56 protein-coding genes and 1 pseudogene (1 of these 57 only partly in view) are annotated in these 57,671 nt (G+C 35.1%); 5 read left to right on the forward strand and 52 right to left on the reverse strand.

Annotated features, from left to right (window positions below; all coding sequences use genetic code 11):
• The 7 genes from ACRYLU_RS07515 to ACRYLU_RS07545 all read right to left on the reverse strand — a co-directional run.
• Nucleotides 1-311, reverse strand: the 5' portion of a protein-coding gene (locus tag ACRYLU_RS07515; RefSeq protein WP_021469838.1) for a hypothetical protein. 142 nt of this gene lie to the left of the window's left edge; only the first 311 of its 453 coding nucleotides appear in the window; the start codon lies at nucleotides 309-311; the stop codon falls past the left edge of the window.
• Nucleotides 295-921 (reverse strand): hypothetical protein, encoded by a 627-nt coding sequence (locus ACRYLU_RS07520; protein ID WP_017864740.1) that lies wholly within the window; start codon nucleotides 919-921, stop codon nucleotides 295-297. The genes ACRYLU_RS07515 and ACRYLU_RS07520 overlap by 17 nt, the downstream gene beginning before the upstream one ends.
• A gap of 1 nt (nucleotide 922) precedes the next feature.
• Nucleotides 923-3,325: a cell wall anchor protein gene (locus tag ACRYLU_RS07525; RefSeq protein WP_445080829.1), complete on the reverse strand. Its 2,403-nt coding sequence runs from the start codon at nucleotides 3,323-3,325 to the stop codon at nucleotides 923-925.
• Nucleotides 3,326-3,504: 179 nt separating this feature from the next.
• A complete protein-coding gene (locus tag ACRYLU_RS07530; RefSeq protein ID WP_445080830.1) occupies nucleotides 3,505-4,551 on the reverse strand; it encodes a zinc-dependent alcohol dehydrogenase family protein in 1,047 nt (348 codons plus the stop codon).
• Nucleotides 4,552-4,661: 110 nt separating this feature from the next.
• Complete coding sequence (locus tag ACRYLU_RS07535) at nucleotides 4,662-4,931, reverse strand: bacteriocin immunity protein (protein WP_015426712.1); 270 nt, start codon at nucleotides 4,929-4,931, stop codon at nucleotides 4,662-4,664.
• A gap of 59 nt (nucleotides 4,932-4,990) precedes the next feature.
• A complete protein-coding gene (locus ACRYLU_RS07540; protein ID WP_256293914.1) occupies nucleotides 4,991-5,698 on the reverse strand; it encodes a putative ABC transporter permease in 708 nt (235 codons plus the stop codon).
• Nucleotides 5,699-5,814: 116 nt separating this feature from the next.
• A complete protein-coding gene (locus ACRYLU_RS07545; RefSeq protein WP_256293915.1) occupies nucleotides 5,815-6,750 on the reverse strand; it encodes a dihydroorotate oxidase in 936 nt (311 codons plus the stop codon).
• Between the two features lie 140 nt (nucleotides 6,751-6,890).
• On the opposite strand from ACRYLU_RS07545, the gene msrA reads away from it, so the two are divergent.
• A complete protein-coding gene (gene msrA, locus ACRYLU_RS07550; protein ID WP_017864746.1) occupies nucleotides 6,891-7,442 on the forward strand; it encodes a peptide-methionine (S)-S-oxide reductase MsrA in 552 nt (183 codons plus the stop codon).
• Nucleotides 7,443-7,451: 9 nt separating this feature from the next.
• Here the strand turns inward: msrA and ACRYLU_RS07555 are convergent, their stop codons facing one another.
• From ACRYLU_RS07555 to ACRYLU_RS07630, 16 genes are all read right to left on the reverse strand, one after another.
• The gene (locus ACRYLU_RS07555) at nucleotides 7,452-8,426 is read right to left on the reverse strand and encodes a Gfo/Idh/MocA family protein (RefSeq protein WP_103054898.1); all 975 of its coding nucleotides are present in this window, start codon (nucleotides 8,424-8,426) and stop codon (nucleotides 7,452-7,454) included.
• Nucleotides 8,427-8,451: 25 nt separating this feature from the next.
• Nucleotides 8,452-8,634 (reverse strand): hypothetical protein, encoded by a 183-nt coding sequence (locus ACRYLU_RS07560; protein ID WP_012898161.1) that lies wholly within the window; start codon nucleotides 8,632-8,634, stop codon nucleotides 8,452-8,454.
• 6 nt (nucleotides 8,635-8,640) lie between these two features.
• Nucleotides 8,641-10,512: an ABC-F family ATP-binding cassette domain-containing protein gene (locus ACRYLU_RS07565; RefSeq protein ID WP_260311130.1), complete on the reverse strand. Its 1,872-nt coding sequence runs from the start codon at nucleotides 10,510-10,512 to the stop codon at nucleotides 8,641-8,643.
• A gap of 127 nt (nucleotides 10,513-10,639) precedes the next feature.
• Complete coding sequence (locus tag ACRYLU_RS07570; protein ID WP_081043237.1) at nucleotides 10,640-11,614, reverse strand: LysR family transcriptional regulator; 975 nt, start codon at nucleotides 11,612-11,614, stop codon at nucleotides 10,640-10,642.
• A 97-nt stretch (nucleotides 11,615-11,711) separates the two neighbouring features.
• Nucleotides 11,712-12,788, reverse strand: coding sequence for an iron-containing alcohol dehydrogenase family protein (locus ACRYLU_RS07575; RefSeq protein ID WP_195927557.1), 1,077 nt, complete (start codon nucleotides 12,786-12,788; stop codon nucleotides 11,712-11,714).
• A gap of 103 nt (nucleotides 12,789-12,891) precedes the next feature.
• Nucleotides 12,892-13,428 (reverse strand): hypothetical protein, encoded by a 537-nt coding sequence (locus ACRYLU_RS07580; RefSeq protein WP_260311126.1) that lies wholly within the window; start codon nucleotides 13,426-13,428, stop codon nucleotides 12,892-12,894.
• Nucleotides 13,429-13,542: 114 nt separating this feature from the next.
• Entirely contained in the window at nucleotides 13,543-14,967 is a 1,425-nt protein-coding gene (locus tag ACRYLU_RS07585; RefSeq protein ID WP_038601496.1) for a C69 family dipeptidase, read from the reverse strand.
• Between the two features lie 115 nt (nucleotides 14,968-15,082).
• Nucleotides 15,083-16,279: a CCA tRNA nucleotidyltransferase gene (locus ACRYLU_RS07590; RefSeq protein ID WP_025016691.1), complete on the reverse strand. Its 1,197-nt coding sequence runs from the start codon at nucleotides 16,277-16,279 to the stop codon at nucleotides 15,083-15,085.
• Nucleotides 16,280-16,498: 219 nt separating this feature from the next.
• Nucleotides 16,499-17,035 (reverse strand): GNAT family N-acetyltransferase, encoded by a 537-nt coding sequence (locus ACRYLU_RS07595; protein ID WP_015426723.1) that lies wholly within the window; start codon nucleotides 17,033-17,035, stop codon nucleotides 16,499-16,501.
• A gap of 48 nt (nucleotides 17,036-17,083) precedes the next feature.
• Entirely contained in the window at nucleotides 17,084-17,866 is a 783-nt protein-coding gene (gene dapB, locus ACRYLU_RS07600) for a 4-hydroxy-tetrahydrodipicolinate reductase (protein WP_195927561.1), read from the reverse strand.
• Nucleotides 17,867-17,967: 101 nt separating this feature from the next.
• Nucleotides 17,968-18,813, reverse strand: a complete 846-nt coding sequence (locus ACRYLU_RS07605) for a DegV family protein (RefSeq protein WP_038601498.1) — start codon at nucleotides 18,811-18,813, stop codon at nucleotides 17,968-17,970.
• Nucleotides 18,814-18,830: 17 nt separating this feature from the next.
• Nucleotides 18,831-19,223, reverse strand: a complete 393-nt coding sequence (locus ACRYLU_RS07610) for a DUF1149 family protein (RefSeq protein WP_015426726.1) — start codon at nucleotides 19,221-19,223, stop codon at nucleotides 18,831-18,833.
• A 124-nt stretch (nucleotides 19,224-19,347) separates the two neighbouring features.
• Nucleotides 19,348-20,091 (reverse strand): tRNA (guanosine(37)-N1)-methyltransferase TrmD, encoded by a 744-nt coding sequence (trmD, locus tag ACRYLU_RS07615; protein WP_195362995.1) that lies wholly within the window; start codon nucleotides 20,089-20,091, stop codon nucleotides 19,348-19,350.
• 4 nt (nucleotides 20,092-20,095) lie between these two features.
• Entirely contained in the window at nucleotides 20,096-20,611 is a 516-nt protein-coding gene (gene rimM, locus ACRYLU_RS07620; protein WP_260311118.1) for a ribosome maturation factor RimM, read from the reverse strand.
• A gap of 152 nt (nucleotides 20,612-20,763) precedes the next feature.
• Nucleotides 20,764-21,576, reverse strand: a complete 813-nt coding sequence (gene proC, locus ACRYLU_RS07625; RefSeq protein ID WP_038601500.1) for a pyrroline-5-carboxylate reductase — start codon at nucleotides 21,574-21,576, stop codon at nucleotides 20,764-20,766.
• A 72-nt stretch (nucleotides 21,577-21,648) separates the two neighbouring features.
• On the reverse strand, nucleotides 21,649-22,653 hold the full coding sequence (locus ACRYLU_RS07630; protein ID WP_080739869.1) for a DMT family transporter: 1,005 nt from the start codon (nucleotides 22,651-22,653) through the stop codon (nucleotides 21,649-21,651).
• Between the two features lie 227 nt (nucleotides 22,654-22,880).
• Between ACRYLU_RS07630 and ACRYLU_RS07635 the strand changes: the two genes are divergently transcribed.
• Complete coding sequence (locus tag ACRYLU_RS07635) at nucleotides 22,881-23,756, forward strand: helix-turn-helix domain-containing protein (RefSeq protein WP_229049651.1); 876 nt, start codon at nucleotides 22,881-22,883, stop codon at nucleotides 23,754-23,756.
• 73 nt (nucleotides 23,757-23,829) lie between these two features.
• Here the strand turns inward: ACRYLU_RS07635 and ACRYLU_RS07640 are convergent, their stop codons facing one another.
• The 6 genes and pseudogenes from ACRYLU_RS07640 to ACRYLU_RS07665 all read right to left on the reverse strand — a co-directional run bounded on the left by ACRYLU_RS07640 (nucleotide 23,830) and on the right by ACRYLU_RS07665 (nucleotide 29,142).
• Entirely contained in the window at nucleotides 23,830-24,675 is an 846-nt protein-coding gene (locus ACRYLU_RS07640) for an alpha/beta hydrolase (RefSeq protein ID WP_260311115.1), read from the reverse strand.
• A 113-nt stretch (nucleotides 24,676-24,788) separates the two neighbouring features.
• Nucleotides 24,789-25,732: pseudogene (hemH, locus tag ACRYLU_RS07645) on the reverse strand (ferrochelatase).
• A 261-nt stretch (nucleotides 25,733-25,993) separates the two neighbouring features.
• Nucleotides 25,994-26,233, reverse strand: coding sequence for a KH domain-containing protein (locus ACRYLU_RS07650; protein ID WP_003130710.1), 240 nt, complete (start codon nucleotides 26,231-26,233; stop codon nucleotides 25,994-25,996).
• Between the two features lie 95 nt (nucleotides 26,234-26,328).
• Nucleotides 26,329-26,601, reverse strand: a complete 273-nt coding sequence (gene rpsP / locus ACRYLU_RS07655) for a 30S ribosomal protein S16 (RefSeq protein WP_003130711.1) — start codon at nucleotides 26,599-26,601, stop codon at nucleotides 26,329-26,331.
• Between the two features lie 88 nt (nucleotides 26,602-26,689).
• Nucleotides 26,690-27,922, reverse strand: a complete 1,233-nt coding sequence (locus ACRYLU_RS07660; RefSeq protein WP_010906035.1) for a hydroxymethylglutaryl-CoA reductase, degradative — start codon at nucleotides 27,920-27,922, stop codon at nucleotides 26,690-26,692.
• An 80-nt stretch (nucleotides 27,923-28,002) separates the two neighbouring features.
• Nucleotides 28,003-29,142 carry a thiolase family protein gene (locus ACRYLU_RS07665; RefSeq protein ID WP_260311114.1) on the reverse strand — a complete coding sequence of 380 codons (1,140 nt, stop codon included), beginning with the start codon at nucleotides 29,140-29,142 and terminating at the stop codon, nucleotides 28,003-28,005.
• 309 nt (nucleotides 29,143-29,451) lie between these two features.
• Between ACRYLU_RS07665 and ACRYLU_RS07670 the strand changes: the two genes are divergently transcribed.
• Nucleotides 29,452-30,606 (forward strand): hydroxymethylglutaryl-CoA synthase, encoded by a 1,155-nt coding sequence (locus ACRYLU_RS07670; RefSeq protein WP_104141620.1) that lies wholly within the window; start codon nucleotides 29,452-29,454, stop codon nucleotides 30,604-30,606.
• Between the two features lie 60 nt (nucleotides 30,607-30,666).
• Here ACRYLU_RS07670 and ACRYLU_RS07675 read toward each other — a convergent pair whose 3' ends face one another.
• Together ACRYLU_RS07675 and ACRYLU_RS07680 are read right to left on the reverse strand one after the other, a co-directional pair.
• The gene (locus tag ACRYLU_RS07675; protein WP_058205784.1) at nucleotides 30,667-31,374 is read right to left on the reverse strand and encodes a glucosamine-6-phosphate deaminase; all 708 of its coding nucleotides are present in this window, start codon (nucleotides 31,372-31,374) and stop codon (nucleotides 30,667-30,669) included.
• A 152-nt stretch (nucleotides 31,375-31,526) separates the two neighbouring features.
• A complete protein-coding gene (locus ACRYLU_RS07680) occupies nucleotides 31,527-32,489 on the reverse strand; it encodes an alpha/beta hydrolase (protein WP_098393456.1) in 963 nt (320 codons plus the stop codon).
• A 295-nt stretch (nucleotides 32,490-32,784) separates the two neighbouring features.
• Here ACRYLU_RS07680 and queA point away from each other — a divergent pair, with 295 nt between their 5' ends.
• A complete protein-coding gene (queA, locus tag ACRYLU_RS07685) occupies nucleotides 32,785-33,822 on the forward strand; it encodes a tRNA preQ1(34) S-adenosylmethionine ribosyltransferase-isomerase QueA (RefSeq protein ID WP_058205807.1) in 1,038 nt (345 codons plus the stop codon).
• Nucleotides 33,823-33,897: 75 nt separating this feature from the next.
• Here the strand turns inward: queA and ACRYLU_RS07690 are convergent, their stop codons facing one another.
• From ACRYLU_RS07690 to ACRYLU_RS07725, 8 genes are all read right to left on the reverse strand, one after another.
• Nucleotides 33,898-34,209, reverse strand: a complete 312-nt coding sequence (locus ACRYLU_RS07690; protein ID WP_003130721.1) for a helix-turn-helix domain-containing protein — start codon at nucleotides 34,207-34,209, stop codon at nucleotides 33,898-33,900.
• 81 nt (nucleotides 34,210-34,290) lie between these two features.
• Nucleotides 34,291-35,463 (reverse strand): DUF916 and DUF3324 domain-containing protein, encoded by a 1,173-nt coding sequence (locus tag ACRYLU_RS07695; RefSeq protein WP_260311109.1) that lies wholly within the window; start codon nucleotides 35,461-35,463, stop codon nucleotides 34,291-34,293.
• 122 nt (nucleotides 35,464-35,585) lie between these two features.
• Nucleotides 35,586-40,535 carry a beta strand repeat-containing protein gene (locus tag ACRYLU_RS07700; RefSeq protein WP_445080831.1) on the reverse strand — a complete coding sequence of 1,650 codons (4,950 nt, stop codon included), beginning with the start codon at nucleotides 40,533-40,535 and terminating at the stop codon, nucleotides 35,586-35,588.
• Between the two features lie 36 nt (nucleotides 40,536-40,571).
• Nucleotides 40,572-41,327, reverse strand: coding sequence for a WxL domain-containing protein (locus ACRYLU_RS07705; RefSeq protein ID WP_260311107.1), 756 nt, complete (start codon nucleotides 41,325-41,327; stop codon nucleotides 40,572-40,574).
• Between the two features lie 37 nt (nucleotides 41,328-41,364).
• Nucleotides 41,365-42,123, reverse strand: coding sequence for a WxL domain-containing protein (locus ACRYLU_RS07710; protein WP_038601512.1), 759 nt, complete (start codon nucleotides 42,121-42,123; stop codon nucleotides 41,365-41,367).
• A gap of 37 nt (nucleotides 42,124-42,160) precedes the next feature.
• Entirely contained in the window at nucleotides 42,161-42,952 is a 792-nt protein-coding gene (locus tag ACRYLU_RS07715) for a WxL domain-containing protein (RefSeq protein ID WP_179884601.1), read from the reverse strand.
• A 28-nt stretch (nucleotides 42,953-42,980) separates the two neighbouring features.
• Entirely contained in the window at nucleotides 42,981-43,826 is an 846-nt protein-coding gene (locus tag ACRYLU_RS07720) for a WxL domain-containing protein (protein ID WP_038601514.1), read from the reverse strand.
• A gap of 60 nt (nucleotides 43,827-43,886) precedes the next feature.
• Nucleotides 43,887-44,192 carry a hypothetical protein gene (locus ACRYLU_RS07725; RefSeq protein ID WP_038601515.1) on the reverse strand — a complete coding sequence of 102 codons (306 nt, stop codon included), beginning with the start codon at nucleotides 44,190-44,192 and terminating at the stop codon, nucleotides 43,887-43,889.
• Nucleotides 44,193-44,781: 589 nt separating this feature from the next.
• On the opposite strand from ACRYLU_RS07725, the gene ACRYLU_RS07730 reads away from it, so the two are divergent.
• The gene (locus tag ACRYLU_RS07730) at nucleotides 44,782-45,399 is read left to right on the forward strand and encodes a hypothetical protein (RefSeq protein ID WP_445080832.1); all 618 of its coding nucleotides are present in this window, start codon (nucleotides 44,782-44,784) and stop codon (nucleotides 45,397-45,399) included.
• Nucleotides 45,400-45,434: 35 nt separating this feature from the next.
• Here ACRYLU_RS07730 and ACRYLU_RS07735 read toward each other — a convergent pair whose 3' ends face one another.
• The 13 genes from ACRYLU_RS07735 to ACRYLU_RS07795 form a co-directional block, all read right to left on the reverse strand.
• A complete protein-coding gene (locus tag ACRYLU_RS07735; RefSeq protein ID WP_012898204.1) occupies nucleotides 45,435-45,605 on the reverse strand; it encodes a hypothetical protein in 171 nt (56 codons plus the stop codon).
• Between the two features lie 27 nt (nucleotides 45,606-45,632).
• A complete protein-coding gene (gene obgE / locus ACRYLU_RS07740) occupies nucleotides 45,633-46,946 on the reverse strand; it encodes a GTPase ObgE (protein WP_003130743.1) in 1,314 nt (437 codons plus the stop codon).
• 149 nt (nucleotides 46,947-47,095) lie between these two features.
• On the reverse strand, nucleotides 47,096-48,274 hold the full coding sequence (locus ACRYLU_RS07745) for a cell division protein FtsQ/DivIB (RefSeq protein WP_445080833.1): 1,179 nt from the start codon (nucleotides 48,272-48,274) through the stop codon (nucleotides 47,096-47,098).
• On the reverse strand, nucleotides 48,275-49,348 hold the full coding sequence (gene murG, locus ACRYLU_RS07750) for an undecaprenyldiphospho-muramoylpentapeptide beta-N-acetylglucosaminyltransferase (RefSeq protein ID WP_445080834.1): 1,074 nt from the start codon (nucleotides 49,346-49,348) through the stop codon (nucleotides 48,275-48,277).
• 209 nt (nucleotides 49,349-49,557) lie between these two features.
• A complete protein-coding gene (gene murD, locus ACRYLU_RS07755) occupies nucleotides 49,558-50,910 on the reverse strand; it encodes a UDP-N-acetylmuramoyl-L-alanine--D-glutamate ligase (RefSeq protein WP_260311105.1) in 1,353 nt (450 codons plus the stop codon).
• A 490-nt stretch (nucleotides 50,911-51,400) separates the two neighbouring features.
• Nucleotides 51,401-51,742 carry a P-II family nitrogen regulator gene (locus tag ACRYLU_RS07760; protein WP_058204314.1) on the reverse strand — a complete coding sequence of 114 codons (342 nt, stop codon included), beginning with the start codon at nucleotides 51,740-51,742 and terminating at the stop codon, nucleotides 51,401-51,403.
• Between the two features lie 131 nt (nucleotides 51,743-51,873).
• Nucleotides 51,874-53,115 (reverse strand): ammonium transporter, encoded by a 1,242-nt coding sequence (locus ACRYLU_RS07765; protein WP_015426746.1) that lies wholly within the window; start codon nucleotides 53,113-53,115, stop codon nucleotides 51,874-51,876.
• Between the two features lie 182 nt (nucleotides 53,116-53,297).
• Nucleotides 53,298-54,773: a HAMP domain-containing sensor histidine kinase gene (locus tag ACRYLU_RS07770; RefSeq protein ID WP_010906048.1), complete on the reverse strand. Its 1,476-nt coding sequence runs from the start codon at nucleotides 54,771-54,773 to the stop codon at nucleotides 53,298-53,300.
• Nucleotides 54,774-54,780: 7 nt separating this feature from the next.
• Complete coding sequence (locus tag ACRYLU_RS07775; RefSeq protein ID WP_003130756.1) at nucleotides 54,781-55,473, reverse strand: response regulator transcription factor; 693 nt, start codon at nucleotides 55,471-55,473, stop codon at nucleotides 54,781-54,783.
• 155 nt (nucleotides 55,474-55,628) lie between these two features.
• Nucleotides 55,629-56,159 (reverse strand): YceD family protein, encoded by a 531-nt coding sequence (locus ACRYLU_RS07780; RefSeq protein WP_058205814.1) that lies wholly within the window; start codon nucleotides 56,157-56,159, stop codon nucleotides 55,629-55,631.
• Between the two features lie 130 nt (nucleotides 56,160-56,289).
• Nucleotides 56,290-56,535: a type B 50S ribosomal protein L31 gene (locus ACRYLU_RS07785; RefSeq protein ID WP_003130760.1), complete on the reverse strand. Its 246-nt coding sequence runs from the start codon at nucleotides 56,533-56,535 to the stop codon at nucleotides 56,290-56,292.
• 155 nt (nucleotides 56,536-56,690) lie between these two features.
• On the reverse strand, nucleotides 56,691-57,155 hold the full coding sequence (locus tag ACRYLU_RS07790) for a hypothetical protein (protein ID WP_445080835.1): 465 nt from the start codon (nucleotides 57,153-57,155) through the stop codon (nucleotides 56,691-56,693).
• Between the two features lie 81 nt (nucleotides 57,156-57,236).
• Nucleotides 57,237-57,599 carry a TIGR02328 family protein gene (locus ACRYLU_RS07795; RefSeq protein WP_058205815.1) on the reverse strand — a complete coding sequence of 121 codons (363 nt, stop codon included), beginning with the start codon at nucleotides 57,597-57,599 and terminating at the stop codon, nucleotides 57,237-57,239.
• Between the last annotated feature and the right edge of the window lie 72 nt (nucleotides 57,600-57,671).

Consider the following 57,671-nt stretch of genomic DNA (forward strand, 5'->3'; position numbering starts at 1 on the left):
AAAAGATTATGCGCCTGATTTGCTAAAATAATCAAAACAACACCAATAACACTCAAGATATTAAGACCATATACTAAAATCGAAGCAATACTTTTTATTTTTAATTTATGATTTTGGGTATGAAGAGCAATCGCATAAATTAAAATAATTAAACCAAAACCTAAAGTTAAATATTGGTCTGTAATAATTTTTGTTATTTGTAGCAAAAAAATGATGAATACAGCGATAATCCAGATTCCAAGAAAGATATTATATTTATATGCTTTTTGAATCACTTCTTTTTCTTTATTTTCGTCAATCTCTTCTTTCATCCTTTACATCCTTTACATTCCTAGATAATTGTACTAGTCCTTTTAATATTCCAATTGTCTGGAAAGTTCTTTTTGTAATTGGAAAAAGGATTAGAATTAACAGTGCAAAACAGACAGTCAAAACAAGTATGGTCAACTGAGAGGTCATAATAAAACTGATGGCTAATCCCAAAAATATAAATGGAACTACAAAAAGTAAAACTCTTGTAAAATACCACATCTTAATTCCCGTAGAAAGTATTTTTTGTTTCATAGCTAGTGAAATCTCTTCTTTTTGATAATTTATTCGTTTGACATAATGAGTGTACAATTTTTCAAAAAAGAAAATCTCTAATACAATTACTGATAGTGTGACCAATAAAATCAAAAATATTATTAAAATATTATATTTAAAGTTAGTATGGATAAAAAAGTTTCTAGAACTCTTTTCAGCCCAAGAAGAAAGAAAAGTAGGAAAAACAATTATCGCAAACATTATAATACTTATTGATTTTTGAGTAGGTTCCTCGGCTACATAAATTTCTTTTGTATTCTGATTGATATAGTATCGTTTCTTTCTACTTTTATCTACAAATCCTAAAGGAGTCATGTTATTAACTATTTTTGACATATTAACGTTTCCTCCTTAATTTATCATATAAAAAGTCAAATCCTGTATTGAGAATAAACCCGAATGCAAACCCAGCTACAACATCCAAACCAGGAACTGGTATAGCCATACCGGCTGCCATTCCAGCCTCCCCCAATACAAAGTGTGCTCCTGTTTTAGTGAGAGCATCAGCCGTATCTTCTCCCTCGGCTTTTTGCATTCCATAATCTATAATGACTCCATATCCGGTGTCATCTTCAGCGTAAAGAGCCCATTTACTAAACTCACTCATGCCTTTGCCAAGAACAGCATCTCTTGTTTCTTCTCCTAAATTGAAACCTCCCTCATCGGCTTTTTCTGCTCTTTCCCCTTCTTCTGCTACAAGCTGAGCTTCTTTAGAGTAATAAGCAGATTGTGGAACATAAAGAGAATAACCTCCTCTTGAAGCTACACTTGTAGAGCTATATCCAGCTCCTGATGAGTAACCATTCCCACCAGAATAAGGAGTACCTCCGTCATAACCATATCCCCCACCAGAATTATATTCATTATAAGTTGGTGCATAATAAACCACAGGCGCAATGTAATTCGGTACATATTCATAACCATTGGCATAATAAGTCGTCGCATAGGGATTGCTCGTGTTGTAATAAACAATCGGTGGAACATATTTGTAGTAAACGTTTAGCGTTTCATCAGTTTTCGGATAAAGTCCTGACTCTGTGGTGCTTCCTTTGATGTAGTAATTACCAAAGTTATAAGGGACATTGACCGAATATGGCTTGTTATAAAGCCCCGTGATTGATTGTTGTCCTAGATAAATACCGTCCGTACCATAATAATCATAAGTGACGTTACTTTGGATGTGATAATAATCACCAACTATTATTGTGTTCCCATTTCTGTGCTGACTTTCTTGTCCATAAGCATAATGTTGGAATTTACTGGCTGGTACATTCCAAGAAACATTTGGAAACCAGATAAATTGATGTTGGGGAACGATAAGCTGATTGTTTTCGTCCGCATCATAGTAGTTAAGATAAACAATATCACGAACTTGTGTGGTTAAATGCGCTTGAAGCGCCGAACCAAAAAGGTCATAGCGAACCCCTTGTGAATATTGATAAGAATTTCCACTACGAACTGGCGCTGGGCTGTAAAAATCATAGTCAAAATTTGACAGAAAACCAACACCCAGATAACCGCCATAAGGGAGACTAGCTTGACCGTTCAAGTCGGTATCAGGGCTTGTCGTATCATAAATAACTCCACTTGAATCGGTCGCAAGATTAGTGGTCTTTGGAATGACCGTTAAAAGGTTGGCAAGATTGGTTTTGACTCCTTGGGCCATATCAATATCCGTTGTGATAAAAGAGGCGAGAACGGGGACTTGAAAATTCGTATTATGTACGACGATTTGATAATTGAGGTTGACATTATTTGCCCCGTAGTAGAGGGCGACAATCGAGTTTCCGTCGGAGTTGGCAATGTTTTGTTCGCCTGTAAAAGCCAATCCAATCGGACAGTCAGACGTACTTTCTGCGGGGGCTTGCCAGCTTGATTCATCTGTTGAAATGACTTTGTAGATCAAATCTAGATTCATTCCGGCTAGGGTCCTTCCAACATTAGTAATTCGTCCAGAATCTCCTGCATTCATAGTATAAGTGGTCGCAGGTATGGTCGGGCCATCCGTTTGTCCAAAGTTTTCAGTACTGATTTGACCTGTTACCTGACCTGTGATTGGAATAACCTCTGTATTTGCCGACCAATGAAGACCATCAGGCGTTAAAAAGTTATTGGGCACAAGGTTGTTAGCCTTGATTGTAATATTGATACCATCTAGCGTGGCTGGTCCTGTAATGTCATTTGCGACTGAACCGGTCGCTTCAATAGTGCTTATTGCAGGGTCTTGACCATTGGCTTGACTGGCAATTGAACCATTTGTGAGAGCAGGATTTATGATTGCTCCGCTCGCCGACAGGCTTGAAGCAATTGTGACGTTTGCTTTTGATGAATCAAGAGGAACACTTGGGGCTTTTGAACTCAATGAAGCTGAAATATCTGAAGAATTAGAGCTTGTTTCTACACTTGAAGTCTGAGCCGAACTGGTTGAAGATGATGAAACTGAACTGGCATTTGGAGCGGTGCTTGCCTGTGAAACTATTAAGGTCGCCGCTTTAGTTTGCATTTCTGCCTGTGAACTTCCTGTATTTCCTTCGGTTGTCGAATCAGACACGGCAAGAGAAGAATTTACAGTTGGATTAGTGACAGCTTCAGTTTGGCTTGGTGGGGTAACAGCCGAATTTTCATCAGCTTTTACTGCTAAAGGCTGACTAGTCACTAACAAACTTAAAAGAATTCCAGTGCTAAGTAACCAAAATTTACTTGATGACTTCATTTGAAAGTGCTTTTTCTGATTTTCCAATGCAAAATCTCCTTTTAGTGAATATTTTTTGTTTTCTGATTATTTAATATTATACGCTTAATTAGAGACTTTGGTAAAAATAAAGTAATTATTTTAACTTAATTTAAAAATAAGACTTTTAGAATACAAAAAAGCCCACCAACTTTGGTAGACTTTTGATTTATTTACTATTTTCTTATTTATCCCTCTGAAATTCTCAATAGAGATTTAATTGCTGTACGTTGATCCATTGCTTCATATGCTTTTTGAATTTCATCTAAGCTAAATTCTGCTGTAAAGACACGGCCTGGATTAATCTCCCCACTTAAAACTGCTTCGAGTAAGATTTCCTTATCCCAGCATGCGACAGAGGCTACTCCACCTCCAAGTTGAATATTTTTCCAAAAAAGAGAATCAATCCATTCATTGTAATCAACATCATGAGGAACTCCCACACGACCTACTCGCCCTCCTGCTCTTACCGCTTGAAAAGCAGATTCAATTGCTTGTTTTGTTCCGACACATTCTAAGGCAGCATCTGCACCATAACCATTGGTTAAGGACATAATTTTTTGGATCGCTTCTTCACCGCGCTCAGCAATAATATCTGTTGCACCAAAGTCACGCGCAAGTGCTGCACGGTCTTCATGGCGACTCATGGCAATAATCCGTTTTGCTCCTAAAAGTTTAGCTGAAATCACTGCACAAAGTCCAACCGCTCCATCACCAAAGACAACCACTGTATCACCTTCATGGACATCTGCTGCTTTAGCTGCATGAAAACCTGTAGGCATGACATCAGCTAAAGTCGTCAATGAAGCCAACTGGTCATCAGAATAATCACTTGGTTGGCCCGGGATTTTGACAAGTGCACCATCAGCATTAATTGCTCTGTAGAATTCCCCTTGATAACCGCCATTCACACCATCTTTTGCATTTGGACAATTGGCTTCAAAGCCTGCCAAACAAATTGGACAGTGTCCACAACCGTGCGTAAAGGGAACAATGACAAAATCTCCTACTTTAAAATTTTTAACTCCGGTGCCTACTTCTTCAATCAGACCAATAGCTTCATGCCCTACCGGTCCAGGTTGACGTTCAGAAATCCCACGGAACCACCATAAATCGGAACCACATACGCAGGCACGAACAATTTTTATGATAGCATCTGTTTCTTTTACAAGTTGCGCTTTGGGAAATTCTCTCACTTCCATTTTATTTTTTTCGACAAAATAAGCTGATTTCATTTTTTACTTCCTTTTCTTTTATTGAATTCATTATAAAATGAATTTTACTTTTTTTAAAATACTTTTTTAAAAACTCCTTATGCTTTTAAAGCATAAGGAGAACTTAGGGCTTATATAATGCCACCAACTCCTCGACCAAAGAGTTTGCTATTGGAAATTTTTTGATAAAATCCAGCGACCTTTGGTGTAAGATTATAGCGTAATGCCAATGGTCTTAAGGTCACTTCTAATTTTGCTAACTCATCTGCAAGTTGACCTTGATTCTCTAATTGAACTTTCGTATGAAGTAAACACTGGCGTTCCCAGTCACGAATATTTCGGTCTAATATAAGATTATAGAGTTCATTTAAAATTTCTTCTTTTTCAAATGTTTTATTCATGACCTCATTATGCCACGAATTTATTTCTAAGGCTACTAAAAACGCTTACGATTTTTAAATTACCGTTTTTTGGTCAAATTCATATTTGGATAGTTTTTGAGAATTCTGCGCAAATTATAATGTTTTAATTTTAGAGGTTTATTTTTAAGTAATTCTAATACTTTTATCCGATTTGCTGCTGTTTCATGGTTTGCAAAGAGATGTTTAAGACGAAATTCTTTGATTGCTGCATTTTCTTTGTCAGAATCATCAATCGTAGCCAAGACTTCTTTTTTGGTTGAAATCGTAAAAATAAATGTTGAAACAAGGTCAGCCAGAAAGATCATTAATATCAAAATCACACCCCAACTGTGGGTTAATTCATTAAAATCATGAATCCAATTTTGAACAGGTGGATTCACTAATTTAATTAAAATAATACAACCTATACCCCAAAATAATGAAACGGGAACAGCTACTCTTCCTTCAATATTGAAAGGGAGGGTTGAGTAGTCCCATAACTTCATATTAAAGAATTTCTCTAAAATCCAACTTCCAATGAATTCAACGACTGTCACAATCACAATCGTATTAAGATAAAGACTGAATAAATTTCCGGTATCTGGAACTAAAAGTAAGACGGCAGAGACGCCAAAACCATAAACAGGACAATAAGGGCCTAATAAAAAACCTCTAAAAACAAAATGCCGGTCTTTAAATGAGCAATAAAAGGTCTCCCATATCCAACCAATAAAAGAATAAACGATAAAAGTCATAAAAATTTCCATATATTTCTCCTTATTTGTTTAATCTTTTACATTGTATCATTTCTTTTAGTGATTTTTAAATTTCATTTATAAAATAAGAAAAAAGCTGTTTAAATTCAGCTTTTTATGATAATTTTTTATAATGATTTTAATTTTCCATGGAAATCAGCAATTGATTGATAGCCTTTTTTATCCATAATCTCTTTTAATTCTTTAATGATTCTATCAAAGATTGCAGGGCCTTCTTTGTGTAAAGCTGTACCAATTTGAAGCATTGTAGCTCCACATAAGAGGTGTTCAAAGGCATCTTGTCCTGTTTCAATACCACCTGTTCCAATGATTTGAATTTCAGGTTTGAGTCGAGTATAGAAAGCACGAACATTTGCAAGCGCTGTTGGTTTGATGTATGCTCCACCAATTCCACCAAAACCGTCTTTAGGCTTAATGACTACGCTTTCTGCTTCTGAATCAATAAAAAGTCCATTCCCAATACTATTGACTGAGTTAACATAAGTCAACGGAAATTGATTGAGGATTTCTGCCATGATATCAAAATGAACGAGGTCAAAATAAGGAGGAAGTTTTACACCTAAAGGCTTTGTGAAGAAGGTAAAAACTTCTTTTAGGAGTTTTTCAGTGGCTTCAAAATCATAAGCAAGCTGTGGTTTCCCAGGGACATTTGGACAAGAAAGGTTCAATTCTGTAATTCCTGAAAAATTACTTTCTTGAATTTTCTTAAGCATCGCGATATTTTCGGCTGCGCTCATACCCGCAATGGAAAAGAAGATTGGCGCTTCTTGAGCCTTTTCTTTTTGATTTTTTAAAACATAATCTAAGTAGTAATCAAACCCTAGGTTAGGCAGGCCCATAGAATTAATTGAGCCTAATTCTAAGTCAACATAACGTGGGAGTGGATTACCTTCTCTTTTTTCTAATGTAGAACTTTTGGTGATATAAGCCCCTGCTTGAGAGGCTTTTAATTCTTCTAAATCCTCAGTTGTCATACAATGAACTCCTGAAGCGTTCATGAATGGATTAGCGAATTCCGCATTTGCAAAAGTTGTTTTTAGCATTAAAAAATCGTTCCCCTTTTCTATTTTTAACTATTCTATCACAAAAAAGGCAAATTCAAAATTTTTAAAGTTCGAGTCAAATGATGAGGTGGCATTTTTTTCACATGATATAATTAAATTAGAGCAAATGGAGGTGTAAAATGAGTACAGAACGAGCTATTTTTGCTGGTGGTTGTTTTTGGTGTATGGTTGAACCTTTTGAAGAACGTCCAGGTATTTTGGCTGTAACTAGTGGTTATACTGGTGGACATATCGAATACCCTACTTATGACCAAGTCCTCTCAAAAGCTTCTGGCCATACGGAAGCAGTTGAAATTTTATTTGATAATGAATTGATTTCTTATGATGAACTATTAGATATATATTGGTCATTGATTGACCCCACTGACGCTGACGGACAAATTTATGACCGAGGTGCAAATTATCGTCCAGTGATTTTTGTTGAAAGTGAAGAACAAAAAATTGCTGCTCAAAAAAGTAAAATTGCCTTAGAGAAATCTGGAATTTGGGATAAACCAATTGTTGTTCCGATTGAAGAGGCAAAAACTTTTTGGCCAGCTGAAGAATATCATCAACAATACTATAAAAAAGATCCTAAACGTTACCAAGCGATGCACAAAGCACGTGAACGTTATTTAGCCTTACAACGTTTTAAAGGGAAATTTAAATTTTTAAGAAAAAACACTAGATAACTAGTGTTTTTATTTTATATTTGGCCACTCTTTACCAAACCATTCTTGGTATAGGTCTTCCACAATTTTGACTGTCGTCATTGTCATTTCTGGGGAAAGTTTTTCACTTTTTTTCTTGCCCTTATTGATCAGTTCAGCAATTTCATCAATCTCATAGCTGAATTCACTTGGCATTGAATGAGAAAATTCTTCAACCGTTCCATCATTTTTAATAAGACTGGCTTGGTTTGATTTCCAATAATTTGGAACTGAAATTTCTCCTTTTTCACCATAAATGATAAATGTATTTGGTTTATCTAAGCGCGTGCTAAGTGAAATATTAATCATAATTTCTGCTTTTTTTAAGAGAATTTCGTAATCTAAATCTGCTTTATTTTCTTCAGAAGACCAATAAATTCCTTTTGCTGCATCAAAACCTGTTCCAAATAAGAATTGTAAGACAGAGAGTGGATAGCTGGCATGCATGATAAAAGCGCCACCGCCTTCTTTTATGTCTAAGGCCCAGCTCTCCCGGTTGGTATGGGGTCTGAAATCATTTATTGCAAGACGAGATATTTTACCAATTTCATTGGCATCAAGCCATTTTTTGATTTGGGCCATCACAGGTAGGAAAACAGATTTTTGAGCTTCCATCAAAAAAAGATTTTTTTCATTTGCTATCTTGAATAATTCTTGACTTTCTTCAAGAGTCAAGGTAAATGGTTTTTCTAGAAGTACATTTTTACCTGCTTCTAAAGCCATTTTTGCTTGAGGATAATGTTGTTTATTGATGAGTGGAATATAGATTAAATCAATTTCTGCTGCATTTACTAAGCTTGCATAATCATCATAAACTTGTGGAATTTCTAATTCCAAAGCGGCTTTTTGTGCTTTTTCCTTATTTCTGGCGGCAATCCCAGTAACTTCAGCTTGACCACTCTCTTTTACACCTGCTACAAATCTTGGAACAATTTTAGCGGCACCCATAATTCCGATTTTTAACATTTGACTTCCTCTTTCGTCTCTGGGTTTAAATACCAATAATCACGGTATCTACGGTTTCAACTCCTGCAGTGGTAACACGGACTCTGGCCAGATTTTCTACTGTATTAACATCAAAAAATCGGTCACCACTGATATCGTTTTGAATGATTTTTACAGTTGCTTCTGCCGGAAATTTTTGTAAGGTTTCAATAAGTTCTTGTGTTGTCATAATGTTTTAGTCGGCCCTTTCTGATAGATATTCCCAACGTTCATATTTTTCTTCAAGTTCTTTTGTTTTGTTGTCTAGTTCTTTTTGTAAGTCCAGTAGGAGTTCCGTATTAGAACCATTTTCATTCATTTCTGTGTCAATCTCAGAAATTCGCTCTTCGATTTCAGCAATTTGACTTTCAATGGTTTCCCATTCTTTTTTTTCCATATAGGTCAGTTTCGCTTTGTCAGTATTTTCAGTTTTGTCAGTACTTATTGGACTTTCAATTTTACTGACAGCTTGGTCAGCAGATTTTTCTTCCATTTTGACGGCTAAATAGTCACTGTAAGCACCAAAATAATGATTAATTTGCCCATCTTCAAAGGCAAGTAATTCGTTGCTCACTTTATCTTGGAAATAGCGGTCATGAGAAACTGTCAAAACAGCACCCGGAAAAGAGCCTAGGAAATTTTCAAGTACGGTTAAGGTTGCAATATCCAAGTCATTGGTTGGTTCGTCAAGCAAAAGCACATTGGGTTGTAATAATAAAATTTTAAGTAAATAGAGTCGTTTTTTCTCACCACCTGAAAGTTTAGAAATCAGCGTTCCATGACTACTTCTTGGGAATAGAAACTGCTCTAATAAATTAACAATTGAGATATTTTCACCGCTGCTGTTATGTGCAGCAGATGCAACTTCTTCAAGAAAGTTAATCATTCGTTTATTTTCATCAAGTCCTCGAATTTCTTGACTGAAATATCCAATTTTTACTGTTTCACCAATTTCCAAAATCCCGTCAGTTAATGCTAGCTCACCATCAATGATATTGAGTAAGGTTGATTTTCCGACGCCGTTATCACCAACAATCCCCAGGCGCGAATGTCCTTGAACGATTAATTCAAAATCTTTAAAAATTGGTCGGTCAGGATAAGAAAAAGCGGCATTTTTAAAATTAATTACTTTTTTCCCTAAGCGACTGCTCGCAATGTTGAGTTCTAAATCTCCTAGATTTTTACTAGTTTTCATAGAATCTTTAAGGTCTTCAAAGCGGTCAATCCGTGCTTGTTGTTTTGTAGCACGCGCTTGAGGTGATTTACGAATCCAAGTTAATTCAGATTGATAAAGTTGTTTTGCCTTGTGACTTGCTGCGGCTTCTCTTTCTTCATCTTCAGCTTTTTTTGCAAGATAATCTTGATAATTTCCTTGGTATTCTTTAATCCCCGCATCTTCAAGTTCAAAAATTCGTGTTGCAACATTATCTAAGAAATAGCGGTCGTGCGTGACAAAAAGAACGGTTCTTCGAGAATTTTTTAGATAATTTTGCAACCAAGCGATGGTTTCAACATCAAGGTGGTTGGTTGGTTCATCAAGTAATAATAAATCGGAATCATTGACTAAAGCTTGAGCCAATTGAACCCGTCTTTTTTGTCCACCTGAAAGGCTTTCGATTAGAGTGGCAGGGTCAGGAAGTTGAAGTTTAGTCAAAATTGTTTTGACATCTGCTTCTACTTGCCAAGCATTCAAAGCATCCATTTCTGATTGGGCACGTTCTAACTTAGCTAAATTTTCATAATCTAAAAGGGCTGCTTCGTAATTTTTAATTGCTTTCATTTGCGGAAGCGAATCATCTAAGACGGTATCTAAAATTGTAGCTTTTGGATTAAAATCAGGTTCCTGAGTAAGATACGTAATTTTATAATTTTGTGGATGATCAAAGGGCGTACGGTCTCCATCAAATCCTGAAAGTCCTGAAATAACATTTAGGAGCGTTGTTTTTCCTGTACCGTTAACTCCCAAAAGACCAATTCGGTCAAGATCATGAATGATAAAATTGATTTTGTTGAAAACCGTTTTTTCTCCAACTGATTTACTTAAATTTTGTGCGATGAAGTCTGCCATTTTTCGTCCTAATTTCTCTTATATTACCTTTGATTATACCACAAAAAGCCTGTCAGTAATGACGGCTTTAATTTTTTACTGATAAAAAAAGCTGGATAGTCAACTACTTATTTCTGTCAGTATTTTTTTACTGACAGCTTTCATTTGATGAGCTGTCAGTAATTTTTTTACCTTCACGAACGTCATAAGGATGTACAATTTTTTCCAGTTCTTTTAAATAAAGTTCAGCCTGATTGGTCAATTGAAGTTCACTTAGTGAAATCCAACCAATCTCAATATTATCCTCCACTGCTAAAGGAATGGCTACAATATTGTCACCATTCAAGTCTTGACTGACAATTCCAGTTGAAATTGTATATCCATTTAATCCAATCATCAAATTAAAAATGGTGGCTCGGTCTCCTACTTTAATGTCTTTTTTAGCATAAACCGTAGATAAAATTTCTTCTGAAAAATAGAAAGAATTGTGTTCTCCTTGTTCATAGGATAGGCGAGGAAATTCTTCTAAATCTTCTAATGTTACAATTTTTTTATGAGCTAAAGGATTTGTTGAACTGACAAAGATATGCGGCTCCGCCAAGAAAAGCGGATGAAAAGTTAATCGATTTTCTTTTAAAATCTTATCCATGACATTTGCATTGTATGAATTTTTATAAAGAATCCCTAACTCACTGCGCAGTGACTTTACATCTTCAATAATTTCATAAGTTCTAGCTTCTCGCAGAGTATATTCGTATTCTCCAATCCCCTGACTTTCTGTTTTTTTGACCATATTGACAAAGGCATTCACTGCAAAAGCATAATGCTGGGTCGAAATCGCACAAAGTTTTCGAGAGGGCTTTCGGTCCAACCACCGTGTTTCCAATAAATCAGATTGTTCTACAACTTGTCGTGCATATCCCAAAAACTCTGCACCATCTGCTGTCAGCGAAATTCCTTTACTTGACCGTTGAAAAAGCGACAAATCAACTTCCGCTTCAATATCTTTAATCGCCTTTGACAATGAAGGTTGTGTAATAAAAAGAATTTCAGCAGCTTGATTAATTGAACCCACTCTGGCTACTTCAATAAAATATTTGAGTTGTTGTAAACTTATCGTCATTCCTTTTTCCTTATTTCATTTTTGATCTTGAAACTTTGATTCTATTTTTTAAAATTTCTGTCAGTAACTTTTAGATTCAATGACAGAATGTCAAACCTTATTTTTTACTGACAAGAGCTTCTAAGGCTTTGATGGCACTTATGATTTTTTCGTCAGTAACTTTTGAATCAATCAAACGATAAGATTCTACAGGACTGGCTGCAAATTTTGCTACTGCTTTCAATTTTTCCAAATCAAATGGTAAATTAATTTCTGCTAGAGAAGCAGGCAAATGATTTTCTTTATAAAATGGTAAGAGTTTTTCAATTTCTGAAGTATCTCCCGTATAAGCCAATTGTACCAAGACTCCATAAGCGACTTTTGAGCCATGTAAAATAGGATGTGTCTCTGAGCAAAGTGATAGGCCATTATGAAGCGCATGAGCCCCTGACATCCGTCCATAAGTCCCAGCAAAACCTCCAACTGTTCCTGAAAGTTCAATGATTGTATCAACAATTCGCCCAAAAGCCGGCGTCACTTTCTGTTCAGCCAAATCATTAAGTGCTGCTTTAGAATCAGCAAATAATATTTTAAAAATTTCCTTTGCACTCGCAAATCCCAAGCGAACTGAGGCTGAAAGTTCTTCCTGTGAAACCTGACGAACGATTCCTTCCATTTCATACCATTTGGCGAGTGTATCCCCGATACCTGCAACAAAATAATCATGAGGTGTTGCCAATAAAAAATCGTAATCAACTAAAGTTAAATAGCTCACTTTATATAAATAACCCACTTTATCAAAAGTATGGTCAGGGTGATAAAGAGCTGCAACTGGTGTGTAAGGAGCACAATTAGAAACCAAGGTTGGAATAATAATTAACTCACAGTTTAGCTCCTGTGCTACAACTTTACAGGTATCAATCAAACGCCCTCCGCCAATTGCAAGAAGGCCATCGGATTGACCAATTTCTTTAGCCAGTTTTTTCCCATTTTCGACAGAGGCCGAGCCATCATAATGAAAAACAGGATAACTTAAGTCTTTAGGATAAAAATCTTGAAAAACCTGAAAAGATTTCTCCCCAGTAATTATCGCAAGTTTATTAAAAGGCGCAAGATAGCTTTCTAAATCTTGCAAAATTCCTTGACCACTCACATATCTATTGGCTCCGGGACGTACTTCTTCTGAGATATTCATAATTTTCCTCCTAATTAAGTAATTATTAGAATATTCTATCACTTAAGATTCAAAAAAACAACATTTAACTGAATAAATGTTGTTTTTATTGTAAAATCCAATTTTAAGCACTATAATTCAACGTTTTGATGACATTCCCCTTATCATCAGTCAAATCAACTTGCAATTTAGGTTGAGCAACCCCAGCTTTTTTCATTGAATCTAACACCTTATCCGCTACTTCTTCAACTTGGTCACCACTTGCTAATAAAAGGGCGCCAACGGTTGCTTTATTGAGTTTAGAGGATTCCAAGGTGTAAGTCACTTTAGAGTCGGTGCTCGTTGCTTTTGCTGAACTTATCATTCCTTGCGATTGACTCTTAATTACATCTGCATTTTCATTTAATTTTGTGGCAATAGCTGATGGTGTTGCCGATTCCATTTGACTCACTGCATCAGTCACACTAGCTGAGCCTTCTGAGCTTCCTGAGCTTGGTAAAAATTTAGCAGCAATATTATCCGTTTGACTTGAAATGACTTGGCGACCAATCATGACTACTCCAAAAATAATTAAAGCAAAAAATATAACAATGGATAATAAAATCGCAAAAATTTTACCCCCTCGACCTTTTCTCACTTTTTTACTTTTTCTAGAATTCATTTCTTTCCCTTTTCTATCTTTGAGACTTATTTAGTATTATAACATTTTGTACTTTAAAGAAAACTAAAAAAAGTAGTTTTTCAACTACTTTTTTACAATTATTTTTAAACTAAATTAGTCATTAAAATCAAAGCGTAATTTCATATTAGCTGAACCAAGAACGACCATACGTCCCAAAAGTTCCGTTTGTGCTTTAAACGCCGCCTCTGCTAATTTTTCATTTGCCTGAGTCAAATAAGCAATTTTATCTTCAGCTGTTTCAAAATTCTTATCTGTTTCATTTTGAATTTCATGGAATTTTGCCATGGTATTTAATTCAAAAGTATTTCGTAAATCAACAAATAAATCATAATTAGAATCACCAAGAACAGCTGTTGTTGCGCTCAACCAGTACATATTTGTTGGATCATATTCTCCCTTAGCATCACGATAAGAAGCTGGCGTATCATTAATTGCTGTGTAGAATGGTACAACATGATTGAAAGTGTTTGCTCCAAAAGCAAGCCATTGAACTCCTGCTAATTCATCAGGAACATTATTTCTAACTTGCAAAATATGAACACTATGATTACGATTTATTCCGATTGGACGGAAAAGTTTTCTTTCTTCTGGACTATTTGTGCTGCCGTAAGGGTCATATTTTGTATTTTCAAAATGACTTGATAAAACAAATTTCACATCTTCAACAGTAATTTTTCGACTGGCTTCACAAATGAATGGAAGTTCTTGATTTTGTGGATCTTCAGATGGATTCCCCAAGAAGTTTTGACCATACCAAGTTCGTGGATTATTATAAACAGAATCTTTGATTGAAGATGAACCAAAGATATGACGCAAATTATAATGACTTTCATAGCCCTCAAAATCAGGATTTAGATGATTTGCGTCAATTAATTGTTTCAAATCACTTGAACACATGTAATCATCATTATCAAATTTGAATTCATCAATATTCATTCGGTTTGGCGCTACAACATAAGAATCATCAGGAATACGAACTGCTGCCCAATGATGCCCACCGATTGTTTCTAACCACCAAACTTCCTCTTTGTCAGCAAAAGCAATCCCATTTGGCTCATAAGTTCCATAAGTCTTAAGTAATTGCCCCAAACGCTCAACTCCCTCACGAGCACTTTTAATGTATGGCAAAACAAGTGTTACAAGGTCTTCTTCACCCATTCCATTTTCCACATAAGGGTCAAGACCTAAGATTCTTGGATTAGTAGTAATTGTTTCTGTTGCAGACATCGCAACATTAGCACTATTAATCCCAGCCGCTGGCCAAATTCCTTCTTTTAAAACTGCATTTGGCGTTGAAGTATAACGTAATGGATTTTCAGGTAAATCTAATTCTAAATCAGATAAAACAGCTTTATAATGACGAGGTTGTTCTTCAGGTTGAATCACAATAAAGCGTTGTGGATCCAAAGCTTCGTGTCCATCGTCATTACGAGCAATCATGGTTGAACCATCAATTGATGCTCTTCTTCCCACAAGAACTGTTGTACATGAGCCTTTACGGCGATTTTCAATTTTCATTTATTTCTCCTTTATAATCTATAAAATACATTACTTAGAAACCAAGAAATTGTATTTATTATAAATACTAAATTTCAATTGGTTATTTGCCAAAATTTCTGTCAGTAAAATTTAATCAGAGCATTTTTTTAACTTCTGCAAAAATAGCCGCCTGCTCATTTTTCAATTCATTTTTGACAATTTTTTCTTCAATAATTTTTAAAATTTTACCAAGTTCTGGACCAGGTTCAAGCGAAAATTCTTCCATTAAATCTTTTCCAGCAATGACAATCTCTGATTTATCATGAATTTGAAGTTGGTTATTAATAGTGACAGCCTGTTCTCTATCAATCTTCAAACCATAAGCCACTTTTAATTCATCAACCAAAAGCACTTTTTCTAAACCGAAATGATAAAGACTCATCAAATCCCAAGAGTCAAGTTCATAAGCTGATACAAGGTCTGCTACAAATTTTGCAAATTCATTGGACACTTTCCATTTTCGCAAAAATGTTTTCACATCAACATTGGAAAATCTGGTCAGTAAAGCTGCCCATGCTTGCTCAGAATTCTGAAAATGGAAATCTACTGACAAGTCTGTCAGTACTTTTTTCAAGGCCGAATCTTGCAAATCTGGTAAATATTTATAAGCCCCTGATTTAAGCAGTAAGGTCAAACCATTTCGCCAATCCTGACCTAACAACAACTTATCAAATTCGATAAAAATTCGTTCAACTGAGATTTTTTCCAGTAAGTGAGCCGACTCGCACATGGCTAAGAAAGTTTTATTTTCAATTTGAAAGTCTAAAGTTGCTGCGAATCGCATGGCCCGCATAATCCGTAAAGCATCTTCATTAAAACGTTCCAAAGCACTGCCAACCGCTGTTAGCCTGCGTTCCTTCAAATCCGTCAGTCCATCAAACAAATCAATAATTTGTCCATTAACATCACAAGCAAAGGCATTGACCGTGAAGTCACGACGTTTTAAATCCTCTCGTAAATCTCTGACGAAATCCACATGATCTGGCCGTCTGTAATCTGTATATTTTGATTCTGTCCGAAAAGTAGTAATTTCATAATGTTCAGCTTCTGATTTTCCAGCTAAAACAAGTACTGTTCCATGTTCGATTCCCACATCAATGGTATAAGGAAAAATATCTTTAATTTCCTCTGGATATGCACTTGTTGCAATATCCACATCGTGAATCTCTCGCCCAAGCAATATATCACGTACAGAACCTCCCACAAAATAAGCTTCAAACCCATGCTCGATTATTTTTTCTAAAACCGGCTTGGCCTGTACAAACTCCTCGGGTAATTTTTCTAATTTCATATCTATTATTTTATCATTTTTTAAACAAAAACGGGGCATAGCCCCATTGTACACTTTAAAATTTTACTGACAGAAAGTTTATACAGACCTGTCAGCACTTTTAGCTCTCATCAATTTCTGTCATAAGCTAGTTCTTAAGCTTTGCCCTGTATCATTCACCTGTGAATTCGTCTTGACGCGCTGCCATATTAACCCGAGCAATCCATCAGTAATTTTATCCTATTGTTCCTCTAAATTAATCCAGTAACGACAAATTTCATCACCATCAATATCTACAATATTTTCCAAAATACCCGCATTTGCTTCAATACTTTTACGGCTCGCCAAATTCTCTTTGTCAGCAGAAATCATTACCTGAGAAATCTTACGTTTCCGATATTTAGGAAGAACAAATCTAACCATTTCTTCAGCAAAATGATGTCCTCTAAAATCAGGAGCCACACCATAACCAATATGACCACCCCATTCTAACAAAATTCCTTTTTCGATTTGCCAACGACAAGAAATTTCACCAACGATTTGCCCATTAATAAAAGCAAAATATTTAGTTGCTGTTGACCAATCGGGATTTTCAGCGAAAGTTTCTTCTCTATGAGTTTTTTCCACATAGTCCGAAAAATTTTCCAAAGAAAGCTCCGCATATGCTTTAACTGCATCGATTTTAAAAGGACTTGTATCTGTTGCCCAATTGGCAATATAAACCATAAAAGCTTCTGCATCACTTAATTCTAATCTACGAATCTCTAATTCACTCATAAAATCCCCCACTAATCATCCAGTCACAATCTACTTCGTCAGTAAATATTATAAATCCAAAAAATGTTCCAAACCATATTTTAACTCAGATACCGTCATTACCTTACGAATTCCCAAAGCAATACCAGTCATGAAACTTGACCGATCATAAGAATCATGACGTAAAGTCAGTCCTTCACCTTTTGAACCAAAAATAACCTCTTGATGAGCCACCAAACCTGGTAAACGAACCGAATGGATTCTCATTCCTTCAAGATTGGCACCACGAGCACCAGCTAACGTTTCCTTTTCATCCACTGCCCCTTGATGATGAGCCAAACGTTCCTCAGACATCAATTCTGCTGTCTTCACAGCAGTTCCAGAAGGAGCATCTTTTTTTCCATCATGGTGTAATTCAATAATTTCCACATCTGGGAAATATTTGACAGCCTGCTTAGAAAATTGCATCAATAAAACCGCGCCCAAGGCAAAATTTGGTGCAATAAGACCACCCAATTCTTTTTCTCTAGAAAATTTAATTAAATCTGCTACTTCATCATCGGTAAATCCAGTCGTTCCAACCACTGGTCTAAAGCCATTTTCTAAAGCAAAACGCGTGTTCTCATAAGCCGCTTCAGGAGCCGTTAAATCTAGCCAAATATCAGCATCAAATCCAATCAAATCCTCTTTTCGACTAAAAACAGGAACTCCAAACGCTTCTGAGACTTCTTCTTTCTTTCCTAATAAAGCCACAAGTTCAAAATTTTGAGCATTAAGAATCATTTGTACCGCAGTAGCTCCCATTTTCCCACGAAATCCAGCAACAATCACTTTAATTTTATTCAATTTCATCCCCCATTCATTTATAAAGAAATTAGTATTTTATAGAAGTAGCTATTATTTTTATTATTCAGAATATTTGTTTTTAGATAAAAACACGTAAAAAACGTGCTTTATTTTTTTGGTGAAATACCGTAAGCCACTGTATTCAAGCCCAAATGAGTTGCGATAACAGGCCCAAAAGTGACGATTTCCACATCATCAAAACCTTGAGATAAAGCATAATCATATAACTCTTGTGCCCGATCTTCAGCTCTAGTATGAATAACATAAACTTTGTAGGCCAAAGGATCTTTGGCATCTTTTAATAAAAGTTCCTTCATCCGGCTCATCGTTTTTTTCACAGTCCGAACTTTTTCAAAAACTTCAACCTTACCTTCAGTACTAAAAGTTAGCACAGGCTTAATATTTAATAAAGTCCCAAGCACAGCCGCACCATTAGACAAACGTCCACCTTTTGCTAACCAATGCAAATCATCGACAAGCATATAGGCGCGGTCACCGTCTCTTTGTTCTTCAAACTTTGCGATAATTTCTTCAAATTCGACATTAGCTTCTGCCAAATCCAATACTGTTTCCACCATATAGCCCAACGGACTTGAGGTAATAAAAGTTTCAGGAAATACTACTTTCATTTGCTCATATTCACTTTGTAAGTAAAAAATATTTTGGTAAAATCCAGAAATTGCTGCTGGCAAAAATAGACCTAAAACATGAGTATACCCTTGTTTTTCTAAGTCTTTTAAAAGGCTATCAAGTTCAGCAACTCTAGGTTGCGAAGTTTTAGGTACTTCTTGGGCTTCCGCCATAAGATCGTACCATTCTTCATGAGAAATTTTTTGCAAATCATAATCCACTCCATCAATGGAAATTGGAATATCTAAGACGAAAAGATTTTCGTAAGTTTTATATTTTTCAGCAAAATCTGCCGAAGAGTCAGTTATAACAGCTAATTTCATAAATTCTATTCTATTAATTAAAATTCCAAGTTTATTCCAGGCTGGTCTAAGGCAACCTCTGTTGTTTCATAGACCAAGCGTTTAAGAAGTTCAAACAAAGGCGCCGCAAGTTGAGCTAATTCCTCTTGTTCAAGTTCTTCTTGTTCCTTAATAATTTGTCCACGTACATAGTTCAATTGACTCACAAAACCAGAAAGTACAATATTATCTAGTACAATCAAGTAAGTCAAAACAGCGTGAATACCAGTGTCACCTTCACCAAGTTTTTCAAGTTGTTCTTTGGGAACAAGTTGAAATTGAACATTTAGATTAGTCTCAGGTGTTCCATTTTCTTTTTCCCATTCATAATTACGAGCATCATAATGAAATTGGTTAACAAATTCTTGTTCTCGTTCGATCGTTAAAGCCATTTTAAAATCCCCTATTTTTTATTATAAATTTAGTTATATCCAGATATGAACAATAAGAACATAGATTTCATCATCCAAATGCAAAGGATATTCCCCAATATTCAACTAAAATCTTAACACTACTTCATTCTACCACATCTTGAACATTTTCACGCAATAATTGTAGCATTTTTAACTCTTCTTCATTAGCCTCATATTTATCCAATAAATCTGGACGACGTTCTAAGGTTTTTCTCAAAGATTCTTTTAACCGCCATTTACGAATATTTTCATGATGACCACTCATTAGCACCTCAGGAACTTTCATCCCTCTAAAATCTTCTGGGCGAGTATATTGCGGATATTCTAAAAGTCCACTAGAAAAAGAATCGTCTTCATGGCTAGCCACTTTTCCTAAAACACCTGGAATTAAACGCACAACCGCATCAACCATCACCGTTGCTGCAACTTCTCCACCAGTTAAAACAAAATCTCCCAATGAGATTTCATCCGTCACCAATGTTTTAATACGTTCGTCGTAGCCTTCATAATGTCCACAAATAAAAATTAATTGCTTTTCTTGAGACAATTCTTCAGCCATTTTTTGGTCAAATTTTTTCCCAGCTGGGTCTAAAAGAATAACACGCGCAGGTTTTTCAGACTTCTGAGGTATTTTATCTATTGTGTCAAAGATTGGCTGTGGCATTAATAACATCCCTTGCCCACCACCATAAGGCATATCATCAACATGACGTTGTTTATTCGTCGCATTTTCCCGAAAATCATGTGTATGTAGCTCCAAAATACCTTTATCTTGAGCTTTACCTACAATTGATTGATTAAGTGGGCCAAACATTTCCGGAAAGATACTTAAAATATCAATTCTCATATTTCTAGTCATCCAATCCTTCCATAATCGATACGTCCACTCGGTGTTGACTCACATCTACATTTAAGATAACTGGCGGAATATAAGGCAATAATAAATCACGTTTTCCTTTACGTTTAACAACCCAAACATCATTGGCGCCTGGTTGAAGTATTTCAGAAATTTGACCAATTAGGACATCATTTTCATAAACATCACTGCCAATAATTTCATGATAGTAAAATTCGCCATCCTCTAAATCCTCTTGGTTTTCTTCTGCAATTTTGACAATATATCCCTTATACTTTTCAACATCATTAATATGATAAAATCCTTCAAATTTAACGACATAAAAATTCTTTTGGGGGCGACCAGATTTTACCTTTAAATCTTGAAGATAATTATCCTTATCATCAAAAAGTGCCAAAACTGAACCTTTTGAAAAGCGTTCTTGAGCAAAATCTGTCGATGGCATCACGCGAACCTCTCCTTGAAGTCCTTGTGTGTTAACAATTGTTCCTACCTTGTAAAATTTTTCCATTCTACAATTATACCATACCTCATAAGCCCTGATTTAAATGAAACTATTTTTAAGTATATTTTATAATTAGAATTTCTTTTTATAAAAAAATAAAGCAAGAAAACTCTCTCTTGCTTTTTTAATAACATAAATTATTTATCATATAAATCAGACTATTTACTATTAAGTTCGATGTCTTTAATGATAGTTGCATCAATTCCTTTAACAACCGTTGAAATAAATCCCTCATCTTCTAGAGCAATCAAACCAGCAACTGTTGTCCCACCTGGAGAAGAAACTCGATCAATCAAGGTCCACGGATTTTCAGCACTCTCAAGAATCATCGCTGCACTCCCTAAGACAGCTTGAGCAGCAATTTGAGTTGCTAGATCTTTTGGAAGTCCATTTTTTACACCTGCACGAGCGATACTATCAATGAAAAGATAAGCATAAGCAGGAGAGCTTCCAGCTAGAGCAGTGAAGTTTGAAAAATCCTTTTCCGGTAAAATCCAAGCCATACCGAGGGACTGAAACATATTTTGAACATAACTTACTTGCTCTTTACTTGCAAATTCATTTCCACAAACCGCAGCAGCCCCTTTACCAATCATGGCATTAACGTTTGGCATAACTCGAATGATAGAAATTTCTTCTTTACTCCTTAAAAATGTTGATAATTTTTCTATTGGCGTTCCAGCAGCAATTGAAATAAGTAAGGGTCTTTTCTCAATAATTAACTCTCTAGTTTCATTTAATATTTTTTCAATAATATTTGGCTTAACTGAAAGAACAACTACATCCACTGATCGAATTAATTCATCATTGGAGCGACAAACATTTGCTCCAATTTCCTTTGAAAATTCTGTTACCTTATCAGTCATCACATCAAAGAGATAGATATTTTTAGCTTTAATAAATTCTTTTTCAATAATTCCCTTTATAATTGCTGACGCCATATTTCCTGTTCCAATAAATCCAATTTTCATGTTTTTCTTCTTTCTATTTTAGAACTTTTAAAGTTCCGTTATAACTACTTTTTTAATCTTTCAAATGTAATTTTATACTTGATCAACTTTTCTTAATGATTCTTTTATTTCTTTTATTTCTTCAAATTTAGATGGACGATTAATTAAGATAATTGATAAGCATACTAAAGCTAATCCTACCATTAAGGAAACAGTAACACTTTCTCCCAAAAGAACCGCCAGAATACTACCAGAAATTGGCATAATAAATTTATAAACCGTAATTTCCCCTAAATTTCCGTATTGAGCAGCCCAATACCATAAGCTAAATGGAATTGCTGATGCTGCAGCTAGAATCATCAATAAAGCTCCACCAGTTACAGTCCAATTTATTGCAGATAAACGACCACCCATAATAAAACCAATTATATATAATCCTAACGAACCAATGATTAAGTTCCAACCAGTCATTACAAAAGAATTTAAAGTTGAACCGATTCTTTTAGCTAGCATTGTAGCCAAAGCTGCTAGTAAACCATATATCAACATAAATCCCTCTCCTGTAAGTGAAAATGAAAACATATCACTTAAATGTACCCCACCAGTTAACTGAGAAATAATTAACCCAATGAAACCAACAACCAATCCAATCACCTTGATTGGAGTTAATTTATCATTTTTATAGGCAAAGTGAGCTAAAATTGCTGCAAAAAATATGGTGGATTGAGCCAAAATTGTTGAATTTATTGTCGAAGTAATATTGACATTTGCAATGTTAAAAAAGAAATAAGCTGCTGTAGTAGATAGAAGTCCCATAATAATGACTTCTTTCCATTGTCTCTTTTTAATATTGAATATGTTTTGTTTGATAAATTTTGCAAAAATCAGTGTCATGATCCCAGCAATAAAGAAACGAAGACTTATTGTCGCCAAAACCTGCCCCAGATAATGATTCCCAAAAATTTCCGGAGAAATTTTCATCTCAGTATTCATCACTTTGATAAGTTTAAAAGGGGTCCCCCAAATAATGTTAGCAATAACCGCAGCAACAGCAATTGTTGTTGCTTTAGGTACATTTTTCTTAAGTGCATCTGTCATATAGTTCCTCCAAATACTAAATTAATATTGCTCATTTTTTCACAATATTTTCATCTGCACTCATAATTATAATGAATCACTTGCAAAAATTAAATCTGTCAGATATACTTTTCTTAGTAGGTTATTTTAAGATTGGAAAAAAGATGTATAAAGTATCTAGAGAACAATTCACCCATTTTTGGGACTTTTTAAAGACACTTGATTGCTATATAAAAAGCGAATCAGGAATGATTGAAGAACTAGAAGAATTTGCGAATAATCCAAATCGGGAAATTGCAGCTTTAGTTTGTCAAAATACTTCAGGTTTATTAACCTATTCTGCTCCTTACATTAGAATTATTTATGTTCTGTCAGGTAAAATATCCCTTTACCTAGATAACAAGAAATCAATTTATCAAGAAGGAAGTCTTATTCTGGCTAATAAATGGACAAAAATTGATTATCAAGAGTTATCAGATGAGACAGTCATCATTGGTTTTTATTTTAAACCTGAATATTTTGATGATTCTCTCCTCAGTCAAATCATTGAAGAACCGATGCTTTATCGCTTCTTTGTTGAAAGTATTGAAAAAGATAATGAGCAAATAAGTCACTTCTGTATCTATCAATTCACAATTCTTGAGGATACACACTTTTACGCCTTACTCCTTTTAAAACAAGTTGTAAAGATGTGTTACTTTAATAATAAAGTTACAAAAGCTGCCTTTATTTTATTGATTGTTGAGTTAAGTCATCATTCTGAAGAGTATTTAATCCTTAAAGATTCCAACATTTCCTCTAGTGTACTTATAAAAGAAATTCTTTCCTACATTGAAAATAATATTCGTACAGCAAGCTTAGAGGAATTATCTACCAAATTTTATTTTCATCCCAATTATCTTTCTTCGCTTATCAAGCATCAAACCGGTTTAAGCTATTCCACTTGGCTTACCACTTATCGAATTAAGCACGCTAAAAATTATCTTACTCAAACTAATTTATCTATCCAGGAAATTCTCGGAAAAATCGGATATTCAGACAAGACCTATTTTTTTAAACTTTTTAAAACACAAGTTGGAATGACTCCTGGAGAATATCGAAAACAAAATAAAATTATTTTCTGATTTTATTAAAAAAAGAGCCATTCAAATTGAATGACTCTTTTTTTTATATTTACCTTGATACTAATTAAAAATTTTATTTTAGAAAAAAATCTTTAGTTCTTTCAATAAAATTCTCTGCCTCTGTATCTAAATGGAGTGCATGGTAACCATCTTCAATCTCTATTAATTCTAAGTTTTTCCCAGCATTGTTTGCAAATGAACGAATAGCCACGGGAGAACAAATCTGATCTGATTCACCACAGAATAATAAAGTTGGTATTTTCAAATTTCCAACTTGACTTTGCGCAAAACGCCCCGCTTCCATAATCTGTGAAAAGAGCCGCAAAGAAAGAAGTTCGTGGTAAATTCCATCTTTAGTTACTAAATTTACTAAATCATTTCGGTGAGAAATGGATTCAACTTTTAAACCAGTACGAACTCGAATTTTTGGGCTTATTTTTCCTAAAAAACCTGCCAGTCTTTGAAGCAGGACGGTTGGTGGATTTGTCAGCGCTAGCCAAGGAGATTCAATTACTGCTTTTTGGTAAAGTTTTTGATTTTCAATATTTCTCAGAAGAACATTGAGTGAAATATTTCCCCCCATACTATGTCCAAACAGATAAACCGGTAGTTTTGGATACTTTTTACCAATTATCTTCCTCACTTCTAAGACATCACTAATTAGGCTCTCGTAGGCTCTAGCACGTCCTTGAAGTTTTGGGTTAGCAGCTGCTAAAACACCATGCCCTCTCTGATCGTGCATTACGCAAATAAAACCAGCATTGATTAATTCATTAATTAAATAGAGATAGTGACCTGTGTATTCACCAAATCCATGAACTAATTGTACTACCGCTTTTGCTTTTTGTTCTGGCTCAAAAATTCCAAGGCGAATTCGGTAATGGTCTTTCATTGAAATAATTTCATACTGTTTTTTCATTGGATTTCCTTACTATTTTTAGCATATTATGAACCATTATAACAAATCCTATTTCTCTTTAGTAATGTTATAAAATTTAAAGACAAAAACTAATAAAATAATGATTTTATTTCTCAGAGCCTATTTTGGTCAACTACTTCACTTAATACTCTAGTAAAGTCTAAAGAGTCATTAAAAGGATGAACAAAATCAAATGTTTCTCCGCCATTTTCAACAAATACTTCTTTATTTTCAATTTCTAATTCAAATAAAGTTTCTAAACAATCTGCAACGAATGCTGGTGAACAGATCAATACTTTTTTAGCATTTTCTTTGGGAAGTTCAGCAACTCTATCAATAGTCGCAGGTTCTAACCATTTTTCAGGACCAAATTTTGATTGATAAGTATGCTCGTACTCTTCTTCCCTCAAACCAAGTTTACTTACTACCAGACGTGTTGTTTCTTTACATTGCTCTTCATAAGCATCTTTTTTCTTGGTCACGTAGGACAAGGGAATTCCATGATAGCTAAGGACCAATTTATCATAGTCATTTGCTTGCCACTTTTCTCTAATAGACTCTGCCAATAAATCGCTATAAGATTCTACTTTGTGGAAATCTCTAATTACTTTTATCTTATCATCAATTTTTTTAACTTGTTGAATTACAGGTTCAACTGTTGTTAAAGAATATTGAGGGTAAAGTGGAAGAACAGTAATTTCTTCAACACCAGATTCTTTCATCTCAGCGATTACTTTATCAATGCGTGGCTCTCCGTAAGTCATGGCAAAACGAACATCAAAATCTTCGCGCATATCCTGTAGTTGCTTTGCTTGTGCTACTGTGTAAATCATCAAAGGGGAACCTTCATCTGTCCAGATTTTTTTATACATCTCTGCTGATTTTTGCGGTCTAACTTTTAAAATAATTCCATTTAAAATCGGCAACAAAGCCATCTTGGTTTTTGTATAACAAGAGGGTCACCCAAAAATTCTTTTAAATAATCCCTCACATCATCTGCTTCACATGAGCGCGGAGTTCCCAAAGCTACTAATAAGATTCCTTTTTTCTTATCCATTATTCCACCTATATAAAAAATCAGTTTATTTATATTTATAACCGATTGTATCTACAATTGTTAATCAATATTTTTCATTCTAGCATAATTTTTCATACAATTAAAGTGAATCTTAAAGAAGTCTTTGATTATTATTAGGAATATTCGTCTAATCTAAAAAACCTCACTCTTCCAACTCTTTTAATATTTAATTTACTTTAAAATAAGTAAAATCCGAATCAGTAGCAAAAATAAAAGACCCACTAAGTGAGCCTTTAATTCTTATTGATCAACAAGAAGTCGAACTTTTTTTCCTTCTACAGGAACAAAGTAAACCACTGTGCGAATTGCTTGAATAATCCGACCTTGACGTCCGATAATTCGACCGATATCACCCTCCGCAACTTTAAGGTGATATTCCATAAATTCCTCACCCTCAATGAGTTCCAAAGAGACTTCATCTGGTTGAGTAACCAATGGTTTAACAATTGTTAGAACTAATTCTTTCACATCTTTTTGCATTTCTTACCTCTACTCTAACTTGAAAAATCTTCAAGTTCAATATATGTGATTTCTTTATTCACGAAAAGCTGCTAAAAAGCAGCTTATCTCAAAAATTATTTAGAAAGTTTTGATTCGTGGAATTTTTTCATAACACCAGCTTTTGAAAGAAGGTTACGAACTGTATCTGAAGGTTGTGCTCCTTTGCTCAACCATTCCAATACGCGTTCTTCTTTAAGAGTTACTTGTTCTTCAGTTACAAGTGGGTTATAAGTCCCAACTGTTTCGATGAATTTACCATCACGTGGAGCACGTGAATCAGCAACATTGATACGGTAGAAAGGTTTTTTCTTAGAACCCATACGAGTCAAACGAATTTTTACAGACATTTTATATTTCCTATTTCTATTTTTATTATATTTAATATTATAGCAGACTAATTTCGGCCTGTCAAGAAAAAATCTTGACAGTTCTTTTTTAGTTTCTGAGACTATTTAATAAACGGCGAGCTACTTCTTGATTCATCACTTTTTCCTGCCGAAGTTGCTGACTTATGACTGCTATCTCATCTGCTTTTGCACCCACGGATAATGCCAAAGAGCGAGCCTGTAAGCTCATATGTCCTTGTTGAATTCCTTCTGAAACAAGTGCGCGCAAAGCTGCTAAATTTTGTGCTAAACCAACTGCGGCGATAACTTTGGCCAGTTCTCTAGCATCTGTGATTCCTAAAATTTCCATTGCCGCTTGTGCTTTAGGTAAGACTTTCACCCCACCACCAACGGTCGCCACAGGTAAAGGAATTTCTAACTCTCCAAATAACTTTTCGGCATGAACTTCCCATTTAGCCAAACCTTGATATGTTCCTTCTTTTGCTGCATAAGCATGAATTGCTGCTGAAATAGCTCGCGTATCATTTCCTGTTGCAAGAATTACAGCATTAATCCCATTCATAATCCCTTTATTGTGTGTGCTAGCACGGTAAGGATCAATTTTTGAGTATTGTGAAGCAACTGCAATTTTTTGAGCAATTTCTAAACCATTTGTTTTTTTTGAAAGAGCATCAACTGAAATTTCACAGCTCACCTTTACTAAAGATTCAGTTGCATAGTTTGAAAGGATGCTAAACAGAATTTTTTCCTCAGAAAACCAGCCACGAAAAAGTTCTGCTACACCTTCTAATATAGAATTAATAATATTGGCACCCATTGCATCTTTGACATCCACTTTGAAATCAACTGAAATAAATTTCTCACTTGAAAAAAGTCTGCTCGAAATTTCTCTCAAACCGCCCCCACGCTTAATAATTGAAGGATAGGAAAGCTTAGCTTGTTCAAATATTTCATTTTTGCATTCAGATATTTTCTTAATAATTTCTTCTGGTTTCTTTACGTCATAAAATACAATTTGCCCACGCATTAACCGTTCATCTATTTTAGCCGTAAAACTTTCCGCTATTTTTGCTCCATTACTCGCAGCAGCTATAACTGATGGTTCTTCTGTAACCATCGGAACGATGTATTCTTTTCCATTAATGACAAAATTTTGAGCAAGTCCCATTGGCAATTCAAATTCGGAAATTTGATTTTCAATTAGATTGTTTAAAATATTTGTATCTAAAGCCATTTCACTCAAAACTTCCTGAGTATCTTCTGACAGATTCAATGAATCTAATCGCTCTTTGGGCGACATTTGATAAAATTTTTTTCTCATATTTTCCAAAAATGCCCAGATAAGCTGGGCAATTCCTCCATTAATTTCTTAAAAATTACTTGTTTAAACCACAATAATTTTTAAAGGTTAGGATTTTTTAAAAGAACAGCCAAACCTAGGCCTCCACCGATACAAAGACTAGCAATTCCATAGCGTTTTTGCTCACGTTTTAAGGCATAAGACAAAGTCGTGAGAATTTTAGAACCACTTGAACCGATAGCATGACCTAATGCAATTGCACCACCATAAATGTTAACTTGTGATTCATTTAAACCAAGTTCACGATTGACAGCAAGACTTGATGCTGCAAATGCTTCATTAATTTCAAACAGGTCAATATCTGAAAGTTCAAGCTCTGAACGATTAATTAATTTTTTGATAGCTTCAATTGGTGAAACTCCCATAATAGCAGGGTCAATTCCAACTTCCGTACTATCAACTAGTTCTGCAAGGTACGGAATCCCATTTTTTTCAGCATAATCTTTTGTTGCAAGAATGACAGCTGAAGCTCCATCATTAACAGGAGAAGAATTACCTGCTGTCACAGTTCCATTTTCTTTGAAAACTGTCCTTAAAGTGGCTAATTTTTCTAAACTAGAAGAAGGACGTGGTGTTTCGTCGACTCCGACTTCTCCAATCGCAACAATCTCTTCTTTAAAAATTCCGGCTTGACTTGCAGCGACCGCTTTTTCTTGAGAGTTTTGTGCAAAAGCGTCTTGGTCTGCTCGACTTATATCAAATTGCTCAGCAATAGTTTCACCAATAATCCCCATAGAAATTCCTGAGAAGGCATCAACTAAGCCATCATTTAACATACTTAATGTTTCTTCTTGAGTTTTTCGATTCTTTATAATTGGGGCATTAGACATAGATTCTGTCCCACCAGCGATTACAACTTCTGCTTCACCAAGCTGTAAAAGTTGTTTGGCTAAAATCACTGCTTTCATCCCTGAACCACAAACTTCGTTGATTGTTGAAGCGGGCACTGTATTAGATAGACCACTATGAATCGCAATTTGACGTGCTATATTTTGACCATTACCAGCTTGAAGAACATTTCCAAAAATAACTTGTTCAACATCTGATTTTATATTTTCATGTTTTGACAATAAGTTTGAAACAACATGTGTTCCAAGTTCTGCTGCTGAATATTCAGCAAGAGCACCGTCGTATCTTCCAACTGGTGTTCTTAAGGCGTCAATGATTACAATTTCTTTCACGAATGAACCTCCGAAAGCCATTATAGCATATTTTAAACTACTTTTGTCAAAGTCTCTTTACATTAAATTAATAAACAATATCTAATCAATGACTCTATTCAAGCATTTTTTGTACCATTTAAAATACAAACTAATTTACTTAATTCCAATTTTTATTAATTAAACAAAAAATTAAATGTGTGTATTTTATAGAAAGAAAATATCTTAGCAAAGAATTTAACGTATTTTTATGATAAAATTAAAGCATTCCAAAGACATTGAAAGGAGTTCCTTTCTTTATATAATAATAAGTGAGGAAATTTTTAAAATATGAAAGTCGGTATAGATAAACTTGGATTTTTTGTCCCAAATACTTTTGTTGATATGAGAGATTTAGCAAATGCTCGTAATGTTGACCCTGCAAAATTCCAAATTGGTATTGGGCAAGATGAAATGGCAGTCAATCCTGCTACTCAAGATATTATTACTTTTGCTGCTAACGCGGCAGCAAGTATTTTGACTGAGGAAGATAAAAAAACCATTGATATGGTCATCGTTGGTACTGAATCAAGTCTTGATGAATCAAAGGCCTCAGCCGTTGTTGTTCACGATTTGCTTGGTATTCAACCTTTTGCTCGAAGCATTGAAATGAAAGAGGCTTGTTATGCAACCACTGCTGGCCTTGCTCTTGCTCGCGACCATGTTCTTTTAAATCCTGAAACAAAAGTTTTAGTTATTGCCTCTGATATTGCCAAATATGGTCTAAATACTGGTGGAGAACCTACTCAGGGAGCTGGAAGTGTTGCAATGCTTATCACGGCCAATCCTAAAATTTTAGCCTTAAATAATGATAATGTTGCTTTAACTCAAGACATCTATGATTTTTGGCGTCCTTCTGGTCAAGCTTACCCTTCTGTTGATGGTAAATTTTCAAACGAAACATATATTGATGCTTTTGCTAAAATCTGGAAAGAGTATAGCAATAGAACAAATTTAAAGTTTGAAGATTTTGCAGCTATCGCTTTTCATACCCCTTATACTAAAATGGGTAAAAAAGCTTTATTGCCAATGCTTGAATCTGAAAAACCAGCCAATGCTGAAGAATTAATGGAACAATTTGAACGTGGTATCGTTTATAATCGTCGTGTGGGTAATCTATATACCGGTTCTCTTTATTTGAGTTTGATTTCACTTTTGGAAAACTCTGATAAATTGAGTGCTGGTCAGCGTATTGGACTTTTTAGTTATGGTTCTGGTACCGTTGCTGAGTTTTTCTCTGGTGAACTTGTTGGAGGTTATGAAAATCATTTACTTAAAATTGAACATCAATCAATGTTGGATGCAAGAACCCGTTTATCAATTCCTGAATACGAAAACATGTTCAATCAATATTTAGATTTGAATCATAATATTTCTTTCAATGATGAGACAGATTACTCCGTTTCAGAAGTCGTTGATAATCACCGTAAGTATAAAAAAAGATAAAAAAAATACTGACAGAATTTCTGTCAGTAAATAAAAAGTCCTGTCAGGACTTTTTTTATTTTATTTGCTCAACAATGATACAGCTGCTTCATCAGCAATAACAGTAACATTAGCGTGGTTTTGAAGAATTGATGCTGGAAGCTCAGTTGTCACTTCTCCTTCAACCATCCCTTTGATTGCTTCAGCTTTTTCTTTACCATAAGCCATCAAAACAATATTTTTGGATTTCATAATTGAAGCAAGTCCCATTGAAATTGCTTTACGTGGTACATCTGCTTCTGATTCAAAGAAACGTGCGTTGGCTTTGATTGTGCTTTCTTGAAGGTCAACAACATGAGTTGTAATTTCAGCAGGGGTTCCTGGTTCATTGAAACCAATGTGTCCATTTTGACCAATTCCGAGAATTTGCCAATCAATTGGATTTTCTTCAATAATTTGGTCATAATGTTTTGCTTCAGCTTCAAGATCAGCTGCTTTACCATTTGGTAAGAAGTTTTCTTTAAATGGTTTTTCTCCAAACAAATGTTTAGTCATAAAGTAACGGTAAGATTGATCATTTGAACCGTCAAGTCCAACATATTCATCCAAGTTTACTGAAACCATGTCTGTAAAATCAAGGTCTGAGTTAACAATTTGGTTATAAAATTCTACTGGTGTTGAGCCTGTTGCAAGTCCCAATGTTTTAGCGCCATTAGCCATTGATTCTTTAAGAAGTTCAAGTCCGATTTTGCCACCTTCAAGTTGATTTTTTACTACGATAACTTTCATTTTATATGCTCCATTTCTGAATTGGTATATATCAATTTTTCTACACTTTCATTATATCATAAATTATCTCCATGTCAACTAAAAATTGTCTTCAAAAAATACATTATGAAAAATAAAAAGTCCTTTTAAAAAAGGACTTTTTTTGTAATCAATTAAGACATATATTTTCCAACAAAATTCCAAACGTGGCTCCAATATAAGTCTGGATTAACTTTTTCTGATTCTCCATGACCCGCTCCATGAACAATCAGCTTTTCTTTCTCAACTTTTGCTGCATCATAGAGAGGATTTAACATCCTAAATGGAACGAAAGTGTCTTTATCACCATGAATGAACAAAATTGGTGTTTTACTTTTGGCTACTTGTTTAATTGCCGAAGATTTAAAGATATCATAGCCAGCTCTCATTTTGACAACGGTATTTGCCACATTAAGAACTGGAAATTTTGGTAATCCATATAATTGTTTTAATTGATAGGCAAAAACATCACCTGTTGATGAGAACCCACAATCTTCCACAATTGCTTTGACATTAGAGGGAAGCTTTTCGCCTGAAGTGTTCATCACCGTTGCTCCTCCCATAGAAACGCCCAATAGGACAATTTCTGCCTGTGGATCTTTTTGAATAATTTTGGCAATCCAAAGCAACATATCTTTACGGTCATCCCAGCCCATACCGATATAATCCCCTTGACTTTTACCATGTCCTCTTAAATCTGGTGTAACAACATTATAACCCTTATTGTAAAAATGACGTGTCCAACTTGCCATATCGGTCGATTGTCCACCATACCCATGAACAACAATAGCCCATTTATTTGTTTTAGTTGGTTGCTTATAATCTGCAGCATAGAGTTTCAACTTCAACTTATCAGAGGAGGTAACATAACAAGCGTCGGATTTTACGTCCGCTAAAAATGCTTTATTTTCCTTTTTTATTTCTTCTTCTTTTTTAGAAAGAGGTTTCTGTTTGCTCCCGGCAGTTAGAAAAGATTTATTGGTATGCGCGTTAACAGCTAAGTCATAAAAATAGTTTCCTATTGCGAAATAGCCACCAACCAAAACAACGGATAAAACTACTAAAATCCAAGCAATCATTTTTTTCCTTTTTTTCATAAAATTCCTTTTAATTTTTATTTTACCATTGTAATATTAAAATTTCTTTTTTGCAACTTCTTATATTATTTAGTAATAATCTTACAAAAGCGGTGTTTTTGTCATACAATAATTCTCATTCTTCCTAAAGCTAGTCTATCCAAAAAATGATATAATAAAACAATATGCATTGCTTTTTTATCAACCAATTGATTTAGTGATTTGAGAGAAAAATTACCTTTAAATCAACTAAACTAATTTGAAATAAATGTATTTTAGAATCCTTTTACGGAATGGAGTAAAATAAAAACAACTTATGAATATAAATGATTTTGATTTTGATTTGCCAGAAGAATTGATTGCCCAAACGCCTTTGGAAAAACGTTCTGAATCACGTTTGTTGATTCTTGATCCTAAAACTGAAGAGCTTGAAGATAGACATTTCTATAATATTATTGATGAACTTGAAGCTGGCGATGCTCTTGTTCTAAATAACACAAGGGTACTTCCAGCTCGTCTCCACGGTGAACGCGCTGAAACAGGTGGACATATTGAACTCCTCTTGCTTAAAGATATGGGGCAAAATCGTTGGGAAACATTGGCAAAACCAGCTCGCAAAATGAAAGTTGGTGAAGAAGTCGTTTTCGGTGATGGTCGTTTGAAAGCTGTCGTTGTAGAAGTCCTTGAACATGGTGGACGAATTGTTGAATTCAAATACGATGGAATTTTCCTTGAAATCTTGGAAAGCTTAGGCGAAATGCCACTTCCTCCTTATATCCACGAACAACTCGAGGATCAAGAACGTTATCAAACAGTTTTTGCAAAAGAGAATGGTTCTGCTGCTGCTCCAACTGCTGGTTTGCATTATACACCTGAATTGTTAGAAAAAATTGCTGACAAAGGAGTCAAAATTGTTGAATTAACACTTCATGTTGGTTTGGGAACATTTCGTCCTGTCAGTGTGGATAATGTTGATGAGCATCAAATGCACAGCGAATTTTATCGTCTAACTGAAGAGGCGGCTGCTCAATTGAGAGCTGTTAAGGCTAGTGGACACAAAATTGTTGCTTCTGGAACAACATCAATCCGTACTTTGGAAACCATCGGTAGTAAATTTGATGGGGATATCCAAGCCGATTCTGGCTGGACTGACATTTTCATTAAACCTGGCTATGAATGGAAAGTTGTTGATGCTTTTAACACCAATTTCCATTTACCAAAATCAACTTTGGTCATGTTAGTCGCTGCTTTTGCTGGCCGTGATTTTGTTCTTGACGCTTACCAACATGCGATTGATGAAAAATATCGTTTCTTCAGTTTTGGGGATGCAATGTTCGTTCGCCCCAAAAAATAATTAAATTCTAATTAATTTTTATAAATAAAAAAGCCTTATAAGGCTTTTTTATTTATAGTTTATACTTTCTTTACTCTATTTTGAAGACAACAACCATTCTTGACAAATAATGCATAAATCTTTTTTCTGGTAATCATTAAGACTTTCAAAAATAATTCTGGTTCCATTATTTTTTGGGTCATTGTTTATTCCTAGCAAATACTCAGGTGTTACTCCGAAATAATGTGCCAATTCAATCAATCGAATTCCCGAAGGTTCCACACCGTTTTTATAATTATGAAGCGCATTTCTAGGATATCCTAAATCTCTTTCAACTTGATTAAAAGACTTTTTTGATATTCTTATTAATTCTTCTAACCTTGGGTAGAATAGCTGATTCTCGGCCATAAAAAACCTCCTGCAATTTGTTTTACTTTTACTTAACTTTAATAGATGTAAATAATCATGATTCGAAAATCTAAGTAGAACCTAAACGTCTCTCTCATCAGAATTATCTTCTTTACTTATTTGCTCTCTCATTTTTTCAAGTTGAGCTTTTAATTTTTCTTTTTCTAAATCTTGCTCCTCTTCTTCTTTTTTACGTTTCTTCCATAAAATAAAGAACAAGAAGAAAAGAGCTAAAAGAATTAATAATAAACCTAACCAGATAAGCCAATTTTCATACCATGGAGTCTTTTTAACAGTTACATCTTTTGAATTTAATTTACTTGCTGTTTTACCTAATATTGTAAAGTCTTTTGTAAATTTCCATTGATAATCAAATTTTTGTTCTTTTCCTTTTGAATCAACATATGTGAACTTTCCGTCATTATTTTTTTGCCCATAAACTGTCATTGATAGACGATACTTACCCGCTTCAAGCTTATTTCCATCACCAATAAAAACAGGATAATCAAAATTACTATTTGGTGCCATTTGCAGCATCTCTTTGTTTGCCTTATAAGATAATTTAGAATTACTTAAACCTTTGACCTCTGCTTGAACATACATTTGATTTAGATATCCGGCCTTTGGATTTTGTAAATTGGCATTGATTACATTTCTATAATTAACCTGACTAGGCTCAACACTATTTAATTTCAAGTCAGGCGCAACAGTATTTTTATTTTGTTGCATCAATAAAGCAACAACGTAAGCATATTTATTTTGAATACTTAATCCCTTAGAATTTGAATTTGTTTTCTCCGAGTCCTTCTCTTTAAAAGTAATTCCACCAGCAATTACACCATTAAAATTTTCCTTTGGCATAGTAACGCTCACTTTTACTTGCTGTGAAGAGTTTGGTTGTAGTGATACTTCTTTTGGAATTGAGGCATAGTCTACTAGATTATACTTTAGCGTTGAATCTGCTTTAATTTTATTTGGTGAGTATTCAACCACACCGTTAATATTTGTTGTAGCACTAGCTATTTCTTCTTCAACTACTACTGTTTTGTCAGTAGTATTTTTCAGAGTAATCGTCAAAGTTTGTGATTGTCCTGGACTCATTTGTAAATTAAAGTATCCGCTATCGCCAATTTGGTTTTCTGGAAGAACCGGGTTCACAGAAAAATTAAATTCATTTGCATGAACTTCTTTACTGACAGTCCCTAAAGTAAAGATAGTGGCAATGAACAGTAAAACTTTTTGATAAATTTTCATTATGTTCTCTTTCTAGAACTACATCTCTGTAGTATTTTGATTAAAATCTTATAATAAAATTAAAATAAGTCCGCTATACAAAGTAGGGCTAATCCTACTTTGTATAAAATTGCTAAACGCAACTAATTAGAAGGTACATTATTTAAAGACCAAGTTAATTGTCCCTCATAGGTTCCCTTCTCTTGATGATCAACTGGAATATTCAATTGGATTCCTTCACCAGAGGTTGAATTCCAGTTTTGATTTAACTTAAAAGTACCAGTAGTTGGTGAAGTATTGGCATAAATCTGTAAGGCATCACTTGTAATTACTTTACTTCCTGTACTATCTTTGAAGAAAAGATATGAAGCCAAATTATTATTATTTGTTAAACCTTTTAAATCTTGAGTTTGTGCGACACTCACATACCATGGCTTCAAGGCAGAACCTGTCCGTGTGTCCGTAACAACCACATCACTGGAAGGACTTGTGGCCCATGAAATTAATGGTTTAGGACTTACGTCTAATGTACCAAAGTCGTAAGAATTTGGTGTAGAAAGACTTATAGAGCCAAAAGTTAAATTAAGTGTAATATCTTTTGATAATCCATTATAAGTATAAGTAACAGGACGAATATTACCATCTCCATCAATGATTGGATTATTGGCTTGTATAGTTTGCAAGGTTGTAACCAAATTTGACGGACTGCTAATCACTGGTTCTTCTATCGTTCCATCCGCTTTAAAAGCTAAAGCATAGGTCCAATTACCATCCAGATCTTTTTGATCTTTTAAATCGTGTGCATCATCACTTGTCATACTTGCATCATAAACATTAAGAGCTGTCTGACTATCTGATGAAATAACTGCTGCCTGTGGTAAAACAACAATGTTACTATTAGTAGAACTTTTTCCCAAAGTCCAGGTCACGGGTATTTCTCCATATGATTTATCTTTTACATTAGTATCACTAGTTGTAGGATCTTGAATTGTATTACCTGCATTATTTATTGAACTTAATGGATCACCACTCGTCGTAATATCTGTCATTACCCCCACTCCTTTTAAACCAACAATTTTTTGGAGTTGTGCTTGAGTCAATGATGATGCATTTATTGCCGAACCTTTATTCGGTAGGATATAGTTTCCAGCACTTAGACTAGTGGTGTTATCAGTAACCACATTTTGTACAATATAACTTCCATATATTGCTTGATCGTTTGTGCCATCTTGTTGATTTCCTACAAAATAGTCTCTCGTACCAAAGTTACGTGTAGCACCAGTAGTTCCAGCATTGACATCAAAATTAGGATTAGTTGATGGATAATTATTTAAAACCTTTCCATCAAATGCCATGGCTGTTCTAGATTTTATGTAATATGGTGCTTTAGCAGTGAAGCTAAAGGGAGCTGTTGTGCTATCACTATATCCCATCACATACATTACTTTGATAGAACTTGCATCAGTATCAGATGCTACCGAAGCCCATGCTTGCATCGTTTGACCAGCAACGGGGTTTCCTGTTGTAATATTAGATTTTAAATGATGTTGCCAATTTCCTGAATCTGCATCACCAGTTGTATTATATATACGTACCTGCCCTGGAACAACATAACCAATCCAAGTTGGATTACTTGGGTTGGAGAGGGAAGACATTGTATAATCCCCTAAAAATGCATAATTTTTGGCTGAATCTACACCAGAAAAATTATTAGGACTAATATTTACTGCACCAGATTTTGTAGAACTATCTCCACCATTAAACGTCAAAATTGGGAATGCCGCTTGTGTTCCCCAATAAGCTCCGTTATAGTTATTACTAATACTTGTTGGTGGATTACCGATAGGCTTCCAAAATAGATTACCCTTGTTGGTTGAAAGATCTAAATCGGATAAATTAATCAATCCAGATGTTTGGACATAGGGTGTAGAAAGTGTTGCATTTGGATAGGCAACCAATTGGCTTGCTGATACAACTGATGATGTTGAAGTAATTCCAAGAGTAGAATCAGTATCCATTTGAATCGAACCATGTTTGGAGTAAGTTGCAGCGTGGTTTGCTGCTGTAGCTCCACCTCCATTTTTAAAAGAACCTGCTACATTCACTACTGCTTTTTCTGTAATTTCTGCACTATTAAAATTGATGAGTGAACCATTGATAGTAATTGGGTTATGTGAAGTACTATTTCCTAATGTAATAACCGATTTATTGTTATTAGCTACAGCAATCGCATCAGTTAGATTATCACTACTTCCTCCGGATGTTATCGTACCAGAAATGGTAGTACCATCCCCAATTTTTATATTCGTATTGTATCTTTGACCTGAGGCTGGCATGGCTACATAATTAGTTGCATAAACCGAACCTACAGTGTTGCCATCTGCGTTAATGGTCATGTTGATTGTACCAACATTTGTATATGTACTATTTGAACCAGTTGACTGCCCGTCGCCGTAAATAACAGCACCATTTAAGACATTTCCGGATGCAGCATTTGCTGATATATTGACACTAATACTGTTATTTACTCCAGAACCAACGTGAGTCACCGTATTGTTATAACCTGCTCCTCCTGATAAATATGTACCAGAAGGAAGTTGGAAGCTTGAGCCAGTTGAACCTGTCAAATCAACATTTAAAGCTGTATTTCCTAAAATCGAGGATGCCCCATTAAAGAACGGACCTCCGCAAAGTTGTTTTGTTCCTGTTCTTGGCGAACCTGAGAAATCACCTCCATAAACATTGACTGTAGAATCACCAGCAATTGTCTCTACTCCAGCTTGGCCATAGTTTCCACCGGTAATAGCGTTGATATATCCGTTGTAAACATTTACTGTTGCACTTCCAGTATTATACAAATCTCCCCAAGAACCGCCTGACAAGAACCAATTGACTTGCCCTTGATTGACTTGTGCTGTAGTATTTCCCCATTTTGTAGTTGCGGTATAACCACCACCTTCAAGAGTATCAACAATAGCCCCATTCAAAATATTGTATGAATTTCCGACCTGACTACCATTAGATTGACCTCCATAGGTCCAACGGGCAATATCATTATTGTGAATAAGATAGGAATTACCGTTTTGTAAAAAGGCTTGACGATAGGTCCATACCGTTCCTCCGCCTCCCCATAAATCCCAGCCGGAATTAATGGCAGAACTTGTATCAGTTTTACCATAAGCAACTGTTCCTTGGGCTGCAAGAGTTGTTTCTGCGGTACCTCCCATTGCACTACAATATACTACTCCGGCACCTCCAACAGAATTATCAGCATTTGCCGTTCCAGCTTCTAAAACTGATTGTCCTTGAAGATACCCATTTGAACTTGCACCATATGAATAACCTGTCCAATCGTTTGCTCCACCACCCGATGTTGTTGACATAACACCTGATTGTAACCAAGTATAAACATCGCCATAAATTGCATTACTAGTAATTTTTTGGGCATTTGAAACTACAGTGGTAGATGGAAGCTGTCCGTAAGCTTTAGCATCTGTTACACCCACTGCACTATCAAGACCAGTCTGACTTCCAAGTCCCCATTGTGATGGAGAAATCTTTAGAGAATCATGACCATTACCACCAACTATTCCATAAACTGCCCCAGCTGTTCCAGTGGTAAAAGCAGATTTAATATAGTTAGTAATATTAGCATATAATATCCCTTGAGCCGCGGTAGTGGCGTTGGTTGCCTGAGCATATGAAGCTCCTGTTCCAGCATTACCACCTGTAAATAAAGCTTGACCTGTTGTGAAGGATGATGTATTGTAACTATTTGAGATAACATTTCCGGCACCAGATGTCCCTATATTCCCTTGGAATGAACCTCCGTTAAAAGTTGATGCTGGACCACCAGCACCATTTATATTACTAGTTGCGCCAGTCCATCCTCCTGCCCCACTTAAAGTATTATAGATTGAACCACTTATATTTCCATAAACTGTTCCACCTTGATAAAGTTGGTATCTTGCACTTCCATTTGTTGAGTTAACATAAGTTGTAACATTCCCATTCACATTAACAGGAGAATTAGAAGTACCAATTCCAGCACCGTAGATATTTGTTATCTGAGAAGCAATAGCTCCACTTATATCAAGGTTTGTATTCCCTGAAATTGTTGCTCCTGATGCACTTCCACCAGTTACACTATTTATAGTAGATGATGACTGGGCAATCGTAACATGAGTATTACCAGATATTGTTCCAGCCGATGCATTACCACCATAGATATTCCAGCCCGCAGTACTTCCTGTTGCTCCAATATATAGGTTTGTATTTCCAGATATATCACTATTGTCCGTTCCACCATAAATGTTAGGGGCACCAGTTATCCATGAGCCATTTGTTGTTGCAAATGCATTCCCTTGGGCATAAATATTATCCCCACTTGCAGCTACGGTTACATTGCGAAAAACAGTTGGAACTCCAAAATAGACATTTGAAGGTAAGGTTACAGTATAATTTGTTCCTGAGGGCTGAGAACTATTTGAGCTCGTAAGTAGATCGGCTGGATTTGAAATCCAGGTTAAACTTTTAGCATGCCCTTTTAGTGTGCTAAATGTCATATTAGTCGCACTTGGATTAGAAACTACTGCTTTTAGGACTGAATTACTTAGTGTTGTATTAGCTCCATAGTATAAAACAAAATCCGAAGTGCTAGCATTAGTTGCACTATACATTGCATAAAGCGCTTGTTGAACACCAGCATCTGTAGTTGGATAACTTCCTACAATTGTTCCATTTTGTACAGCAGTAACTTGATTAGTTGGTAACGTTAGATTAGCGATAGTTTGTTGCCATCCAAAGCTATTAGGCATTATTGCATCTTCAACTGAATTTTGTGGAAGTGGAGTACGACTTGGTTGTGAAACTGAATTTCCATTGAAAGTAGTGCTACTGGGACTCACGCTTTGACTATTTATAAGTGTCTGAGTTGCTGCTGACACCCCTTGAGAAGAAAGCATTTTTTCAAGAGAATTTATCTTAACATTTTCTTTTTTACTTTCTGAAGAAAATCCATTAAAATTTATCGTCGGTAACAGTGATAGCAACATTATAAAAGTCACAAGTTTAAATTTATATTTTCTTTGCATGAAATCTCCCTTGCTTGTTTCTCACCACTAAAAATATTAATTAGATGGTGTATCGTCAAGTGTCCAGGTTAAATCTGCTGTATACTTGGCTGCACCTGCCACACCTGCTGGAACAGAAAGTTGGATGGCTGTGTCCTTTGTAGCTCCATCTTTTCCTCCAAAGTCAAGCAAACTATTACCAGAGCCGTGACCAGCCGTTGCTCCCAATATTGTTGCCGATTGTACTCCAGGCGTCAAAACTGTAGTAGCTGAAGAAATATCTGCTGGGTTTGCTGTACCAGCTCCTTGAATCTCAGCATCACCTAGAGTCACTGTTGCTCCTGTTAATGTACCATGACCATTCGCTACTAAATTGCTATCTGCTGTTGTGAAGTCGGTCATTTGAACTTTTAAATTCCAACCTGAGAAAGTCCCACGATTATCTGCAACTTGAACATAGTTGGTCCGTGTCGTATTATCATCTAATTTTTGTGCAGCAGCATTGTAAACTTCTGCTTTATTGCTTACAGGATGACTTCCAAAATCAAAACTTGAGGCATAGACAATAGTTAAACCACTATCAGGCATTGTCGGTCCTACTGGATTTACACCATCTGGCTCCGTTGGTTTTACTGGAACAGTTGGGTTTTGCGGGTCAACTGGACCTGTGGTATCTGTTCCGGCGGTAAAAGTTACCTCTCCTTGCGTGCCATATGATTGTGTTGTAACTGCACTGGCAATTTGTGGAGTTACTGATGCTGCTAATAGCCCTAAAGTTGCTAGAGAGATATATTTTGTTACTAATTTAGACATATAATGTCCTCTTTTCTATAATAATGTGTGTTACAAATTAATTTGGCACGTTTGTCGGTAAATCAGACAATATCCAATTTAAAGTTGTAGTGTAAGCAGTTGCATCCTTGGGGGTATCTCCAGGAACAAATAATGAAACTGCTGTTGTTAAGCCATCTTCAGTGACCATTGAATCATTTCCCCACCGAATTACCCAAGTTCCAGCTCCTTCGCCAGTTGAGGCAAGAGCTACTTGAGTTTCAACACCGGGAATAAGTCCCGAAATTGTTTGTGCTTTGGGAGATTCTTCATTAGTAAAAGAAGCTGTTTCTGAACTTTTTAAATTAATAGTGGCTCCTTTAAGTACTTTGTACTTCTGAGGGCCTGAGTCAATTTGAATAAATTGTGTTTTCTCGACTACTTTTAAGTTCCAACCAGAAAATGTTCCTCGACGATCGGTTACTTGAACATAATTCGGTGTTAAAACTTCAGAATCAAAATACTTTTGGGCTTTAGCTAAATATGTTTGATCTTTATTAGAAATTTTATGATTTCCAAAGTCAAAACTTGAAGCAAAATCAATTGTCAGTGAGCCATTTCCCCCTGGATTAGGCTTTGAACCATCTGGATTTTGTGGAAATACAGGTAAAGTTGGATCAGGTTTGTTAGGGTTAACAGGGGGTTGAATTCCGCTACCTGGACCAAAACCAACTATTCCTTGCGAATTATAGCTTTGGACTTCTGCTGCATTAACTCGAATTTCCAATCCTAATGTCATTAAGATGAGAGGTATACTTAACCATCTTATTTTTTTCACAGTACCCTCCTTTTCATAGTTTAGAAATTATAAACATTTAATTTCCTGGGGTATTCGTTAAGGACCAAATTAATTGTGTCGTATATGACGTCGCTTTATTTGTACCAGCAATAACTTTAAGACTGATTGGTGATGCTGTAGAAACTGCTTCATTACCCAGATGCGCTCCACCATTTTCTTGGTAATCTGCATTAGCTCCTAGACCATATACCCAAGTTCCCATCCCTTGATTTGGACCAGCTCCTAAAATTTTGCTAGCAGCTGTACTAACAACAAAATTAGTGTTATTGATATAACCGGGTTTTGCAGCAGTGGTTCCATCGGTATAACCTTTACTAAAAGATAGTTCTGCTCCGGTTAGCTTTTCTCCTGAAGTATTTTGAAATTGATCGGATTCTGCAACAGTTAGGGTCCATCCATCCCAGGTTCCGCGTGTATCAGTAACTTGAACATAATTAGGGCGTGTCATATCAACTGCACTTCCATCTTTATCTTTGCTAATCCACTGTGCATGAGCATAGTATGTAGCATCCTTTGAAGAAATTTTTTGTGTTCCAAAACTTAGACTTGAAGCAAAATCGATTGAAAGTGCTCCTCCTGTTCCGGGTGTTGGGTCAGTTCCATCAGGATTTGTTGGTCCTACAGGGACAGAGGGGTCTAAAGGATCAACGGGGTCAATTCCAGTATTGTCTCCTTCAGCAAAGTTAACATAACCATTTGATGTATAATCCCCACCGGTGCTTGCGGCATCAGCTTCACTGGTAATTATCGGTCCCACGATTAATGCAGTAGTTAGTAGTACTATTGATTTTAATAAAATTTTATTCATTTATTCTCTCCATTTATCAAAATCAGACTTACGGTGCTGGTGTAACCGCAGATGTATTTCCATCCCAATCATTTCCTGGAACGGCTTGCAAGCTCCAATACAAATCTGTAGTATATGGTGCCGCTTTCTCAATCAAACCTGCAGGAACAGCCAAACTAATTGCTGATTTTGTCGCCACTTTAGTATGATCTGTGGTATTGGCTGTATCAACTGAACTTGCATCATAGGCATCTACATCACCAAAATTATACAACCAAGTTCCTGCTCCTTCATTTTTTGCAGCTGAAACTAGTTTTGTTGCTACTCCTGGTGTGAGCGTTCCTGAAGCGACAACATCACTTGGCTTCCCAGCGGCAATCCCATTTCCTCCAAGGAGAGTGCCTCCGGTAAAGCTAATTTGTGCACCACTAAGTGCATATCCAGGATCTGTTGAAGTTCCAGTAGTCATATGAAGATCTGAAGCTTGTGTTAAACTTAATGTCCAACCTGATAGCTCACCTGATTGGTCTGTTACTTGAGCATAGTTAGGCACTACTTTTACAGCGTTAGATTGATCTTTTACCATATCAGGATGTGCATAATAAGTTTTAGATTGAGTGGAAATTGATTGGGTTCCGAAGTAAAGTGTTGAACCATAATCGACAGTAAGATTTCCAGAAGCGCCTGGAGTACCTGGGTCTACTGGTGTTACAGGATTGGTTGGGTCTGTTGGATCAAGAGGGTCGACTGGACCAGTTCCTGCTTGCAAAGTCAAATTTGCACTTGAAGTGTAATCTCCACCTGTAGTTGCCGCACTAGCGGTTGTGATTATCATTGGAGCAGAAATCAGTATGCCGGCAAGAAGTGTTGTTGATTTTAAAATTAGTTTATCCATTAAGTTTCTCCATTTGTTTTATCCTTAAAAAAGGTGCAGTAATCGACTATTATTTATTTTTTATAAAGTTAACCTCCCTCTTTCTTTTTTATAAACTATTATGCTTGCCAAAATTAATAAGCCAACATAACTAGTTACCCTTGATGAGAATTCCATATCTCCTGTTTTTGGAAGTATGGTCTGAGTAATTGGAAGGTCTTTTTTAGGATTTTCTTTGCTACTTGAACTTGATTCTGGTCCTACCCAATTTCCCGTAAATCCTACTTGACCTTTTGTATCATAACTTGTTGTATCTGCTGAACCCGTGGTCATCAATAAATTTGACGATGAGAATAGCAATAAAATAATCAATACTAATTTTTTCAATATTCTTTCCTTTCTTAATCTTTACATTTACAAACTTTTATCTTTGTAATCAATAAAAGACCTCTCTTTCTCTATAAATTCTAATGTAATTTTCAGAAAAACTTCAATTTTTCGGAAAATTTTTCATTATATTGCAATATTTTTGCTCAATTTTAGGTCTTGATTTGTTTAGGTAATAGAGTAATGTGTAATTTTACAGATATATTTATTAATAATTGTGTAGTTAATCTTGTACAAAATAATTTATTATTATATAATATAGTTGTATGTATCTAATTTTTTTAGTGACAAAGTAATTCTACAGTGAAAATTTGATTAGTTAAACGATGTTCTTTCCGAAAAATTGAAGTTTTTCGGAAAGAACACCACTAATAAAAAGTTTTTACTTTCTATTTTTCTAATGAATCTTCATATTTACTAAAAAAAAAACAATTTATTACTTTATAAATTGTTTTTTAATATGAAAAAAATAGTATAAAATTTCCCAAAAGTGATACAATGATAAGAAACATTTGAAAATCAACCACTTCTTCTGTCAGTAAAATTTACTAGATACTTTGCTGACAGAAATTTTTAAGGATTTTATACCATGAGTTTTATAAATATTGTTATGTTGCCTGATTTCATCAGTGTTATTTCAGATGGACAAATTACAACCAACGAAGTTCTTACCCAAAGTCATTTTAAAAAATTTGAAAGTAATCCAAATGGGTTTGTTGTTGGAATTACCGGATTTGAATTGATTACCAATAATATTCGCAAGAAATTTTATTATCAACCTAATTTAAATTTTGAGGAAGCTGAACTTTTGCTTAGGGCTGAACTTGAAAAATATAAAAGTAAGCAAGTTAATTTTGGTCAACATATTTCTTTTAATGCTGTCATTGCTGGTTTTCCTATTGAAACCCCCAAAGTCCCTAAAGCTTTAAGTTTTCATGTTGCAAATCAAAACATTTCTGAACGCTACTATGAAAAATCGGCAATTCTTTCTTTGATTCCCGATGATATTTCTTTTAACCCCAATCAAATTATTACTGATAATCTGAATAAATCTTTGAATATCACTCACACTTTTCAAGTTCAAACCCTTCAACGTAATGCACTCTATAAAGTTGCTGACCAATCCAAAACGGTCAATAAAGTTATTTTTCAAGAAATAATTGAACCTAAAATTACTGACAGAAATCACTATTCTAGCTGTCAGTGAAAATATTTGTTCTGTCAGTAAAAAAAAAGACTGAATTAATCAGTCTTTTTTTCATCGTTTTTCTTTTGATTGGCCTTTGATAAAGTCAATTTACCATGAGGATTGTATTTCTTTAACAAGTCATCAATCCGTTCATCGGTCCAATAATCGGCTGAGGCAATAAAATTTCCGTCTTTGTCACGGTCACCAATAATTTTAAATCCCATGTTTAATCTCCGAAAATATTGAAATTTTTAATCTACAAATTCAAATTCAAATTTTTGAATTCTAACGTAATCGCCATCCTTAGCTCCCATTGAACGAAGTGTTTCGTCAACACCCATCGCGCGCATTTGGCGAGCAAATTTCATAACTGATTCATCATGATCAAAATTAGTCATGATAAAGAGTCTTTCAATCTTATCACCAGATAAGCGCCATCCACCATCATCATCACGAGAAACTTTAAATGGTTTTTCTTCTTCTTCAAAGCCGTAATAAGCTGTTTCATCCGCTAATTCATCTTCATCATAAAGTAAGAATTCTGGTGTTTGTGCAAGTAATTCACTTGTGCGTGCAAGCAAACCTTGAAGTCCTGTTTTAGTCAGGCCAGAAACTTCAAAAATTTCAGGCATTTCTTTATCAGGACCTAAATCAGCAGCTAATTTTTCTTTAAATTCAGCTAAACGTTCGGCAGCTTCTGGCATATCCATTTTGTTGGCAACAATAATTTGTGGACGTTCCATCAAACGTAAATTGTAAGATTCTAATTCATCATTGATTGTTTTGTAATCTTCGTATGGATCTCGTCCTTCAAGTTCTGACATATCGAGAACATGAAGAAGGACACGTGTACGTTCAATATGACGCAAGAATTGAATTCCCAATCCTGCACCAGAGTGCGCTCCTTCAATCAATCCTGGCATATCTGCCATAACAAAACTATCTCCATAACCTACTTGAACCATTCCAATATTAGGAGTGATTGTTGTGAAATGGTAAGCGCCAATTTTAGGACGCGCATTTGAAACAACGGACAATAATGTTGATTTACCAACAGATGGAAAACCAACTAAACCAACATCTGCTAAAACACGAAGTTCCAAAAGTAGAATTTTATCTTCTCCTGGTTCTCCATTTTCTGCTACCTCAGGTGCTGGGTTACGTGGTGTGGCAAAGCGAATATTTCCACGACCGCCGCGACCGCCTTTAGCAACCGCAAATTCTTGGTCTTTTTCGATTAAGTCAACTAAAACATCACCAGTTTCGTTATCTTTAACAGTCGTTCCTTGAGGAACATGAACAATCAAATCTTCGGCTCCACGACCGTGCATTCCTTTGTTCATCCCTTTTTCACCTGGTTTACCACGGAAAATACGGTTATAACGGAAATCCATCAAAGTTGACATTCCTTCATCAACTTTAAAGATTACAGAACCGCCTTTTCCTCCGTCACCACCGGCAGGACCACCATCTGGAACATATTTTTCACGGCGAAAAGCAACTGCACCATCGCCACCTTTACCAGCTTTCACTTCAATTCGTGCTGTATCTAAAAACAAAGACATACAGTTTCTCCTCTAAATTTTCTTTATATAGTTTATTTATTATTTTTCCACAAAAATGCGTGCTATCTATTATAGCATTTTATCAGCTTTTTTTATAGCTTACTCTGTGCTAAAAAAGTGACAATCCTAAATTATCACTTTTTTTATTTTTAATTTGAACTTGTTGTTGTGCTTTGAGCAGTATTTTCACTACTTGCATCAGTCTTTTTCGCATTTTGAGCAGAAATAGATGCTGATTTTGAGGTAGATAATTGTGAAAGATAAGCATCATAAGCAGCTTTTGGCTTCGTATAAATACCAGCTTCCATATCTACAACTTGTGGTGCTTGAACTTGTTTAGCAACACTTGGATAATATGGCAGGCGGTCAGCTAATTGACTCAATGAAACCCGAACCTGATTTCCGTCACTCATATCAATGGCAATGAAATCTTTCGTCGCATCTGTAGGAGTTTTAGTAACATTAGTCATCAGTGATTTTATTGCTGGTTTAAGCGTTTCATAAGCATTTACAAAAGTTTTAACTTCTTTGTCATTAAAATTTTGTAAAACTGGCAATTTCTCAAGCTTAGTTGCATCAACTGGTGTTGTAATCACGTAACCGTTATTTAAGACAAGGTAAGTTTGATTATTACGTTTGACATAGACACTGTTTGTATGTTCTTTTACAATGGCCTCAAAACGATTAGGAAAATGGTAATTGATGGTAACGGCAGAAATTCTAGGAAATTTTTGCTCAATTGTCGTTTCAATTTTTTCCTTATTATTTAGGATATTAAAAATACTATCACTTGTTTGAATTCCAGAAGCTAATGCAACTTGTTCGCTACTTTCATTCGCATTTCCAGAAACACTAAAAGTTGATATTTTGCTTAGAGGTGAAATCAAATAAAGAGAGCCAACGAATACCAGAACAACAATTGCTAAGGCTGGCCACATTTTCTTTAAAAGTGGAGCTGAACCTTTAAATAAAGAAGAAAATCTCGAAGGTCTTTTGATTTGCTCTTCTTCATACTCATATTCATGCTCTTGAGAAAGTTGTTCTAACTGAGCAATAATTTTTTCGTTTTCAATCGGAGCTTCGCTTGATTGAATTTCTTTGTTATTAGTCTCAAAGCCTTCTTCTAACAACTCAGCTGACTCAGCTTCGTCTCTAGTGTCATCAAAGTTTTTTTCAGTTTTTGGGAGACTTTTAAGAAAAGGTGAAGAAAAATGAACCTTTTTAGGTTGATTTGCTTTCTTTTCTTTTTTGGCTTCTTCTGCTTTTCTTTTCTGATATTCAAGATGTTTTTGCTGCCAAGGGGTTAAGTTATTATCTTTTTCACTCATTTATTTACTAATTTCTTTCACTAGATTGTAAAGGCGTTGGCTAGCATCTGGAACGCCCGCTTTTAGACTAGCTGCTTGCATTTCTTGATACTTCTCATTATTTTCGAGTATATCTGAAATAGCTTCAACCAAAGTTTGACCCGTTAGGTCTTCGTCTTTGATGATAATAGCTGCACCTTGGTCAACGTATTCTTGAGCATTTTTAGTCTGTTGGTCAGCTGTCACATTTGGACTTGGGACATAAACGGCTGGTAAGCCTAAAGCGGTCACTTCAGCAATAGTTGTTGAACCAGACCGTCCTAAAAAGAGCTGACTTTTTGCTAAAAGTTCTGTCATATTATTAATATAAGGACGAATATCTAAATTAGAATTTTCTTTATATTGATTAAAAGTTTCCTTGTAATCATCATAATAAATCTCTCCTGAAGCATAAACGGTTTTAAATGAACGTTGTGCTAATTCAGGAAGGGCTTCAATAAAAGCATTGTTAAGTTTTAAAGCGCCACGTGAGCCACCAAAAATAACAACCGTTGGCTCTTCAAATTTTTCTACTTGAGCCGCTGCATCTGCAACTTCTTGTGCCCTTGGATTTCCAGTAAAAGTTGTTTTGCTCGCTGGAAAACATTGTTCTGCTGCGTGAAAACCTACTGCAATTCGGTCAACTTTTTTAGCAAGAAAACGATTAGTTATTCCTGGGAAAGAATTTCCTTCATGTATAATTGTTGGAATTTTTAATTGCGCAGCAGCATAAACAACTGGCCCTGCCACATATCCACCAGTTCCCAAAACAACATCTGGTTTAAATTCTTTCATAATTTTTTTAGCATCTGAGACAGATTTAAAAAACTTATAAGCTGTTTTTAAATTTTGCGGACTTAGTGAACGACGTAATCCTTGGATATCAACTGTTTTTAATTTAATTCCTGCTTGAGGGACAATTTTTGCTTCCAAGCCTTTTTTCGTTCCAATATAAAGCACTTCTGTATCTGGTTCTACTTTTTCCAAATACTTAAGGAAAGCTAGCGCTGGATAAATATGACCGCCTGTGCCGCCACCTGTAATGATAATTCGCATGTTTGTTTTTCTCCAATAGTTTGGGGATTCTCTGACAAATATTTTTGTACCCAACTTTCATTAAATCCTGTTCTCTAATAAACAAGAAAATAACGATAGAAATAAAGTACAAATTAAATCTGATAGCTGTCAGCAAGATGAATCGTAATTATTCTTTCTGTCAGTAAAATTAATTTTAACATAAATTAATTCAATAGTTGTCAGTACTTTTATTTTTTCAAATTTTCAAAGGCTTGAATGAATAAATCACCGCGTTCTTCAAAAGTTTTATATTGGTCCCAACTTGCACAAGCTGGACTAAGTAAAATTGTATCTCCTGCTTGCGTTTGAGGTAGAATTTCTTCGAGGGCTTTTGCAACATTTTCACTAGCAAAAACGGGAATATTCAATTTTTCTGCAGTCAAACGTAATTTATTTGCTGTTTGACCAAAAACAACCATTCCTTTCAAATCTTGCAAATCTTTTTCTAACTCTTCAAAACCATTTCCACGATCAAGTCCGCCAGCTAAAAGCCAAAGTTTACTATTATCAAAACCAGAAAGTGCTTTTTGAGTAGCCAAAATATTGGTTGCCTTGCTGTCGTTATAGACTTTACGACCATCAATTTCGCCAAGATATTGCAGACGATGTTTTACACCAGCAAAACTTGTCAGTACTTCTACAATCGCTTCATTTTTTGTTCCTTGTAATTTTGAAGCTACAATGGCTGCTAAAGCATTTTCTAGATTATGCTCACCAGGAAGTGAAAGTTCAGAAACTTCCATGATATATTCATCATTAAAATAAATTTTTCCATCTTTAGAATAAGCACCATTAACTTTTTCTTTTGTTGAAAAAGCAAGAACAGTCGCTTTCGTTTTGTCAGCCAAATTACGACATTTTTCTTGATTAAAATTGAGAATCAAGAAATCATCTGAGGTCATATTTTCTTGAATTCGCCATTTTGCAGCTTCATAGGCTTTTTGCGAACCATGATAGTCTAAATGAGCTGAAAATAAATTTGTAATTAAGGCAATTTTAGGGCGGAAGCTATCAATGCCCATCAATTGAAAACTTGAAAGTTCCATCACTAATGTATCAGAAGCACTCGCTTTTTCGGCTACTTCTGACGCTGGAAAACCAATATTCCCTGACAATTTTGCTGACTGACCATCAGCATTTAAAATATCAGCAATCAATGTTGTCGTCGTTGTTTTCCCATTGGTTCCGGTAATTCCAATGATTGGAGCTTCACTGATGAGATAAGCAAGTTCAACCTCAGTAATTACAGGAATATTCAATGCTTCAGCTCGTTCAACCATTGGGTTATCATAACGAATTCCTGGATTTTTAACCATTAGTGCAAAATCTTCATCCAATAAATCAATAGGATGACTCCCTGTGATGACTTTAATTCCTTCTTCTAAAAGTAATTGCGCTTCTTTATTTTCTTCAAAAGGTTTGCCATCATTGACCGTAACAATCGCACCCAACTCATTGAGCACAAGGGCAGCAGCCATTCCAGAACGGGCAAGTCCAAGAACTAAGATTTTTTGATCTTTAAATTTCGTTATTTTTTTCATTTTCTATTCCTTTTTAAGTTGTCAGTAAAATATTTCACTGACGACTTTATCTAATCTATTTTACCCCTAATCGGGCTTTTTTTCAACAGTCTTATTTACTGACAAGTCTGTCAGTAATTTTTTCAAAAAAATACAAAAAGCTGACCTATTTGTCAGCTTACTTTTTAATAAGATAGAACTCAGCAAGAAGAATTATTTCTAACCTAGAAAATTCGTTGTTAGCTTTGCTGACTTACAAATATACTAGTTGTTACACCGAGAGTCAGCAGCAGTGAATCTGGAAAGGTAGTCTCCAAGCATCTACACTTTATCCTGTTATAAAGTATGAGGCTTAGAGCGTAATAAGTAACACAAAATAACGATTTGTTTTGCTTGATTCTTACCATATTATGACCAAACTCAGTGGAAACACTAATTTTCCGATGAGTGAGTAATAAGGTATCTAGTAAGAGCACGCATTCACGCTTCAGAGTGTTATAAGCAGTGATACTTAGAGCGCTTGAGCATCTTCTTCTGAGGTTCTAATTCGAATTACACGCTCAACAGGTTGAATGAAGATTTTACCATCTCCCACTTCGCCCGTTTGAACTGCTTTAATAATCACATTAACAATATCATCAACTTTTTCATCGATTGATACAATTTCTATCTTTAACTTTGAAAGTAAAGTAGTTTCAATTCGTTGACCACGAACATATTCTGTAAATCCTTTTTGTTTACCATAACCCAAAACTTGAGAAACTGTCATCCCATGCACCAAGCCATTATCTGATAGGGCTGCTTTCAAATCTTCTAATTTATCTGTCCGAATAATCGCTTCAATTTTTTTCATATTTTTTCTCTCTTTGTATCTTACATTTTTACTGACAGACTTGTCAGCATACTTCAAAGACATCATTCAAAATTGATTTTACTGACAAACTCACAATTTTATATAAGAAATATCTGTCAGTAAAATTAAACTTAAGAATCCAAACCTAAGAAGGTTGGATAAGCAGTTTCTTCGTGCTCACTGTCGTCAAGTCCAATAGCTTCAGCACGGTCAGATACACGAATTGGCATAAACAAGGCAATTACTTTAATAATGATCCAACTCACAAGAGCAGTAAAAATAACTGTGAAGACAACCGCAGATACATTAGCCAAAAGTAATTTCCCAGAGCCATAGATTAAACCAGCGTAGCCTTTTTCTGGTGCCAAAGCCGGCGTTGCAAAAATTCCTGTCATAATTCCGCCAAACATCCCACCAATCCCGTGACAACCAAAAGCATCTAAAGCATCATCATATCCCAATTTCTTTTTAACTACAGAAATCATAAAGTATGATAAAGGACTAACCAAAAGACCAATAATCAATGACGACCATAAAGAAACAAAACCAGCGCCTGGAGTGATGGCCACCAAGCCAACTACCGCACCAGAACAAGCACCAACAATTGAAGGTTTACCAATCAATATTTTTTCAACAATCATCCATGAAAACATTGCTGCTGCAGCTGCTGTATTGGTCGTCATAAAGGCGTTAATTGCCACACCATTGGCAGCAAGCGCTGAACCAGCATTAAATCCGAACCAACCAAACCATAGGAGACCAGCGCCCAAAACAACAAAAGGAATATTATGTGGACGATAATCTAATCGTTCATAGTCTCGACGTTTTCCAAGTACTAAAGCAAGTACAAGTCCTGTCACCCCACTTGAAATATGAACAACATCTCCACCCGCAAAGTCAATCGCATGAATTTGAGCCAAAAATCCACCGCCCCAAACCATATGAGCCAAAGGATAATAAACTAAAATTAACCAAGCAGTCATAAAAATCAAAATTGGTGTAAATCTCATTCTTCCAACAACAGATCCCGTAATTAGAGCTACTGTGATAATCGAGAACATCATTTGAAAACCAGAAAAAAGTCCATCTGGAATATGATTAGCAGGGAAAAGTGAATTTTTGGCCATATCCACACCATTCATAAACAAATGGTTGAAATCACCAATCCAACTATTGCTTCCTGAAAATGAAAATGAGAAGCCAATAATTATCCATAAAATAGAAGCCAGAGCCATTGGTGCGAGAGACATCATCATTGTGTTTAACACATTTTTTCGGCGTCCAAGTCCTCCATAAAAAAATGCTAATGCAGGCGTCATCAAAAATACCAATGCCGCACAAATTAAAATAAATGCAATTGAGCCTGTGTCCATAAAATTTCTCCTTTAAAAGTTCGAGATTAAAACAGAATATTTATCAATATTTTCTGACAATTTAATCATGTAATAAAATATAACACAACTTTCTAAACAAGTCAATTATTTTTATATTTGATGTTATAAAACATGACATGCGTCGCAAAAAAAGAACTGCCCTTTAGCAATTCTCTTATTCTTTATTTTATTTTCGGGAATTTTAGTGTAAAAGTTGAACCAAGACCCAGTTCTGAATTTACCTCAATTTCCCCTTGATAATTTTCTGCCAATCGAGCTAAAATTGATAAACCTAAACCAGTTCCACCAATTTCTCGATTCCGAGCCTTGTCCGCTCTAAAGAAACGCTCAAAAAGATGATTAATATCTTCTTCTGAAATTCCAATTCCTTTGTCAGATACACTCGTAATGACAAACTGTTCATCCTCAGAAACAGTAATCACGATTTCTTTACGATCATCAGGAGAGTATTTAGCAGCATTATCTAACAGAATTCGTAAACCTTGTTCAAAATGATTTTCTGAAATTCGCGCATGAGTGGGATAAATAAGCCGGTTATCAAGCACTATTTCAAAATCATCATGCAAAAGCTGAAAATTCTTAAGGGCCCGATTACAAACTTTTCCAACATCACAATCCAGTTCTTCACTTGATAAGTCAACATTTTCAAGGCGAGCAAGAGCCAACATCTCCTCAAGCATTTTCTTCATTCGATCAACTTCATCTAAACTTGCCTGCAAAGACTCGTCTAATACTTCTGGATCATTTTTCCCCCATCGATTCAACAAGTTAATATGTCCATCCAAGACAGCTAAAGGTGTTCTTAATTCATGAGAAACATCAGAAACAAAGCGATTTTGCTGTTCAAGATATGCCTTCATCTTCAACATCATATCATTGTAAACATGAGCCAACTCTTCGATTTCATCTCCACTTTGAATTTCAATCGGTTCAAAATCATTTGTTGGATCATTTGCCATTTCTTGCATGCCCTGATAAAGTTTTTCCAATGGTTTCATAAAGTAATTAGCCATGAAATAACCAATCAACTGAGCGACAATCAAGGCAACAATTTCTAAAATTAACAAGACAATCAAAAGAAGATTAGAAATTCGATGATAAGTCGTCGTATCATAAAAAGCCTGTAAGTATCCCACAACTTGTCCTGTTGACTTAGAAATAATTTTTCTCTGAACTAAATAACCTGGATTTTCTCCCCGAATCTCTTTCATTTCATTATTAGCCTGATTCTGAAAACCAAAAGTATGTCGATTCGTTGAATACAATAATTTATGATTTAAGTCATAAATATAAAATGCTTTCCGTGTCCCAATGATACTACCCAAACTCATTCCTTCAGACTCACCATTTTGAATCTTTGATGTCGCTTCAATATATGTGTTCAAATTCGATGAATTCAAAGGAGCATCTGCTTTTTCTAAGACTTCCTCAACACTATCCATAGAGCGAGTTAATAATTGTTGTTCTTCTTTAATAAAAGAACTGATTGTCAATTGATAAGTCAAAGTAGCAAACAAAGTAAAAGTAATAAAACAAAAAACGGTGTTAGCAAAAGCCCACCTAAGCATGATAGACCGCTTAGCCGAACTTTCCTCTACCGTCTCTTTTTTCTTATTGAAAGTAAATAATTTTTTCATCTTATTTTTATTTGCGTTCACGCATTACATAACCTAAGCCACGAACAGTTTGAATATAGCTATCTTGACCTTCAACATCAATTTTATTTCTAAGATAACGAATATAAACATCCACAACATTTGTTTCTGTTCCTTCTTCATATCCCCAAACTTGTGAAACTAAATGTTCACGAGTCACAACATCGCCAACATTTTGCATCAACGTCAAAAGAAGGTCATACTCACGACGTGTTAAATCAATTACTTTTTTACCACGATGAACGGTGCGATTTGTTTTGTCAATCACAAGATCACGGAAAGAAGTATTTTCAGCACGCTCAACGGCGTGACCATGTTCTTCACGACGGAAGAAAGCACGAACACGCGCCAAAAGTTCCTCGATGGCAAAAGGTTTAGTGATATAATCATCAGCCCCAATATCAAGACCAGCAACTCGGTCCATCGTTGAATCACGTGCCGTCATCATAATGATTGGTGTATCTTTTTCTTTGCGTAAACGACGAGCTACCTCAAAACCGTCAAGTTCAGGAAGCATCAAATCAAGCAAGATTAAATCATAATCTTTTGAAGTTGCTTCTTCAAGACCAGAGCGTCCATTATCTTTAATCTCAGTCGCATAGCCTTCATGCTCCAATTCTAATGAGACGAATCGTGCTAAATTCTTTTCATCCTCAATAATCAAAATTTTCTTTGAAGTCATATCATTCTCCTTTGTTAAAAAAACTGTATAATTCGATTTCTTATAATACTATTATAAGATAAATTTAATTTATGTACAAACTATTTGACGCTTTTTTTAAAATGTTTTCGCTTTCTTATGCTTTAAGTCTGAAATGCTTTGAAAATGAGAGCTGTCTAATCAAATAATCCATTCAAACCATCAAAAGGAGATTTCTTTTCTTCCAATTTTTCTTCTTGTTGTTTGGCATAATCTTCTTCACTCAAAACAGACCAGAATTTACCAGCCGGCAACTCTTCTGCCTCTTCATCTTCAGCAAAAATTTGCAAAGGAATCTCCAATAAAAGATTATCAGTGATTGATTCATCTAAACTGATTAAATCTTTATCCAAAACAATAATCAAATCATTGTCTAATAATTCTTGACTCCCTCTCAAACTCTCTTCAGTCGCAAAAATTTCATTGACAAGAAGATCAATTGGATACTCGACTGGTTTTAAACTTCTTGACGAAGGCAATGTCAATACTGTTTTAATTTGATAATCTAAATAGAATAAATCATCATCATATGCAATTTCACCTTTAACCTCAATTGGTTGACAATCCAAAATTTCTTGTGAACGTTTGAGCAACTCATCGCGTAGATCTAATTCTTCATTGAAACTAATCTGTTTTTTTTTCGTTAATTCATTTAAAGACCATTTCATCTTTTAATATTCTCCCACAATTTAATTATTTTTCTTTATTTTATCTTATTTCTATATTTTTTCATAATAAAAAGCTGTCAAATGACAACTTTTACAGATAAAAATAAAAATGGTCGAATGACCATTTCTATTATTGCTTGCCGTATTTCTTTTCGAAACGAGCGATACGTCCGTCCGCTGCTTGGAATTTTTGACGACCTGTATAGAATGGATGTGAATCTGAAGAGATTTCAACACGAATCAATGGATAAGTGTTTCCGTCTTCCCATTCAACAGTTTCTTTAGAACCTTTAGTTGAACCAGTCAAAAATTTGAAACCAGTTGTAGTGTCCATGAAGACTACTGGTTGGTAATTTGGATGGATATTTTGTTTCATCGTTAGAATTTCCTTTCTGCCTTGGACTGTTTGCCAGACCAAAGTTGTACGAATACTTAAACATTTTATCAAATTTATAAATAAATTTCAAGTTAAAATTTTCTTTTGTCAAGAAAAAAACTTTACAAACTTTTCAATTCTTAAAAAAAGTAAATTTACTCCAATAAAAATTTTCTATAATAATATTTTCCGGTAGTATCTCTAGCATAAAGTCCAATCTTACGTTGATTAATTCCGAGTTCTTTTATTTTAGTTATCCACTCATTTTTAGCTATGAAATAAGTTGCATCTTCTTGCGGATTAAGTAAAATTGGTAGTTTGGCACTTTCGTACTCGAAATCTCTAGGCATCATAAATATTATTTTTTTCCGCCTTTTTCTTAACCAACTTTTTTGATAAAGGCCGACTTCATAAATCTTTACGGGAATGGATCCAATATTTACAAGATCAATAGACCACAAAGATATTTTTTCTCCAGAAAATATTTTATAAGAAATCCAATAGTCAACTTCTAATTTTTTTCGATAGTCTCTTCTTGCCAAATAAAGTGAAACAATAACTACAGCTATAGTTCCAATCGCTCTCAAGGCATCCCAGACATTTCCTAAATCGATAATCATGAGTCACTCACTTTCTCATTTTATACTCACGATTTTATCATATCATTTAAGCCTTTTCAAAGGAAATCCTCTTTTTATTTTCTAGATTATTATTCCCTTTTCTCTCAAATTTTCTTTACAATCTTCAAGATAATCATTATTATGTTCAGGATAGATCGGGAAGGTTTGAATCACTTCTTCTAGTTCTAAATAGACTTTAGAACTTTGTCCCCGATATAAAGGATTTAGCCATTTTTCATCCGGATGATAGCCTCTTTTTCTCATTTCAGTCATGACTTGTAAATGATATTGAAAAAGTTTATAGGGCGAATAATTAAAAACATAATTTACTGTTGAATGTGGTTTCCCCCAGCCTTTTCCTCTCAGGGCACAACATTCACGATGCTGTCCCAAAAGTTGCTGTCTTGGAAGCTTTTTGATTAAAGATTCATGCCAAAGTCTCATATCCTCCCCTTTCATACTTAGAATAGAAAATTTATTTATTAAAAAATCCTCCCGAAGGAGAACTATCTTTTC

This window comes from Lactococcus sp. KTH0-1S (genome assembly GCF_052544945.1).

Bases quoted from the DNA above. Each gene is read 5' to 3' on its own strand.
- ACRYLU_RS07520 (WP_017864740.1), bottom strand. From the start codon at position 921: ATGTCAAAAATAGTTAATAACATGACTCCTTTAGGATTTGTAGATAAA.
- ACRYLU_RS07530 (WP_445080830.1), bottom strand. From the start codon at position 4,551: ATGAAATCAGCTTATTTTGTCGAAAAAAATAAAATGGAAGTGAGAGAA.
- ACRYLU_RS07535 (WP_015426712.1), bottom strand. From the start codon at position 4,931: ATGAATAAAACATTTGAAAAAGAAGAAATTTTAAATGAACTCTATAAT.
- ACRYLU_RS07540 (WP_256293914.1), bottom strand. From the start codon at position 5,698: ATGGAAATTTTTATGACTTTTATCGTTTATTCTTTTATTGGTTGGATA.
- ACRYLU_RS07545 (WP_256293915.1), bottom strand. From the start codon at position 6,750: ATGCTAAAAACAACTTTTGCAAATGCGGAATTCGCTAATCCATTCATG.
- msrA (WP_017864746.1), top strand. From the start codon at position 6,891: ATGAGTACAGAACGAGCTATTTTTGCTGGTGGTTGTTTTTGGTGTATG.
- ACRYLU_RS07555 (WP_103054898.1), bottom strand. From the start codon at position 8,426: ATGTTAAAAATCGGAATTATGGGTGCCGCTAAAATTGTTCCAAGATTT.
- ACRYLU_RS07560 (WP_012898161.1), bottom strand. From the start codon at position 8,634: ATGACAACACAAGAACTTATTGAAACCTTACAAAAATTTCCGGCAGAA.
- ACRYLU_RS07565 (WP_260311130.1), bottom strand. From the start codon at position 10,512: ATGGCAGACTTCATCGCACAAAATTTAAGTAAATCAGTTGGAGAAAAA.
- ACRYLU_RS07570 (WP_081043237.1), bottom strand. From the start codon at position 11,614: ATGACGATAAGTTTACAACAACTCAAATATTTTATTGAAGTAGCCAGA.
- ACRYLU_RS07575 (WP_195927557.1), bottom strand. From the start codon at position 12,788: ATGAATATCTCAGAAGAAGTACGTCCCGGAGCCAATAGATATGTGAGT.
- ACRYLU_RS07580 (WP_260311126.1), bottom strand. From the start codon at position 13,428: ATGAATTCTAGAAAAAGTAAAAAAGTGAGAAAAGGTCGAGGGGGTAAA.
- ACRYLU_RS07585 (WP_038601496.1), bottom strand. From the start codon at position 14,967: ATGAAAATTGAAAATCGCCGTAAAGGCTCATGTACAACAGTTCTTGTG.
- ACRYLU_RS07590 (WP_025016691.1), bottom strand. From the start codon at position 16,279: ATGAAATTAGAAAAATTACCCGAGGAGTTTGTACAGGCCAAGCCGGTT.
- ACRYLU_RS07595 (WP_015426723.1), bottom strand. From the start codon at position 17,035: ATGAGTGAATTAGAGATTCGTAGATTAGAATTAAGTGATGCAGAAGCT.
- dapB (WP_195927561.1), bottom strand. From the start codon at position 17,866: ATGAAATTGAATAAAATTAAAGTGATTGTTGCTGGATTTCGTGGGAAA.
- ACRYLU_RS07605 (WP_038601498.1), bottom strand. From the start codon at position 18,813: ATGAAATTAGCTGTTATAACTGACTCTTCGGCAGATTTTGCTGAAAAA.
- ACRYLU_RS07610 (WP_015426726.1), bottom strand. From the start codon at position 19,223: ATGGCTTTAACGATCGAACGAGAACAAGAATTTGTTAACCAATTTCAT.
- trmD (WP_195362995.1), bottom strand. From the start codon at position 20,091: ATGAGAATTGATATTTTAAGTATCTTTCCGGAAATGTTTGGCCCACTT.
- rimM (WP_260311118.1), bottom strand. From the start codon at position 20,611: ATGGAAAAATTTTACAAGGTAGGAACAATTGTTAACACACAAGGACTT.
- proC (WP_038601500.1), bottom strand. From the start codon at position 21,576: ATGAAAATTGGATTTATTGGAACAGGAAATATGGCGTCAGCAATTATA.
- ACRYLU_RS07630 (WP_080739869.1), bottom strand. From the start codon at position 22,653: ATGACAGATGCACTTAAGAAAAATGTACCTAAAGCAACAACAATTGCT.
- ACRYLU_RS07635 (WP_229049651.1), top strand. From the start codon at position 22,881: ATGATTGAAGAACTAGAAGAATTTGCGAATAATCCAAATCGGGAAATT.
- ACRYLU_RS07640 (WP_260311115.1), bottom strand. From the start codon at position 24,675: ATGAAAAAACAGTATGAAATTATTTCAATGAAAGACCATTACCGAATT.
- ACRYLU_RS07650 (WP_003130710.1), bottom strand. From the start codon at position 26,233: ATGCAAAAAGATGTGAAAGAATTAGTTCTAACAATTGTTAAACCATTG.
- rpsP (WP_003130711.1), bottom strand. From the start codon at position 26,601: ATGTCTGTAAAAATTCGTTTGACTCGTATGGGTTCTAAGAAAAAACCT.
- ACRYLU_RS07660 (WP_010906035.1), bottom strand. From the start codon at position 27,922: ATGAGAAAAAAATTTTATCAAATGTCGCCCAAAGAGCGATTAGATTCA.
- ACRYLU_RS07670 (WP_104141620.1), top strand. From the start codon at position 29,452: ATGAAAGTCGGTATAGATAAACTTGGATTTTTTGTCCCAAATACTTTT.
- ACRYLU_RS07675 (WP_058205784.1), bottom strand. From the start codon at position 31,374: ATGAAAGTTATCGTAGTAAAAAATCAACTTGAAGGTGGCAAAATCGGA.
- ACRYLU_RS07680 (WP_098393456.1), bottom strand. From the start codon at position 32,489: ATGAAAAAAAGGAAAAAAATGATTGCTTGGATTTTAGTAGTTTTATCC.
- queA (WP_058205807.1), top strand. From the start codon at position 32,785: ATGAATATAAATGATTTTGATTTTGATTTGCCAGAAGAATTGATTGCC.
- ACRYLU_RS07690 (WP_003130721.1), bottom strand. From the start codon at position 34,209: ATGGCCGAGAATCAGCTATTCTACCCAAGGTTAGAAGAATTAATAAGA.
- ACRYLU_RS07695 (WP_260311109.1), bottom strand. From the start codon at position 35,463: ATGAAAATTTATCAAAAAGTTTTACTGTTCATTGCCACTATCTTTACT.
- ACRYLU_RS07700 (WP_445080831.1), bottom strand. From the start codon at position 40,535: ATGCAAAGAAAATATAAATTTAAACTTGTGACTTTTATAATGTTGCTA.
- ACRYLU_RS07705 (WP_260311107.1), bottom strand. From the start codon at position 41,327: ATGTCTAAATTAGTAACAAAATATATCTCTCTAGCAACTTTAGGGCTA.
- ACRYLU_RS07715 (WP_179884601.1), bottom strand. From the start codon at position 42,952: ATGAATAAAATTTTATTAAAATCAATAGTACTACTAACTACTGCATTA.
- ACRYLU_RS07720 (WP_038601514.1), bottom strand. From the start codon at position 43,826: ATGGATAAACTAATTTTAAAATCAACAACACTTCTTGCCGGCATACTG.
- ACRYLU_RS07730 (WP_445080832.1), top strand. From the start codon at position 44,782: ATGAGTTTTATAAATATTGTTATGTTGCCTGATTTCATCAGTGTTATT.
- ACRYLU_RS07735 (WP_012898204.1), bottom strand. From the start codon at position 45,605: ATGGGATTTAAAATTATTGGTGACCGTGACAAAGACGGAAATTTTATT.
- obgE (WP_003130743.1), bottom strand. From the start codon at position 46,946: ATGTCTTTGTTTTTAGATACAGCACGAATTGAAGTGAAAGCTGGTAAA.
- ACRYLU_RS07745 (WP_445080833.1), bottom strand. From the start codon at position 48,274: ATGAGTGAAAAAGATAATAACTTAACCCCTTGGCAGCAAAAACATCTT.
- murG (WP_445080834.1), bottom strand. From the start codon at position 49,348: ATGCGAATTATCATTACAGGTGGCGGCACAGGCGGTCATATTTATCCA.
- murD (WP_260311105.1), bottom strand. From the start codon at position 50,910: ATGAAAAAAATAACGAAATTTAAAGATCAAAAAATCTTAGTTCTTGGA.
- ACRYLU_RS07760 (WP_058204314.1), bottom strand. From the start codon at position 51,742: ATGAAAAAAATTGAAGCGATTATTCGGACAGATAAATTAGAAGATTTG.
- ACRYLU_RS07765 (WP_015426746.1), bottom strand. From the start codon at position 53,115: ATGGACACAGGCTCAATTGCATTTATTTTAATTTGTGCGGCATTGGTA.
- ACRYLU_RS07770 (WP_010906048.1), bottom strand. From the start codon at position 54,773: ATGAAAAAATTATTTACTTTCAATAAGAAAAAAGAGACGGTAGAGGAA.
- ACRYLU_RS07775 (WP_003130756.1), bottom strand. From the start codon at position 55,473: ATGACTTCAAAGAAAATTTTGATTATTGAGGATGAAAAGAATTTAGCA.
- ACRYLU_RS07780 (WP_058205814.1), bottom strand. From the start codon at position 56,159: ATGAAATGGTCTTTAAATGAATTAACGAAAAAAAAACAGATTAGTTTC.
- ACRYLU_RS07785 (WP_003130760.1), bottom strand. From the start codon at position 56,535: ATGAAACAAAATATCCATCCAAATTACCAACCAGTAGTCTTCATGGAC.
- ACRYLU_RS07790 (WP_445080835.1), bottom strand. From the start codon at position 57,155: ATGATTATCGATTTAGGAAATGTCTGGGATGCCTTGAGAGCGATTGGA.
- ACRYLU_RS07795 (WP_058205815.1), bottom strand. From the start codon at position 57,599: ATGAGACTTTGGCATGAATCTTTAATCAAAAAGCTTCCAAGACAGCAA.